A 57,671-nucleotide genomic window follows, 5' to 3' on the forward strand; every position below is an offset into this window, starting at 1 on the left:
CGGCCCCCCCCAGCTCACCCCGCGCCCCCCCCCCGGGGGGTCTACTCGGCGGCGCCCCCCCCCCCGGCCGCGGCGGGGGACCCGCGGGGGGGCGGGCCGGGGCGCCCCCCCCGGGGGGGCGGGCGGGGGGGGGGGACGGCCGCCCCTCCGCTGTTCGCCCTGGGAAATGCGCAGTGCGCCGCCGGCACGCCCCGTGGAAGGATGGGCCAAACGTCACGAAACCGAGGAGTTGACCGGGTGCCTGGCACGAACCTGACCCGTGAAGAGGCGGAAGCGCGGGCGGCGCTGCTGACCGTGGACGCGTACGAGGTCGAACTCGACCTCTCCGGTGCGCAGGAGGGCGGCACCTACCGGTCCGTCACCACCGTCCGCTTCGATTCCGCCGAGGCCGGTGCCTCGACCTTCATCGACCTCGTCGCGCCCGCCGTCCACGAGGTCGTCCTGAACGGCCACGCGCTGGACGTCGCCGCCGTCTTCCGTGACTCGCGGATCACGCTGAAGCATCTCGCGGGCGGCCGCAACGAGCTGAAGGTCGTCGCCGACTGCGCGTACACCAACACCGGTGAGGGTCTGCACCGCTTCGTCGACCCGGTCGACGACCAGGCCTATCTGTACACGCAGTTCGAGGTCCCGGACGCGCGCCGGGTCTTCGCCTCGTTCGAGCAGCCCGACCTGAAGGCGACCTTCCAGTTCACCGTGAAGGCGCCGAGCGGGTGGAAGGTCATCTCCAACTCGCCCACGCCGGAGACGCCGAAGGACGACGTCTGGGTGTTCGAGCCGACGCCCCGCATCTCCACGTACATCACCGCGCTGATCGTCGGCCCGTACCACTCGGTGCACTCGACGTACGAGAAGGACGGGCAGACGGTCCCGCTGGGCATCTACTGCCGTCCGTCGCTCGCCGAGTTCCTCGACGCGGACCACATCTTCGACGTCACGCGGCAGGGCTTCGGCTGGTTCCAGGAGAAGTTCGCGTACGACTACCCGTTCGCGAAGTACGACCAGCTCTTCGTGCCGGAGTTCAACGCGGGCGCGATGGAGAACGCGGGCGCGGTCACCATTCGCGACCAGTACGTCTTCCGCTCGAAGGTGACGGACGCGGCGTACGAGCGGCGCGCCGAGACCATCCTCCACGAGCTCGCGCACATGTGGTTCGGCGACCTCGTCACGATGGAGTGGTGGAACGACCTGTGGCTGAACGAGTCGTTCGCCACCTACACCTCCGTCGCCTGCCAGGCCTCGGTGGCGGGCACCCGCTGGCCGAACGCCTGGACGACCTTCGCGAACGCGGAGAAGACCTGGGCCTACCGCCAGGACCAGCTGCCGTCGACGCACCCGATCATGGCCGAGATCAACGACCTGGAGGACGTGCTCGTCAACTTCGACGGGATCACGTACGCCAAGGGCGCGTCGGTGCTCAAGCAGCTCGTCGCCTACGTCGGCCAGGACGAGTTCTTCAAGGGCGTGCAGGCCTACTTCCAGGCGCACGCCTTCGGCAACACGCGCCTCTCCGACCTGCTCGGCGCCCTTGAGGAGACCTCCGGGCGCGACCTCAAAACCTGGTCGAAGGCATGGCTGGAGACGGCCGGCATCAACATCCTCCGGCCGGAGATCGAGACCGACGAGAACGGTTCCATCACCTCCTTCGCCGTCCGGCAGGAGGCGCCCGCGCTGCCCACCGGAGCCAAGGGCGAGGCCGTCCTGCGCCCGCACCGGATCGCGATCGGCTTCTACGAGCTGAACGAGACCGGCAAGCTGGTCCGCACCGAGCGTCTCGAACTCGACATCGAGGCCGCCGGTCTGACCGCCGTACCGCAGCTCGCGGGCAAGACCCGCCCGGCGGTCGTCCTCCTCAACGACGACGACCTGTCGTACGCCAAGGTCCGCCTCGACGACGTGTCCCTGCGGAACGTCACCGCGCACCTCGGCGACTTCGCCGAGTCGCTGCCGCGCGCCCTGTGCTGGGCCTCGGCCTGGGACATGACCCGCGACGGTGAGCTGGCCACCCGCGACTACCTGGAGCTGGTGCTCTCCGGTATCGCGAAGGAGTCCGACATCGGCGTGGTCCAGTCGCTCCAGGGCCAGGTCAAGGCCGCCCTCGACCTGTACGCGGCGCCGGAGTGGCGGGAGGCCGGGCTGACCCGCTGGACCGAGGCGACGCTCGCGCACCTCCAGGCGGCCGAGCCGGGCAGCGACCACCAGCTGGCGTGGGCGCGTGCCTTCGCCGCGACCGCCCGCACGCCGCAGCAGCTCGACCTGCTCGCCGCGCTCCTCGAGGGCCGCGAGTCGGTCGAGGGCCTGGCCGTCGACACCGAGCTGCGCTGGGCGTTCGTCCAGCGGCTCGCGGCGACCGGTGTCTACGACGAGACGGAGATCGCCGGCGAGCTGGAGCGCGACCGCACCGCGGCGGGCGAGCGGCACGCGGCGACGGCGCGCGCGGCCCGTCCGACCGAGGCCGCGAAGGCCGAGGCCTGGGCCTCGGTCGTCGAGGACGACAAGCTGGCGAACGCCGTGCAGGAGGCCGTCATCGGCGGCTTCGTCCAGTCCGACCAGCGTGAGCTGCTCGCCCCGTACACGGCGAAGTACTTCGCGTCGATCAAGGGCGTCTCCGAGACCCGCAGCCACGAGATGATCCAGCAGATCGTGGTCGGCCTCTACCCGACGCTCCAGGTCTCGCAGGAGACGCTCGACGCGACGGACGGGTGGATCGCCGAGCACGACCCGGCCCCGGCGCTGCGGCGTCTGGTGACGGAGTGCCGCGCGGGTGTCGAGCGCGCGCTCCGGGCGCGGGCTGCGGACGCGGCCGCGGCGGTCTGACACCGCTGATCCGGTGCGGAGAAGGGGCGCCCTCCCCCGGGGGGCGCCCCTTCTCACGTGTGGTGTCCGCCCGGCGGGCGGGCGTCGGCGCGCTGCCGCTGCCGCCGGGCGGAGGTCCTGGGGTATCAGCCGCCGAGGGCCGCGAACCGGGCGCGCAGGTCGGCCGCGCCCTGCTCCGTGAGGGTGCCGTGCAGCCGCATCCGGGCGACGCCGCCGTCGGGGAAGGCGTCGAGGCGGACGTGGGTGACGACGGCCCGGGCGGGCAGCTTGAAGCGGTGGAGGGTGTCGGGCTGGAGCCTGGTCCGGGGGATGATCTCGAACCACTCGCCCGACTCGCCGTTGCGGCCCTGGAGGGCGATCCAGCCGGCCGAGTTGCCCTTGAGGTAGGCGGTGTCGATCTCGACGGCGCGGACGGCGCCCTGCGCGGCGAGCCGGAAGCGCACCCAGTCGTTGGTGCCGCGGACCCGGCGGCGGCGGTTCTCCCAGCCGTCGTCCATCTTGCGGGAGGTGCCGGGCAGGATGATCTGGGTGGGCGAGGAGTAGAACCTGTCCGAGGCGTCCTCGTACGAACCGCCGTTGAGTACGGAGATCAGGTCGAGGGTGCCGAGCAGCTCCAGCCACTCGGGGTCGGGCACCACCTCGCCGTGGACGCGGAGGCGGGCGATGCCGCCGTCGGGGTGCTGGCAGAGCCGGAGGTGGGTGAAGCGGCGCTCGGCGCCGATCGTGAAGCCGTTGGCGGCGTGGCCGCGGACGGGGGTCGGCGGGACGAGCTCCTCCCACTTCGCTTCGAGCAGCTCCTCGGGGCTGGGCGAGCCCTCCACGGAGGTGGCCTGGATGCTGACGCGCTGCGGGTAGTTGCCCCGGAAATGGGCGGTGTCGACGACGATCCCCCGGATGACACCGGGGGCGCCGAGCCGGACGATCGCCCAGTCGTGGTCCTCGGGGGCGGGGAAGACGTTCGCGGCGTCGGCGCCACGGCGGCGGCGGGTCTCCCAGCCGTCCATGATCTTGCCCTTGTGTCCGAAGTGCTCGGGGTCGAAGACGGCCCGCTCGCGGACGAGGAGGTTCTCCCGCTCGGCGAAGAACTCGTCGTTGGCGGCGACGACTCCTGCGCCCAGGCGGCGGTCGGCGAGGTCGACGAGCTCGGTGAAGGGGAAGTCACCGGTGCGGTAGTCGGCGTACGGGTCGCCGCCGGAGTAGGGGGCGGCGTCGTTGGCGTGCGGGTCGGTGTTCCCGTCGTTCGCGTCGTTCGTGTCGAAGCTGCTCATGGCTCGACTCTCCCGTGCGCCCGCCCCCGCGGTCCATCGAATGTTTTCGACGGATATGTTCAGTTCTGCTGAACGGTCTCGCGGGCGGTGGCCGCCTGTCGGAGCGCGGCGAGGACCCGGGCCACCGCCGGACCCTCCTCCGCGCCGCGCCGTACCGCCGCGACGACGTGCCGGCGCGGCTGGTCGGCGGAGAGGACGCGCATGACGACGCCGGTGCCGCCCCGGCGTTCCGCCGAGGCCATCCGGGGCACCAGGGCGATGCCCATCCCGGCCTCGACCATGGCGAGGATCGCGGTCCAGCCGGAAGCGCTGTGGGCCTGCTCGGGCACGAAACCGGCCGCCTCGCAGGCGGCGGTGGTGATCTCGGACCAGGGCCCCGACCCCCCGAAGATCCACGGCTCGGCCGCCAGGTCAGCGAGCCGCAGGCCGGGGGCGTCGGCGCACGGGTGTCCGGCGGGCAGGGCGACGTCGAGCGGATCGGCGAGCAGCGGCACCCGGCTGAACTTGGGGTCGCGCACCGAGGGCGCGTGGGCGGCGAGGGAGAGCGCCAGGTCGACCTCGCCGGCCGAGAGCAGCTCGTACGCCTCCGCCGCCTCGGCCTCCCGGACGCGGACGTCGAGCCCGGGGTGCGCGGTCCGCAACTGCCGTACGGCGGGCACGACGAGTGCGGGCACGGACGTCGAGAAGGCCGCCACCCGCACCTGTCCTGCCTCGCCGCGCAGATAGCCGACGAGCTCGGCGTCGGCACGCTCCAGCTGCGCGAAGACCACCTCCGCGTGCCGCAGCACCAGATGGGCGGCGTCGGTGAGCCGGACCCGGCGGCCCTGGGCCTCGAGGAGCCGTACGCCGAGCTGCCTGGCGAGGTTGGTGAGCTGCTGCGACACGGCCGAGGGGGTCATGAGCAGGGCCTCGGCGGTGGCGGTGACGGTGCCGCGGTCGCGGAGGGTGCGGAGGATCTGGAGCTTCTTGATGTCCCACTCGGTCATGGGGCGCAACCTATCCGGCCTTCCGGACGCCGGTGGCGGAGGCAAGGGCCACTCCGCCGAGGATGAGCGCCATGCACGCGCCCCCGAGCAGGCCGAGCCGTTCGCCGAGCATCGCGTACGACAGGAGGGCGACGCAGACGGGCTGGAGGTAGTAGACGACGCCCGCGCGGGCCGCGCCGATGAGGGCGATGGCCTTGTTCCAGGCGAAGAAGGCGACGGCGGAGGAGAAGACGCCGACGTAGAGGAGGGGGCCCACGGAGGCGGCACCGACGGTGAACCCGCCCTGGACGGCGAGGGACACGGCGTACGCGGGGGCGAGCATCAGGGCGCCGAGCAGGAAGGTGGTGAAGAGGAAGGCGAGTCCGTCGATCTCGGCGGGCTTGCGCTTGAGCAGGGCGCTGTACGAGGCGAAGGAGAGGGCCGCGGCGAACATCCACAGGTCGCCGGTGGTGAACTCCACGACGAGCGAGCCCTTTCCGACGAGCAGGAGCACGCCGAGGGCGGCGGTCAGCATCCCGAGGACGCGCCGGGCACCGAGGCGTTCACCGCCGAGCCGGGCGTAGACCGTCATGATCACCGGGGAGGCGGCCATGATCATGCCCATGTTGGAGGCGGAGGTGGTCAGTCCGGCCTGGTGCACGAGGGTGTTGTAGAGGGCGACGCCGAAGAGCGAGGCGAGGGCGACGAAGCCGAGGTGACGGCGGATCGTCCGCCATTGACGCAGGAAGGGCCGGGCGGCGAACGGCGCGACGGCGATCAGCGCGATGATCCAGCGCCAGAAGACGGCCTGGACGGGCGGGACGGTGTCGGCCATGTCGCGGGTGGCGACGAAGCTGCCGGACCAGACGACGGTGGCGAGCAGGGCGAGGAGCACGCCGAGGCCGGCGCCCCGTGCGAGCTTCCTCGCGGGCGCCGGCCTCTCGGTGGCGGTGGTGACGGTGGTGTCGGTTCCAGTGGTGACGATGGTGTCGGTGGCGGCGGTCGGATGACGGGCGGTGATCAGGCTCATGCCGCCTACCGTCGCACCGCCGAACTCTCCAGGTCCATCGAAACTTCCTGACCACTTCCTTCAGCAGAACTGAACGTTTCGGCCTGGGGAGCGGCCTCCTTCGGGGTACGCGGCCCCAGCTGCCCCACCAGGGTGGCGCCGAAGGCGATGACCATGCCGAGCAGCTGCACCGGGCCGAGCGCCTGGCCGAGCGCCGCCCAGCCGATGATCGCGGCGGTGATCGGCGAGAGCGGGCCGAGGAGGGTGGCCGAGGAGGCGCTGAGCCGCTCGATGCCGCGGAACCAGAGGAAGTACGAGATCGCGGTGTTGCCGAAGGCGAGGTAGGCGTAGCCGGCCAGGTGGGTGCCGGTCAGGGCGGGCGGGGCGCCCTCGATCAGGAAGGCGACGGGCAGGATGACCAGGCCGCCCGCGGTGAGCTGCCAGCCGGTGAGCGCGAGGGCTCCGACACCCTCGGGGCGCCCCCAGCGCTTGGTGAAGACGACTCCCGCCGACATGGAGAGGGCGGAGAGCAGTCCCGCGATCACTCCGACGAGGTCGAGCGCGGCCCCGGCCTTGAGGACCACGAGACTGACGCCGAAGGCGGCGGCGACGGCGGTGAGCAGGGACTTCACGGTGGGCTTGTCGCCCAGGAAGAGGGCGGCGAGGCCGACGACGAAGAGCGGGCCGACGGAGCCGACGACGGCGGCGACACCGCCGGGGAGCCGGTAGGCGGCGAGGAAGAGCAGCGGGAAGAAGGCGCCGATGTTGAGCGCGCCGAGGACGGCCAACTTCCACCACCAGGCGCCCTGGGGGAGCTTGCGGGTGAGTGCGAGGAGCAGGAGTCCGGCGGGCAGGGCGCGCATGAGGCCGGTGAAGAGCGGCCGGTCGGGCGGCAGGAACTCCGTGGTGACGAAGTAGGTGGAGCCCCAGGAGATCGGGGCGAGGGCGGTGAGCGCGACGACGGCTGCCTTGCGGGACATGACAGGTTCCCCCCTTGCGTGAAGTGCCGGTGCGGAGCCGGACTGGCTTGGCGGTAATTAACTTATCACTAAGCTACTTACTTGCAAGTGGCTTAGTTGCCATCGAGGAGGAAAGAGGGGAACACTGAGGCCATGAAGACGCAGACCCCCGGACACGACGCCGTCGACGCCATCACCGACCAGTGGGCGGCCGTCCGCCCGGACCTGGACACCGTCCCCATGGCGGTCTTCGGGCGCATCTACCGGCTCGCCAACGCCATGCGCGGCAAGGTGGACAAGGCGTACGCGCCCTACGGCATGGCGCTCGGGGAGTTCGACGTGCTCGCGACACTGCGCAGGTCCGGAGCGCCGTACACGCTCTCACCGCGCGAATTGACCGCCACGCTGATGATCACCACCGGCGGGATGACCGGCCGGCTGGACAAGCTGGAGAAGGCCGGGCTGCTCACCCGCAGCCCCGACCCGAACGACCGGCGCGGCCTGCGGGTCACCCTCAGCGAGCGCGGCAGGGAACTGGTGGACCAGGCCGTCGGGGCCGGTCTCGCGGAGCAGCGGGCCGCCCTCGAGGCCGCGCTCACCGAGGAGGAGGCGGACCAGCTGGCCGGGCTGCTGCGCAAGCTCCTCGCGACCACCGCGTAGAGGGTGTGGACGCACGCGAGGGCGCCGCGCGGTACGTCGTACCGTGCGGCGCCCTCGGCGAAGAAGGAGGAGGCGGTCAGGCCTTCTTGGACTTGTCGAGCACCATCACCAGACCGGCGATGACCAGGAACAGCACCAGCGGTGCGGCCACGAACAGGCCGAGGGTCTCGACGACCTCCAGCTTGGGGGCCGGGTCGTCGCCGTCGTCGCGGGTGAGCGCGAGCGCGGGGGACGACATGAGCAGCATCATCAGCGTCGTACCGGCCGCGAGCGAGCCGGCGCGCAGAGCGTTCTTCTTGTCCACGGTGCAAACGTAGCGAACACCTAAACGGGCCGCGCGCCCGGGGGTGCCGTACGGGGGCCTCAGGCCCCCGTCCCCCCGTCCGGGGCCGCCGTACGGGCATGCAGTTCGCGCAGCAGCGCGTGCGCCCGGGGCGAGGCGGCCAGCTGCTCCAGGGTGAGCGGCTGCCCGTCCGGGCCCGCGAGCGGCAGCCGCCAGTTGGGGTACTGGTCCCAGGTGCCCGGCAGGTTCTGCGGTCTGCGGTCCCCCACCGCGTCCGGCAGCCAGACCCCCACCATGCGGGCCGGGGTGCCGAGCAGGAACCGGTGGACGGCCCTGATCTCGGCCTCCTCGTCGCCCGGACCCTCGGGAAGCAGCCCGAGCCGCTGGAACAGGCCCAGCCACTCGGCGGTCTCCACCGCGTCCCCCGCCCGCTCGCGCTCCAGATCGCCGGAGAGCAGCCCGAGGCGGTGCCGCAGCGTGACGTGGTCCCCGGAGAGCCTGGCGGCCGTCGGCGGCAGGTCGTGGGTGGTGGCCGTGGCCACGCACTCGGCGCGCCACCCGTCCCGCGGCAGCGGACGCCCCGTACCCGCCCAGTCCCGCTCGAACCAGAGCACGGAGGTGCCGAACACCCCGCGCCCGGCCAGCTCCTCCCGTACGCCGGGCTCGACCGTGCCGAGGTCCTCGCCGATCACCAGAGCCCCCGCGCGATGGGCTTCGAGGACGAGGACCGCGAGCATCGCCTCGGCGTCGTACCGGACGTACGTGCCCTCGGTGGGCTCGCGGCCCTCGGGGACCCACCAGAGCCGGAACAGGCCCATCACATGGTCGATGCGCAGCGCGCCCGCGTGGCGCAGGAGTTCCTGGAGGAGCCCCCGGTACGGCGCGTACCCCGCGGCGGCGAGGGCGTCGGGGCGCCAGGGGGGCAGGCCCCAGTCCTGGCCCCGGGAGTTGAAGGCGTCGGGCGGCGCGCCGACCGACATGCCGGCGGCGAAGGCCTCCTGCTGGGCCCAGGCGTCCGAGCCCTCCGGGTGGACGCCGACCGCCAGGTCGTGGACGATCCCGACCTCCATCCCGGCCTCGCGGGCGGCCGCGGCGGCGTCGGCCAGCTGCCGGTCCGTCAGCCAGGCGAGCCGGCAGTGGAAGTCGACCCGGGCGGCCAGGGCGGGGTCGTCGCACACGGCGGTCTCGGCCGCGCGCGGATCGCGCAGCTCCTCGGGCCAGTCGCGCCAGTGGTGGCCGTGCCGCTCGGCGAGGGCCTGGTAGGTGGCGTGGCCCTCCAGGGCGCGGCCACGGGCGGCGAGGAAGGCGTGGAAGTCGGCGCGCCGCCCCGGACCCAGCTCCACGCTCTCGACGACGATCTCGAGGGCGCGGCGCTTGACGTCCCAGACCGCGTCCCTGTCGATCACCGCGCCCTTGCCGAGGACCCGCTCGCGCAGTTCGGCGGCCTCGGCGAGGATCCGGTCGAGCTCCTCGCGGCGCTCGGGGCCGATCAGGGCGTACTCGGGGATCGCCTCGATCCGCAGATGGACGGGGTCCGGGAAGCGGCGCGAGGAGGGGCGGTACGGGGACGGGTCGCTGGGAGCTCCGGGCACGCCCGCGTGGAGCGGGTTGACCTGGACGAAACCGGCGCCGTGCGTGCGGCCCGCCCAGGTGGCGAGTTCCCGCAGGTCGCCGAGGTCGCCCATGCCCCAGGAGCGCTGGGAGAGCAGCGAGTAGAGCTGGACAAGGAGGCCGTACGAGCGCCGCCCGGGGCCGGGCACGCGCGCGGGGCTCACGATCAGGGTGCTGGTGGCCGTGCGCCCGTCGGGGGCCTCGGCCTCCACGGTATGAACGCCGAGGGGCAGCCGCTCCCAGTCCGGGCCGGTGACGACGGCACCGTCCTCGGTGGTGACCCGGAGCCGGGTGCCGGGCGGCAGGCCCGCGGGTGGGCGGGCCGGCTCCTCGCCCCGCCGCCGGACGAGTGTCGGGGGCAACAGGCGCTCCCGGTCGGCCCGTTCCGCCGCGCCGAGGGCGGCCGCGACCGCTTCGGGGGTGCCCGCGTCGACGCCGAGGGCGCCGAGGACGGCCACCACGGTCGCCTCCGGCACGGGCACGGTGACACCTTCGGAGGGGCTGTAGGCGGTGGCGACGCCGTGACGGGCGGCGAGACGGGCCAGGGTCACTTCACACTCCGGGGGACTCCGTGCCGCCCGCGCTGCCGGGGGCGGTGGGTTCGCTGGTGAGGGGGGCCGCCTCGGTCAGGGGCGGTTCGCTGGTGAGGGGAGCGGCGTCGGGGAGCGGCGGTTCGCTGGTCAGCGGTTCGCCGGAGCGGGCCGGCTGCTCCGGCATCCGTATCCGTCCGAGGTGGCGGGCGGTCGTGGTCACGGGGGTCTCCCGGGTTTCGTCTCGACTGGTGGGACCAGGGGTAGCGACTGAGCCCTACCCACCGCACCACGTTTTACCGGCGGAAAGTGGCGGAGTGACGTCACCTCGCCGACGGCTCGCCGGGCAAAGGCGACACATCGGCCACGCGCATTGACACCTCAGTGCGACGGGTGGTGGGCTCGTGACCCACTCGTGACCCACCGGCGGAGCGGCCGGCCCTGCCGAAGGGAGACCCCGTGCACCTCGGGCGCAGGAAGCGCACCGCGACGGCCGTGGCCGCCGCCGTCATCGGCGGCCTCCTCGGCGGCGTGGTGCCGGGTTCGGCCCTCGCGGCCCCGACGGCGGCTCGCCTTCCCGCGCTGCCCCTCGCTCCGACGGCGCCGCCCCCGCCCGTGACCGCACCGGCCGCACCGGCCGCCTCGCCCTCCGCTCCCGCCGCCCCCGGAAGCCCGCTTCCCGCCGTCTGGCCCCGGCCGCAGTCCCTGGCCGCCGCCGGGCCCTCCGTACGCCTCGGGGACGAGGTGACGCTGGTCGCGGACGAGGACGCCGACCCGTACGCCCTGGCCGCCCTCCGTGAGCTGCTGCGGACCGCCGGGGTACGGACCGTCCACACCGGGCTCCCGGGCCGCGGGCCCGTCGTCCGCGCCTCGGGCCCCTCGGGCGAGGCCGCAGGGGAGGCGCTGACCGCCCAGGGCGTGGCCGACCGTCTCGATCTGCCGCGCGGCGGCTACCGGCTCGCCACGGGCCGCTTCCAGGAGCGCGACACGGTCGCCCTGGACGGAGTGGGCGAGGACGGCCTGTTCCACGCCGTGCAGACGCTGCGTCAGCTCGTCGGAGGCGACGGACGGATCCCCGGCGTCGTCGTGCGCGACTGGCCCGGCACGGCCGAACGCGGCATCACCGAGGGCTTCTACGGCCGCCCCTGGACCGCCGAACAGCGGCTCGCCCAGATCGACTTCCTCGGCAGGACCAAGCAGAACCGCTATCTGTACGCGCCCGGCGACGACCCGTACCGCGGGGCGCAGTGGCGAGAGCCCTACCCGGCCGCGCGGCAGGCCGAGTTCCGCGCGCTCGCCGAGCGGGCCCGCGCCCGCCATGTGACCCTTGGCTGGGCCGTCGCGCCCGCCCAGTCCATGTGCCTGTCCTCGGCCGGTGACATGGCGGCGCTCACCGGGAAGATCGACGCGATGTGGGCGCTGGGGGTGCGTGCCTTCCAGCTCCAGTTCCAGGACGCCTCGTACGACGAGTGGCACTGCGACCGGGACGCCGAGGCCTTCGGGCGCGGCCCCGAGTCCGCGGCCGCCGCCCACGCGCGCGTGGCGAACGCGCTCGCCCGTCACCTCGCCGCGCGGCACCCGGACGCCGAGCCGCTGACGGTGATGCCGACGGAGTACTACCAGGACGGCGCGACCGCGTACCGCACGAAGCTGGCCGAGACGCTCGACGCGGACGTGCGGGTGGCGTGGACCGGGGTCGGCGTGGTGCCGCGCACGATCACCGGCGGCGAACTGGCCGGGGCGCGCGGCGCCCTGCGCCACCCGCTCGTCACGATGGACAACTACCCGGTCAACGACTACGCGCAGGACCGGCTGTTCCTCGGTCCCGCCACGGGCCGGGAGCCGGGCGTGGCGGCCGGCTCCGCCGCTTTCCTCGCCCACGCCATGGAGCAGCCCGCGGCCTCCCGCGTCCCGCTCTTCACCACCGCCGACTACGCCTGGAACCCGCGCGGCTACCGGCCCCAGGAGTCCTGGCGGGCGGCCGTCGACGACCTGGCGGGACCGGATCCCGCCGCCCGCGAGGCGCTGCGCGCGCTCGCCGGGAACGGCGCCTCCTCGGTCCTCGACCCGGCGGGCGAGTCGGCCTATCTGAAGCCGCTCCTCGCGGCCTTCTGGGCCTCCCTCACGAGCGGCGGCGGTGCGGGCCGTGAGAAGGCGGCGCGTGAGCTGCGGGCCGCGTTCACCGTGATGCGCGAGGCCCCCGAGCGGCTCGCGGGCACCGCGGGCGGCACCCTCGACGACGAGACCGGCCCCTGGCTCGAACAGCTCTCCCGGTACGGGGAGGCGGGCGAGACGGCCGTCGGCATGCTGCTCGCCCAGGCAGCCGGTGACGGCGCGGCCGCCTGGAAGGCGCAGCTGCGTCTCGAAGCGCTGCGCGAGGAGCTGAAGGCGAGCCCGGTGACGGTCGGCGCGGGGGTGCTCGACCCGTTCCTCACGCGCGCGGTGGACCGGGCGGCGGCCTGGACGGGCGCCGACCGGCCCCCGGCGGCCCCCGTCGACCGCGCCACCGGCTCGTACACCGTGCGGCTCGACCGGGCGCGGCCGCTGGAAACCCTGACGGTGATGACCGAGCCGGGGAACGGCGAAGGCGGCGACGCGCGCGTGGAGGCGTACGTCCCGGGCGAGGGGTGGCGGTCGCTCGGCCCGCTGTCGGCGTCCGGGTGGACGCAGGCCGCGCTCAAGGGGCTGCGTGCCGAGGCGCTGCGGGTGGTGTGGAGCGAGGAGGGACCGGCCCCCGAGGTGCGGTCTCTGGTGCCGTGGTTCGCGGACGGTCCGCGGGCGGGGCTCGACCTGGCCCGTACGGAGACGGACGCGGAGATCGGCGGCCCGGCCCAGCGGGTGGACGTGGAGCTGTCGGGCCGGCGCGCGGGGGAGGTGCGCGGGCCGGTGACGGCGAGGGCCCCGAAGGGGATCACGGTCCGGCTGCCGGAGCAGGCGGTGGTGGAGCGCGGAGCGCGGACGACCGTCCCCCTGGAGGTGTCGGTGGCGGCGGACGCTCCCGCGGGCGCGTACCGGGTGCCGGTGTCCTTCGCGGGCGAGGAGCGGGTCCTGACGGTGCGGGCCTTCCCGCGGACGGCGGGCCCCGATCTGGCGCGGACGGCGACGGCCTCGTCCTCGGGCGACGAGACGGCGGACTTCCCCGCGGCCTCTGCGGTGGACGGCGATCCGGCGACCCGCTGGTCGTCCCCGGCGGAGGACGGTGCCTGGTGGCAGATGGAGCTGTCCGAGCCGGCCCGGATAGGGCAGGTGGTGCTGCACTGGCAGGACGCCTACGCCTCCCGCTACCGGGTCCAGGTGTCGGCCGACGGGCGCGTCTGGCGGACGGCGGCGACGGTCGCGCACGGAAAGGGCGGCCGGGAGTCGGTCCGGATGGACGCGGCCGGCACGCGCTTCCTGCGCGTGCAGGGCGAGTCGCGGGCGACTCCGTACGGCTACTCGCTCTGGTCGGTGGAGTCGTACGCGGTGGCCCCGCAGGACACACCGGAGAAGCCGGGGACGCGGGACGGAGACACGCCCGGCACGCCGGAGAAGCCGGGGACACCGACGGAGGACACGCCCGGGACGCCGACCGGGGACACGCCTCAGGAGCCGGGGACACCGGCCGGGAGCACGCCGGAGGAGCAGCCCACCCCCTGACGGTGCGCCGCTCCCGGTCCCGCGTACGCCGGATGCCGCCCGCGGCGGCGCCCCCTCGTACGCGAAAGGCCCGGCTCAACCCGTCGTCAGCGCCCTCACGGGGGCGTCGGCGACGGAGTCGATCCGGGCCATCACGTCCTCTGCGCCGTACGGCTCGAGGTACGGCAGCCAGCGGGGGTCCCGGTGTCCGGTCCCGATGATCCGCCAGGCCAGGCCGGTCGGCGGGGCCGGTTGGTGGCGCAGCCGCCAGCCGATCTCGCGCAGGTGCCGGTCGGCCTTGACGTGGTTGCAGCGGCGGCAGGCCGCCACCACGTTCTCCCAGGCGTGCGTGCCCCCGCGGCTGCGGGGGACGACGTGGTCGACGCTGGTCGCGACGGCCCCGCAGTACATGCAGCGCCCGCCGTCGCGGGCGAAGAGCGCCCTGCGGGTCAAGGGAACGGGCCCCCGGTAGGGGACCCGCACGAAGCGCTTCAGTCGCACCACGCTGGGCGCGGGCAGGACTTGGGTCTCGCTGTGCAGGAAGGCGCCGGATTCCTCGAGGCAGAGAGCCTTGTTCTCCAGGACGAGGACGAGTGCGCGGCGGAGCGGTACGACGCCTAGCGGCTCGTACGACGCGTTGAGGACCAGGACATGCGGCACGGATGCCTCCTATGACGCCGGCGGCGCGTGGCTCGCGCCGGGACGAACTGCTCTCAGTTTCCCCTCATGCCTGGTCGGAACGCCACCACGTTCGGGAATCGGGGTGACGGGCCCGGCGTGTTCTCGACCACATCGGCATGTCTGTTCTCTTTCTGCCCTGGTGAGGTCGGTCTCTCCCTCGAACAGGACTACGGGACCATGCCCGGCACCCCGTTACTGTGGATGGCCTGCGTACGCGATGCCTGGAGGTCTTCCGTGTCCTGGTTTGCCCTGGCGGCTGCCACAGAGCCCGAACCCCTTCCGGTGACCCTGGACGAGGCGGCCGAGAAGGCGACGAACGCGGCGAGCTGGGTGGAGGAGAACTGGTCCACCTGGCTGAACACGGGCTTGCGCATCCTGCTGATCCTGGTCGTCGCGCTGCTGCTCCGAATGGCCGTCCGCCGTGCCCTGACGAAGCTGATCGAGCGGATGAACCGTTCGGCACAGGCGGTGGAGGGGACGGCCCTGGGCGGTCTCCTCGTCAACACCGAGCGGCGCCGGCAGCGCTCCGAGGCGATCGGCTCGGTGCTGCGTTCGGTGGCGTCGTTCCTGATCCTGGGAACGGCGGGACTGATGATCCTGGGCGCGTTCAAGATCGATCTCGCGCCGCTGCTCGCCTCGGCCGGTGTGGCCGGTGTGGCGATCGGCTTCGGTGCCCGGAACCTCGTGACGGACTTCCTTTCGGGCGTCTTCATGATCCTTGAGGACCAGTACGGCGTCGGTGACTCGGTCGACGCGGGCGTGGCCTCCGGCGAGGTCGTCGAGGTGGGCCTGCGGGTGACCAAGCTGCGCGGGGTGGACGGCGAGATCTGGTACGTGCGGAACGGCGAGATCAAGCGGATAGGGAACCTCAGCCAGGGCTGGGCGACGGCGGGTGTCGACGTGACGGTCCGGCCGACGGAGGACCTGGACCAGGTGCGGTCCGTGATCACCGGGGCGGCGGAGGCCATGGCGAAGGAGGAGCCGTGGAACGAGCGCCTCTGGGGTCCGGTGGAGGTGCTCGGTCTGAGCGAGGTGCTCCTGGACTCGATGACGGTCCGGGTCTCCGCGAAGACCATGCCGGGCAAGGCGCTGGGTGTGGAGCGCGAGCTGCGCTGGCGCATCAAAAAGGGCCTGGACGAGGCGGGCATCCGCATCGTGGGCGGCCTCGCGGCGCAGGCCGAGGAGTCGGCCACCGATCCGACCGCGGGCATGGCGGCCCCTTCGGCGTTCGCCTCCGCGACCTCGCCTCAGTCGGCGGCGGCGACCCCGCTGCCGAGGTCCGACCTCTCCAAGTAGCGCGGAACGCACGGCCCCGGCGCCCCCGCAGGTAACGCTTCGGTTGCCTTCGGGGGCGTCCTGCGTTCCCGGGTATTGACGGCTCCGTGACGGCCGCCTTATTTTCCTCCCATCGAATAGGAAACTTTCCTAACAGTGCAGTGGGAGAACGGGCCGGCCGCGAGGCAGCAGAATGGCCCGAGCAGAGCGGAAGGGCAGGTGCGACCCATGGCCGGTACGACCCCGGGAACCCCCGGTACACCGCGCGTGCTGCGCGCCATGAACGACCGGGCCGCCCTGGACCTGCTCCTGGAGCACGGGCCGCTCTCCCGCACCCGGATCGGCAAGCTCACCGGCCTGTCCAAGCCGACCGCCTCCCAGCTGCTCGCCCGCCTCGAAGCGGCGGGTCTCGTCGTCGCCACCGGCACCACCGAAGGCCGGCCGGGACCCAACGCCCAGCTCTACGCGGTCAACGCGCGGGCCGCGTACGCCGCCGGGCTCGACGTCAACCAGTACCGCATCCACGCCGCCGTCGCCGACGTCACGGGCGGGATCGTCGGCGAGTACGAGCTCCGCACCCCCGGCCGCGGGGCCTCCGGCGTCGTCCGCCAGGTCACCGACGCCCTCGACGGGGCCGTCAAGGCGGCCGGCATCACCCGCGAGGACGTCCGGCGCCTGGTCATCGGCACCCCCGGCGCCTTCGACCCGGCCACCGGGCGCCTGCGGTACGCCTCCCATCTGCCCGGCTGGCACTCCCCCACGCTCCTGGAGGAGCTGGCCGCCGCCCTGCCCATGCCGTTCGAGTACGAGAACGACGTCAACCTGGTCGCCGTCGCCGAGCAGCGGGTCGGCGCCGCCCGCGGCCACGCGGACTTCGTGCTCCTGTGGAACGAGGCGGGCATGGGCGCCGCTCTCGTCCTCGGCGGCCGGCTGCACCGCGGCTTCACCGGCGGCGCCGGCGAGGTCGGCTTCCTGCCCGTCCCCGGCACCCCGCTCGTACGGCAGGTCACCAAGGCCAACTCCGGCGGCTTCCAGGAACTCGCGGGCGTCCAGTCCGTGCCCCGGATCGCCCGCGCCGCCGGGATCGAGACCCCCGAGCAGCCGTACGTCCCCGTCGCGTCCCGGCTGCTCGCCCACGCCGCCGAGGCGCACGGCGAGGACCCCCGGTACGCGGAACTGCTCGACCGGTACGCCGAGCGCCTCGCCATCGGGCTCTCCTCGATCGTCGCCGTCCTCGACCCCGAACTGATCGTGCTGTCGGGAGACGCCCTCGTCTCCGGCGGCGAACCCCTGCGCGCGCGCGTGCAGTCCGAACTCGCCGACCTCGCCGCCTCCCGGCCCCGGCTCGTCCTCGCCGCCGTCCCCGTGCGGCCCGTCCTGCGCGGCGCCCTCGAAAGCGCCCTCGCCACCACGCGCGACGAGGTCTTCGACACCTCACGCTGACCCCGACCGATTCCCGCCCCATCACCCCCGCCACAGGGAGACACCGTCATGCCCGTACGTCCGCGCAGAGCCGCCGCCGCGCTCGCCACCACCGCCTCGATCGCCCTCTTCGCCTCCGCCTGTACGGGCTCCGCGAACAACGCGGCGTCCGACGACGCCAAGGCCGAGACCACCATCACCTTCTGGCACGGCTGGGTGGCGCCCGCCGAGGTCAAGGCCATCACGGACAACGTCGCCCGCTTCGAGAAGGCCCACCCGAACATCAAGGTGAAGGTCGTCGGCAACATCAACGACGACAAGCTGGGCCAGGCGCTGCGCGCGGGCGGATCGAACGGTCCGGACGTCGTCTCCTCCTTCACGACGGCCAACGTCGGCAAGTTCTGCGCCTCGGGCGCCCTCGCGGACCTGAAGCCCTTCATCGAGAAGGACAAGCTGGACCTCGACAAGACCTTCCCGAAGGTCCTCCAGGAGTACACCCAGTTCGAGGGCAGGCGCTGCGCGCTGCCGCTGCTCTCCGACGCGTACGGGCTCTACTACAACAAGGACGCGTTCGAGAAGGCCGGCATCAAGGAGGCCCCGAAGACCTGGTCCGAGTTCACCGAGGTCGCCAAGAAGCTCACGAAGCCCAAGGGCGACTCGTACGAGCAGCTCGGCTTCATGCCGAACTACCTCGGCTACGAGACCGTCGTCTCCCACTACATGTCCCAGTGGGACCACAGGTACTTCGACGAGAACGGCAGGTCGAACGTCGCCAAGGACCCGGCGTTCGCCGAGATGATGACGTACCAGAAGTCCCTGGTGGACGCCCTGGGCGGCTTCAGGAAGCTCGACACGTACCGCACCACCTTCGGTGACGAGTGGGGCGCCAAGCACCCCTTCCACACCGGCCAGGTCGCCATGCAGCTGGACGGCGAGTGGCGGCTGAACTTCCTCAAGGACGCCAAGCCCGGCTTCGAGGTCGGCGTCGCGCCGCTGCCGGTCGCCGACGACGAGGTCGCCGAGTACGGCAAGGGCTACCTCTCCGGCACGATCATGGGCATCGCCCCGCAGAGCAAGAAGCAGAACGCGGCCTGGGAACTGGTCAAGTACATGACCACGGACACCGAGGCCGTGGTGAGCTTCGCCAACGACATCGGCAACGTCCCCTCCACCCTGGAGGCGCTGAAGTCGCCGGACCTGAAGTTCGACGAGCGCTTCAAGGTCTTCCTGGACATCGCCCAGCACCCCGCCTCCACCACTTCGGACGGCGCGGTCAACGGCTCCGCCTATCAGGACACCCTCCAGAAGTTCGCCCAGAAGTACGAGAAGGGCGAGGTCGCCGACCTGAAGAAGGGCCTCGCGGAGACCGCGGCACAGATCGACCGCGACATCGCCGCGGCGAAGTGACGACCGGAACCCACCCATGAGCACGGACACCCTGCCCGCGAAGGAGGCGGCCGCCCCGGCCGCCCCCTCCGCCGGGGGACGGAACACGCTGCGGTCGAAGGGCCGCCGCGACGCGCTCCGCACCCTGGCCTTCATGTCGCCCTGGCTGATCGGATTCGGCGTCTTCTTCGCCTATCCGCTGATCTCCACCCTGTACTTCTCGTTCATGCGGTACGACGGCCTCAACCCGCCGACCTGGCGGGGCACGGACAACTGGTCGTATGTCTTCAGCGATTTCCCGCAGTTCTGGCCGGCCCTGCAGAACACCCTCTGGCTCTGTGTCGTCATGGTCAGCTGCCGGGTCGTCTTCGGCCTCGGCATCGGCATGCTCATCACCAAGATCAAGACGGGTACGGGAGTCTTCCGCACCCTCTTCTACCTGCCGTACCTGGCGCCGCCGGTGGCTGCCACGCTCGCCTTCGTCTTCCTGCTCAACCCCGGCACCGGGCCAGTCAACTCGCTCCTGGAGGCGGTCGGCATCCCCGCCCCCTCCTGGTTCAACGACGCGGACTGGGCCAAGCCGGCCCTGACCGTCCTCGCCGTGTGGGGCGTCGGTGACCTCATGGTCATCTTCATGGCCGCGCTCCTCGACGTACCGAAGGAGCAGTACGAGGCCGCCGAGCTGGACGGCGCGTCCGCGTGGCAGCGGTTCCGCTACGTGACCCTGCCGAACATCTCTCCGATCGTGCTCTTCGCGGTCGTCACCGGGATCATCGGCGCGATGCAGTACTACACGCAGCCGATCGTGGCCTCCAAGGTCGCGTCGGGCGTGCTGGGCGGCTCCGGCGTCACCTTCGTCCCCGGCCATCCGGACGACTCCACGCTCACCCTGCCGCAGCTCGTCTACAGCCTCGGCTTCAGCCAGTTCAACTACGGCGCGGCCTGTGTGGTCGCGCTGGTGCTCTTCGCCTTCTCCATGGCCTTCACCGCGCTCCTGATGCGCCGGCGCGGCGGCCTGATCGGCTCGGGTGACTGAACCATGACGACCGCAACCCTGCCCGACCGTCCCGCGACGGAGAGCGCCGCCGAGAGGACCGCCCGCCGCAAGGCGCTCCTGCACTGGATCGCCGTGCACTCGCTCGGCATCGCCGCGGCCCTGTTCTTCGTCCTCCCGTTCGTCTTCGTCCTCCTCACCTCCCTGATGAGCGACGACCAGGCGCTCACCCGCGACCTGACACCGAACTCCTGGCACTGGGACAACTACGTCCGCGTCTTCGAGACGGAGGGCTTCCTCTCCTGGTGGCGGAACTCGCTGCTCTACGCGGGGCTCGGCACCGTCCTCGTCGTGGTGTCCTCGATACCCGTGGCGTACGCGCTCGCCAAGTTCCGCTTCCGCGGCCGGCATCTGTCGCTGCTGCTCGTCATCTCGATGATGATGCTGCCGCCGCAGGTCGTCATCATCCCGATGTACCTGTTCTGGGCCAAGCAGATGGACCTCTCCGGCACGCTGTGGCCGCTGATCATCCCGATGGCCTTCGGTGACGCCTTCGCCGTGTTCCTGCTGCGCCAGTTCCTGCTGACCATCCCGAACGAGTACATCGAGGCCGCGCGGATCGACGGCTGCGGCGAGTTCCGCACCCTGATCCGGATCGTTCTCCCGATGGCGAAGCCCGGCATCGCCGCCGTGGCCCTGTTCCAGTTCTTCTACTGCTGGAACGACTACTTCGGGCCGCAGATCTACGCCTCGGAGAACCCGGGCGCCTGGACGCTCAGTTACGGCCTGGAGTCCTTCAAGGGCGCGCACCACACCGACTGGAATCTGACCATGGCCGCGACCGTCCTGGTCATGGCCCCTGTGATCCTCGTCTTCTTCTTCGCCCAGAAGGCGTTCGTCGAGGGAGTCACACTGACCGGAGTGAAGGGCTGACTCAACCATGAAGCTCACTGTCGTGGGGGGCGGTTCCACCTACACCCCCGAACTGATCGACGGATTCGCGCGCCTGCGCGACACGCTGCCCATCACCGAACTCGTCCTCGTCGACCCGGCCGCCGAGCGGCTCGAACTCGTCGGCGGACTCGCCCGGCGGATCTTCGCCAGGCAGGACCACGGGGGGAAGATCGTCACCACCACCGACCTCGACGCCGGGGTCGAGGGTGCCGACGCCGTCCTGCTCCAGCTGCGGGTCGGCGGACAGGCCGCACGTCAGCAGGACGAGACCTGGCCGCTGGAGTGCGGCTGCATCGGCCAGGAGACCACCGGCGCCGGCGGTCTCGCCAAGGCGCTGCGCACGGTCCCGGTGGTCCTGGACATCGCCGAGCGGGTCCGGCGCACCAACCCCGACGCCTGGATCATCGACTTCACCAACCCCGTCGGCATCGTCACGCGCGCGTTGCTCCAGGCCGGGCACAAGGCCGTCGGCCTCTGCAACGTGGCCATCGGCTTCCAGCGGAAGTTCGCGGGGCTCCTCGGTGTGGCCCCGTCCGACGTCCACCTCGACCACGTCGGACTGAACCACCTGACCTGGGAGCGTGCCGTACGGATCGGGGGCCCCGAGGGCGAGAACGTGCTGCCCCGGCTGCTCGCCGAGCACGGCGACGCCGTCGCCGACGACCTCCGTCTGCCGCGCTCGGTCCTGGACCGGCTCGGCGTCGTCCCCTCGTACTACCTGCGGTACTTCTACGCGCACGACGAGGTGGTGCGGGAGCTCGGCAGCAAGCCCTCGCGGGCCGCCGAGGTCGCCGCGATGGAGAAGGAGCTCCTGGAGATGTACGGGGACCCGGCGCTCGACGAGAAGCCGGCCCTGCTCGCCAGGCGCGGCGGCGCCTTCTACTCGGAGGCGGCCGTCGACCTCGCCGCCTCCCTGCTCGGCGGCGGGGGTTCGCCGTACCAGGTGGTGAACACGTACAACAACGGCACGCTGCCGTTCCTGCCGGACGACGCCGTGATCGAGACACAGGCCGCGGTCGGTGCCCACGGCGCCACCCCACTGCCGGTCGCACCGGTGGACCCGCTGTACGCCGGGCTGATCGCGAACGTCACGGCCTACGAGGACCTGGCCCTGGAGGCGGCGCTGCGCGGTGGCCGGGACGCCGGGCGGGAGGGTGGGAGAAACGCAGTGTTCAAGGCGCTGCTCGCGCACCCGCTGGTGGGGCAGTACGCGTACGCCGACGGGCTCACCGACCGGCTGATCGCGCACAACAGGGAGCACCTCGCGTGGGCCTGACCGGAATCGTCCTCGCCGTCGACGCCGGCAACAGCAAGACCGACGTCGCGGTCCTCGGCGCGGACGGCACCGTCCTCGGCGCGGCCCGCGGCGGCGGGTTCCAGCCGCCTCTGGTGGGGGTGCCGGCCGCGGTCGACGGGCTCGCGGAGATCGTCGGCCGGGCGTGCGCGGAGGCGGGCGTCCCCGCCGGGTTCGCCCATGTCTCGGCCTGTCTCGCCAACGCCGACCTGCCCTCCGAGGAGACCGCGCTCCAGGCCGAACTCCTCGGCAGGGACTGGAGCCGTTCGGTACGGGTCCACAACGACACCTTCGCGATCCTGCGCGCCGGACTCGACGAGCCGCGCGGCGTGGCGGTGGTCTGCGGGGCCGGGATCAACTGCGTCGGGATGACCCCGGACGGACGGACCGCGCGCTTCCCGGCGATCGGGAAGATCTCCGGGGACTGGGGCGGCGGCAGCGGCATGGCCGAGGAGGCGCTCTGGTTCGCGGCGCGCGCCGAGGACGGGCGCGGTGATCCGACGGAGCTCGCGCGGGCGCTGCCGGAGCACTTCGGACTGGAGACGATGTACGCGCTGATCGAGGCGCTGCATCTGGGGCTTCTGCCCTTCGAGCGGCGGCACGAGCTGACGCCGGTGCTGTTCCGGGTGAGCGCGGCGGGTGACCCGGTCGCCCTGTCGCTCGTGCACCGGCTCGCCGAGGAGGTCGTCGCCCTCGCGGCGGTGGCACTCGGGCGGCTCGGTCTGCTCGACGAGGAGGCTCCGGTGATGCTGGGCGGCAGCGTGCTCGCGGCGCGGCACCCGCAGCTGGAGGAGCGGATCCGCGAGCTCCTCGCCGAGCGGGCGCCGAAGGCCGTCGTCGGCTTCGTGACGGCGCCGCCGGTGCTCGGGGCGGGGCTGCTCGCCCTGGACGAGGTGGCGGCGGGGCCTGAGGCGGCGGCCAGGCTGCGGGAGCACTACGGGGCCTGACGGCGGACGGGCCGCGGGGCGTCTCTCCTTCTCGGAGGGACGCCCCGCGGTCATGTTCACCTGTTCGAGCGATGCCCCTCGCGGAACCGATCTCCGCCCGGCGACGTATTCACAGTGAGGGGGTTTCGTCCGCGGATGTGCCGGAGGCATACGGCACGACAAGAACAAGATCGAGTCAATACCGGTGTGCGGACGGCCCCCTGCGGCCATACTGCTGGCCGGGTGGTCGTCCACCGGACCGGTGACCACCGGAGCACCGGCCGGACGGGCCGACGTCAGCGACCGAGGGGGAGGTCAAGTGACACACCCGCCGAACGCGCCCGCCGCCTCGGCGGCGGGGAGCACGGCGCCCGCGCCCGCACGCCCGGCCGGCGTGCCCGCGCAGCCGTCGCCCGCGCCCGGCGCCGCCCCGCCCGCGGGACGCGGTGCCCTGGCCGTGGGCCGGGAGCGGCTGCGGGTCGCCACGACGACGGAGCCGGGACGGCTCCAGATCCTCGGGGCCGTCCTCGCGCTGCTCGTCGTCGTGTTCGGGGCCGTCACCGCCCTCCAGGTCGACGACCGGGCCACCTCCGCCGACGACGTCGTCAGCCGCAGCCAGCCGCTGTCCGCCGACGCCGCCGCGATCTACCGCTCCCTCGCCGACGCCGACACCACCGCCGCCAGCGGCTTCCTCGCGGGCACCCTGGAGCCGGCGGATTCACGCGCGCGGTACGACCGGGACATCGCCACCGCCGCCCGGCTCCTCGTCAAGGCCGCCGCGAGCACCGGCGGTTCCAGCGAGTCTGCCCGCGAGATCGCCACCCTCAACCAGCAGCTCCCCCGCTACACGGGCCTGGTCGAGCGGGCACGGGCCGCCAACCGGCAGGGCCTTCCGCTGGGCGGCGCCTATCTGCGGTACGCCAGCCAGCAGATGAGCAGCACCCTGCTGCCCGCCGCCGAGCGGCTGTACGCGGCGGAGACCGAACGGCTCCAGGAGGACGACGAGTCGGCCCGCACCTGGCCGCGCCTCTCCCTCGGCCTCGGCCTGCTCACCCTGGCCGTCCTCGTCTGGGCCCAGCGCCGCAACTACGCGAGGACGAACCGGGTCTTCAACCACGGGCTGCTCGCCGCCACCGCCGCCACGGTGACCGTCGTGCTGTGGCTCCTCGCCGCGCACACGGTCGCGCGCGGCGGGCTCGACAGCGCCCGGACGCACGGGCAGGAGTCCCTCCAGGTGCTCAACACGGCCCGGATCAGCTCGCTCACGGCCCGCGCCAACGAGAACCTGACCCTGGTCGCGCGGGGCGCCGTCCTCACCGAGGACGGCAAGAACGACAAGTACGAGGCCGAGTACACGGCGAGCATGGAGACTCTGACGGCCGCGCTCGCCACGGCACGCGAGCGGGCCGACGACGACGCGGGCCGGGCCCCGGTCGACGAGGCCGCCTCCCGCACCGGCGAGTGGCAGAAGCGCCACAAGGACGCCCGCGCGAAGGACGAGGCCGGTGACTTCGACGGCGCGCTGGGCCTGATCGTCGGCTCGAAGGAGTCGGACCGGTCCACGGGACAGTCCTTCGACCAGGTCGACGCGGCCCTGGAGCGGGCCCTCGCCCACGAGCAGACCGAGTTCACCCGCTCCGCCGGCGGCGCGAGGGACGCGCTGACGGCGCTGCCCCTCGGTGCGGCGGCCCTCGGGATCCTGGGCGCGGCGGGCGCCGTGCTCGGCATCAACCGCAGACTGTCGGAGTACCGGTGAGAGGGGGCGGGATGCCGAACGGCACGTACCCGCGGGTGCGGCGGACGGCGCAGCGCTTCCGGGGCTGGGGCGGGGTCGCCGCCATGGCCGTGGCCTGCGGGCTCACCGCCTCGCTCACCCTGCTTCCGCTGGCCCACGACGGCGGCGACGCGGCGGCCGTGGCCGGCGCGGGCGCGCCCGGAGCCGGCGTGGGCACCGCGGTCCAGGTCACGGCGGACACCTGCGAGAACCCGGAGGCGTCCCTGCGGCCCTCACCGGCGGACGGTCCGTCGATCCGGGCCGTCAAGGACCGCGGGAAGCTCGTCGTCGGCGTCGACCAGTCCAGCTACCGCTGGGGCTACCGGAACCCGGAGAAGGGCACCCTGGAGGGCTTCGACATCGATCTGGCCCGTGCCATCGCGCGGGACATCCTGGGCGACGAGAACGCGGTCATCTTCCGGGCGATCCCGACGAACCAGCGGATCGCCGCCCTCGACAGCGGCAAGGTCGACCTGGTCGTGCGCACGATGACGATCAACTGCAAGCGGATCCAGCAGGTCGCCTTCTCCACCGCCTACTTCCAGGCCGGGCAGCAGGTCCTCGCGCCCAAGCGCGCCGAGGACATCACCGGCTACGACTCCTCGCTGCGCGGCAAGCGGATCTGCACCGCCGAGGGCTCCACGGCCTACGAGGCCCTGGAGGAGAACTCCTTCGGCGCGCTCTTCAAGGACGAGGGCGACGGCACGAAGGACGACAAGGACCTGCTGACCGTGCCCAACCAGCTGGACTGTCTGGCCCGGCTCCAGCTGGGCGAGGTCGACGCCGTCGTCACCGACAACGCCCTCGCGGCCGGCCAGGCCGCCCAGGACCCGGCGGTCGAGCTGAAGGGCCGGCCGTTCACCACGGAGTTCTACGGGGTGGCCGCCAAGCTCGGCAACGACGACCTGATCCGCCGGGTCAACCAGGTCCTGGTGACGTACCGGCAGGGCCCCTGGCAGCGGGCGTACAAGGACTGGCTGGAGAAGGACCTGCCCGGAATATCGGGCCCGCCCGCTCCCCTGTACAAGTAGCCCCGTCCGAACGACAGCCCTGTACGCGGAGAGGAAGAGGTGACCGATGGGCGTCACGGGACCCCCTGGGCCGGTGATGGACCGGGACGAGGTGGACCGTGCGCTGGGACGGCTCGGCGCCGAGCACAAGGCGATCGAGGACTCGCTCCTCGCGCTCCAGGACCACGCGGGCCGCAGACTGCTCGAAGGAGCCGAGCTGACCGGCACGACCCGGGACCGCTGGGCGGCGACCGAGCGGACCATCACCCTGCTCTGGACCTGCTTCGACGTCTACACCGGCGCCCTGCGGGAGGCCCGCGAGCTGCGCGCCCGGCGCCGCTGGCCCGGCCGTGAGGAGCTCGTGGAGCTGACCGACCGGCTGCGCGGCGAGAGCGTGCACGTCGCGGGCGGGGCGGGTGAACGGGGGCTGCTCTCCGAGCGGTTCACCCTGGAGGGCCTCGTCCGGCGGATGAACGAGCTGTACGCGTCCTCGCTCGACGTGGTGGTGACGGCCGACGCGGTCTGGTCGGCGCTGCCCGCCCGGATAGACCTGCTCGCCGCCGAGCTGCGCCGTACGCGCTCGCTCGCCCACTCCGTCGGCGTACGTCCGGGCGAGCACCCGGCCGGGGACGAGCTGGAGGCGATCACCGCCGAGCTGACCCTGCTGCGCTCCCAGGTGGTGACCGATCCGCTGGCGTTCTGGCGTCCCGCGCCCGGCAGTTCGGCGCCCGGCGGGGGCCGTCCCGACACCGGGCGGTACGACAGGGCGGCCCTGGCCCTCGAGGACGTCCGGCGGGAGATCGAGGCGGTGCTCGCGGTCCGGCAGGACTCCGAGGACCGGCTCCTCCGGCTGCGGGACGTACTCTCCCGGGCGGACCGTACGCTCGCCGAGGCACGGGCCGCGCGCGGCGAGGTCCTGGCGAAGATCGCCGCCTCCGAGGTGCCGGCCGTCAGCGGTCCGCCGATCGCGCTCCAGGAGCGGCTCGCCGCCGCCGCCGAGTACCGCAGGCACGCCCGGTGGCACCGGCTCTCCCCGCTCCTGGAGTCCCTGGAGCGGGAGGCCGAGGACGAACTGCTGCGGGCGCGGGAGTCGCTGACGGCGGTCACGGCGCCGCTCGCGGTGCGGGCGGAGCTGCGCGGCCGGCTCGACGCGTACAAGGCGAAGGTGGCGCGCCTCGGCGCGGCGGAGGACCCGCTGCTCGTGGAGCGGTACGACGCGGCCCGCAGGATGCTGTGGAGCGCGCCCTGCGACCTGCGGGTGGCGGAACAGGCCGTGCTGCGCTACCAGCAGGCGGCGGCGGACGTACTGTCCGGCCCGAGAGACGCGGGAGGACGAGAGTGGTGAGCGGGGAGACGGGCGTGGGGAGCTGTCAGCGTCCTTCGTGCGAGGGTTCGTACGAGGACATGGGAGGCGGTGAGCTGTACTGCGACACCTGCGGGCTCGCCCCGGTGGTGGCGCCCGGCGGCCTCATCGGCTCGACGCCGACGGGGGTGGCCGTCGCCGGCCGGGGCACCGGTACGGGTATGGGCGCGGGTGTCGGGGGAGCGGACTCCGGCTCCTCGCGGAGCAGTTCGCGGGCGTCCTCACGGGCCTCGTCGCGCTCGTCCCGCTCGTCGACGTCTCGCCGTTCGGTCTCGGGGCGGCTCTCGCGCTCGCTCTCCGGGGCCTCCACGTCCCGCTCGGTGTCGGTGCGCAGCTCGGGCACCTCGACCGGCCAGTCCGCCAGGAACCGGCTGGGCGCGGGTCTGGTGACGATCCCGGAGGTGCCGCGCCCGGACCCGCGGGGCGCGGTGATGGAGAACCCCGAGGTCCCCGAGCGGAAGCGATTCTGCTCCCGCTCCGACTGCGGGGCGCCGGTGGGCCGTTCGCGGGGTGACCGGCCGGGCCGTACGGAGGGCTTCTGCACCAAGTGCGGGCACCCGTACTCCTTCGTGCCGAAGCTGCGCGGCGGGGACATCGTCCACGGTCAGTACGAGGTCGCGGGCTGTCTCGCGCACGGCGGCCTCGGCTGGATCTACCTCGCCGTCGACCGGGCCGTCTCGGACCGGTGGGTCGTCCTCAAGGGCCTCCTCGACACCGGCGACCAGGACGCCATGGCCGCCGCGATCTCCGAGCGCCGCTTCCTCGCCGAGATCGAGCACTCCAACATCGTCCGCATCTACAACTTCGTCGAGCACCTCGACCAGCGCACCGGCTCCCTGGACGGCTACATCGTCATGGAGTACGTCGGCGGCAAGTCGCTCAAGGAGATCGCCAACGACCGGCGCACCCCCGACGGGCGGCGCGACCCGCTGCCGGTCGAGCAGGCCTGCGCGTACGGGATCGAGGCCCTGGAGGCCCTCGGGCACCTGCACAGCCGGAACCTGCTGTACTGCGACTTCAAGGTCGACAACGCCATCCAGTCCGAGGACCAGCTGAAGCTGATCGACATGGGCGCGGTCCGGCGGATGGACGACGACGAGTCCGCGATCTACGGCACGGTCGGCTACCAGGCGCCGGAGGTGGCCGAGGTCGGCCCCTCGGTGGCGAGCGACCTGTACACGGTGGCGCGCACGCTCGCCGTGATGACCTTCGACTTCCAGGGCTACACGAACGTCTTCGTGGACTCGCTGCCCGACCCGGACAACATCGCGGTCTTCCGGACGTACGAGTCGTTCTACCGGTTCCTGGTCCGCGCCACCGACCCCGACCCGGCGCGCCGGTTCGCCTCGGCGCAGGAGATGGCGGAGCAGCTGACGGGTGTGCTGCGGGAGGTGGTGGCGCTGCAGTCGGGGCGGCCCCGGCCGGCGCTCTCGACGCTGTTCGGCACGGAGGTCCGCGTCACGGACACCGCGCTCTTCGCCGAACTGGCGGAGGACGTGTCGCTGCTCGGAGCCCGCAGGAGCCGCAGGCGGCGGGCACTGCCGGGAGGCGCCCCCGGGGCCTCGGGGGCCGTGCCCTCCCCCGGGCCGACTCCCGGCGCCGTGCCCTCCCCCGGAGCTTCGGGCGCCGCGCCCTCCCCCGGGCCGGGGCTGCTCGGGGAGTCGCTCGCGCCGCTCGACACGCCCGCCACCGCGCTCGCGCTGCCCGTGCCGCGCGTCGACCCGGGCGACCCCAACGCCGGTTTCCTCGCCGGCCTCGCCGCCGCCGCTCCCGGCGAGCTGCTCGGCGCGCTCCGGGCCGCGCCCACGCCCTCCGCCGAGCTGTGGCTGCGCACGCTGCGGGCCCAGCTGCAACTGGGCGACCTGCCCGCCGCCGTACGGACCCTCGCCGGGATCGAGGAGCGGGAGGGGGACGACTGGCGGGTCGTCTGGTACCGGGGCGTCACCTCCCTGGTGACCGGTGACCACGAGCACGCGGCGCTCGCCTTCGACGCGGTCTACGACGCCTTCCCCGGGGAGCCGGCACCGAAGCTGGCCCTCGGGATCTGCGCCGAGGTGCTCGGCCAGCTGGACAACGCCGCCGAGTACTACCGTCTGGTGTGGGCCACCGACCCCGGCTTCGTCAGCGCGGCCTTCGGGCTCGCCCGGGTGCGGCTCGCGGCGGGTGACCGCACCGGGGCCGTCGAGGCCCTGGAATCCGTACCGGAGGCGTCGATCCACTACACGGCGGCCCGGGTCGCGGCCGTACGCGCGCGGCTGCGGCGGCGGCCCGCGCGGGACCCGCTGGGCGCCGATCTGACGGCGGCGGCGGCGCAGGTCTCCGCGCTCCAGGGCTTCGGTCTTGACGCGGTGCGCCGGGAGCAGTTGTCGACGGAGGTCCTCGGAGCGGCCCTCGACTGGGTACTCTCCGGAAGTCCCGGTGCGGAACCGGGCGGCGGCACGCTGCTGCTCGGGAGTGAACTGGACGAGCGTGGACTGCGCTTCGGCCTTGAGCGCTCGTACCGGGTACTGGCCCGGCTCGCCCAGCGCGGCGAGGAGAGGATCGAACTGGTGGAGCGGGCCAACCGCTTCCGCCCCCGGACGTGGGTGTGAGGATGTCCCAGAAGCCGAAGCCGTCGCACGGTCTCGCCGTCTGCCCGGAGTGCGCGGAGCCGCTGGAGTCGGGTGACCGGTTCTGCGGGGCGTGCGGTCACGACCTGACGGCCGTGCCGGCCGCCGGGGTGGAGCCGGATCGCCCGACCGTGGCCATCGGCACCCCCGTGGCCTGGCCGGACGCCCCGCCCCGGGAGCCCGGTTCGCTGTCGACCATGACCCAGCACCCGGGCGACCTCCCGGGCACCGACTCCGGCGGCCGTGACCTGCCCACGATGCCGGTCCGCACGGACGGCCCGGTGCCGCCCGGCGGGAACACGACGGCGGGCACCGGCGACTTCGAACTGGCCGCGCCGGATCCGCGGACGGCGGTACGGGCGGCCCCGGCCCCGGAGCCCGCCGCTCCCGCCCCGGCGGCTCCGCCGGCTCCCGTCACTGCCGTCGTGTGTGTGGCCTGCCGTGCCGGACGCGTCGACACCGACGGCTACTGCGAGAACTGCGGGCACGCGCAGCCCCGCGAGCGCGACCACATGGAGCGGGAGGTCACCGGTGTCGCCGCCGTCAGCGACCGCGGGCTTCGCCACCACCGCAACGAGGACGCGTTCGCCGTCTCCGCCACGACGCTCCCCGACGGCTCCCCCGCCACCGTCGCGATCGTCTGCGACGGCGTGTCCTCGGCGACCCGGCCCGACGAGGCCTCCGCGGCCGCCGCGGCGGCGGCCGGCGCCTCGCTGCTCGCGGCGCTGCCCCGGGGCACCCACCCCCAGCAGGCGATGCACGAGGCGATCGTGGCCGCGTCCGAGGCCGTCAACTCCCTCGCGGAGGAGCCGGGACAGGACGGGGCGGAGCACGACCCGCACCGCCACCGCAACGCCCCGGCCTGCACCATCGTGGGCTCCGTCGTCGCCGACGGCCTGCTCGTCGTGGGCTGGATCGGCGACAGCCGCGTCTACTGGGTGCCGGACGACCGCGCCACCCCGCCCGCCCGGCTCACCGAGGACGACTCCTGGGCCGCCCAGATGGTCGCGGCGGGCCTGATGAACGAGGCCGAGGCGTACGCGGACGAGCGCGCCCACGCGATCACCGGCTGGCTCGGCGCCGACGCGTACGAGCTGGAGCCGCACACGGCCGCGTTCAAGCCGGACCGGTCCGGTGTGGTGGTGGTCTGCACGGACGGCCTGTGGAACTACGCGGAGGGCGCGGACGACATGGCCCGGGTCGTCCCGGCCGACGCGGCGGACCGCCCCCTGCACAGCGCCCAGGTCCTCGTCGGCCACGCCCTGGACGGCGGAGGCCACGACAACATCACGGTCGCCGTCGTGCCGTTCACCGTCTCTCACCAAGGGGCAGGATCCGCCTGAGCGGTCGCCGATCCCCTGTCCCTTCAGCGTTGTTGTCCGAGGAGCCGTAACAGATGGCGAACTTCTCCAAGTCGACCGTGCCCCAGTTCTCGGTGGACGTCTACCAGAACGAGTTCCTGCCCGAGGGCGGCCGTGACGTCAGCGCGATCGTGACGGTCACGTCGACCGGGGGCGGCACGAGCGGACAGCGGCTGTCCGGCCCGGCGGGCGGCGCGGCCGGGGTCGTCATCATGGTCGACTGCTCGGGGTCGATGGACTATCCCCCGGCCAAGATGCGCGGCGCCCGGGAGGCGACCGCCGCCGCTGTCGACACCCTGCGCGACGGCACGTCCTTCGCCGTCGTCGCCGGGACGCACGTGGCCAAGGAGGTCTACCCGGGGAACGGCGGCCTCGCCGTCGCCGACGCCAGGACCCGTGCCGAGGCCAAGGAGTCGCTGCGCCGGCTCGGCGCGGGCGGCGGCACGGCCATCGGCACCTGGCTGCGGCTCGCCGACCGGCTGCTCTCCTCCGCCGCCGGCCTCACCATCCGGCACGGCATCCTGCTCACCGACGGCCGCAACGAGCACGAGTCGCCGGAGGAGCTGCGGGCCGCGCTCGACGCCTGCGCGGGCCGCTTCACCTGCGACGCGCGCGGGGTGGGCACCGACTGGGAGGTCAAGGAGGTCACCGGGATCGCCTCGGCGCTCCTCGGCTCCGCCGACATCGTCGCCGATCCGTCCGCCCTCGCCGACGACTTCACGACGATGATGGAGCAGGCGATGGGCAAGGGCGTGGCGGACGTCGCGCTGCGCCTGTGGACGCCGGTCGGGGTGGAGATCGCCTTCGTGAAGCAGGTGGCGCCGACGGTCGAGGACCTGACCGGGCGGCGTACCGAGGCGGGGCCGCGCGCCGGGGACTACCCGACGGGCTCCTGGGGCGACGAGTCCCGCGACTACCACGTGAGCGTGCGGGTCCCGCGGGCCGCGGTCGGGCAGGAGATGCTCGCCGCCCGGGTCTCCCTGATCGCCCCGGACCCGGCGGGCGGCGATCCGCGCCCGCTGTCTCAAGGACTGGTACGGGCGGTGTGGACGGACGACCTGGCGATGTCGACGTCGATCAACCCGCAGGTCGCGCACTACACGGGCCAGGCCGAGCTGGCGGACGTCATCCAGCAGGGGCTCGATGCCCGCAAATCGGGTGATCAGGACGGCGCGACGGCGAAACTGGGCCGTGCGGTGCAGCTCGCGGCGGCCTCCGGCAACGCGGATACGGCGAAACTGCTTTCGAAGGTGGTCGACGTCGTCGACGCGGCGACCGGTACTGTGCGTTTGAAGGCGAAGGTCGCGGAAGCGGACGAGATGACACTCGAGACCCGCTCCACCAAGACCGTTCGCGTCAAGAGGTAGCCCGGCCAGCGGGCCGGACGACGAGAGGGGGAAGCACCGACATGCCGACCTGCCCGAACGGACACCAGTCGGTCTCCGACGACTGGTGCGAGGTCTGCGGCCATCGCATGGCCGGGGCGGGTGCGCCGACGGGTGCCGTACCGCCGCCTCCCCCGCCGCCGCCCCCCGCGTACGGATACCCCGGCCCCGACGGCCCCGGCCGGCCTCCGACGGGTCCGCCGCCCGGCGGGCCCGGTCCCGGCGCTCATGGTGCTCCGGCCGCTCCCGGCGGCTTCGGTCCCGGTGGCGACCCGAACGCGACGGCCCAGGCGGAGCTGTGCCCGCAGTGCCGTACGCCGCGGGAGTACATGGCGCCGTTCTGTGAGGAGTGCCGCTGGAACTTCCTCACGAACACGGCGACCTCCTACACGCCGCTGGCCCCGCAGAACGCCCCGGCCCCGCCGCAGCAGCCCGGGCCGCCGCCCGGCCTGAACCTGCCGCCGGGTTTCCAGTCCCCGCCGCCCGCGCCGCCGCAGCAGCAGCCGCAGGACCCCTTCGGCTACCAGGGTTCCCGGCCCTCGCAGGTGAACCGCCCGGCCGAGCCGCTGGGCGGCGACCCCACGCACCACCAGGCCCCGCCGCAGCGCCCGCCGTCGCAGCAGCCGCCGGCCCAGCCGGCGTACCTCCAGGCCCCGGCCCAGGCTCCGGCCCCTCCGGCGCCGCCGCAGCCGCGCGCGGACGACGACTGGGTCCTGTCCCCGCCGTCGCAGCACCAGGCCCCGCCGGCCCCGCAGCACCAGGCACCTCAGGGACCGCCGCAGCACCAGGCACCTCAGGGCCCTCCGCAGCACCAGGGACCGCCGCAGCACCAGGCGCCTCAGGGACCGCCGCAGCACCAGGGACCTCCCCAGCACCAGGCACCTCAGGGCCCTCCGCAGCACCAGGGACAGCAGCCCCCGCAGCAGTTCCAGCCGCCGCGGCAGCCCCTGTCCTGGACCGCGGTCATCGGCCCGGACCGCGACTACTTCATGGCGATGATGCAGCGCAGCGGTCCGGAGGCCACGGGCCTGAACCTGCCCGCGTACTCGCCCGCCAAGCACCTGCCGCTCCAGGGCAACCAGATCTCCATCGGCCGCCGCCGGCACTCCACGGGCGAGTCCCCGGACATCGACCTGTCGGTGCCGCCGGAGGACCCGGGCGTCTCGCACCAGCACGCCGTGCTCGTGCAGCAGCCGGACGGCTCGTGGGCGGTGGTGGACCAGAACTCCACCAACGGCACCACGGTCAACGGCGGCGAGGAGCCGATCCAGCCCTATGTCCCGGTCCAGCTCCAGGACGGCGACCGGGTGCACGTCGGCGCCTGGACGACGATCACGATCCGGCTGGGCTGACGGCGCCCGTCAGCGGCCGCCGGGCAGGGGCCAGGCGTACGGCCCTCCGGGGTCGTCGAGCCAGGCCCACTGCCGGTCGCCGCTGACCGTCACCCCGAAGCGCTCCCGCTCCGGCCGCCCCTCGCGCAGCCAGAGCGAGAGCGCTTCGCGCCTGTCGAGGGTCCCGCCGACGAGACCCCGCAGGAAGCGGAAGCGCTCGTCGCCGGCCGGGTCGTACCGGGTCGCGCGCCCCGCGCCGCCCCGGAGCGCCACGAAGTACGCGGAGGTCTCGAGGAACCGTCCCTCCGCGTGCGTCCCGTCACGCACCCGCATCAGGAGCAGCCCCGTGGAGACCGGGGCGAGGACGAGGCCGCCCGGCCTGCACTGGGCGAGCCAGGGGTACGGGACCGAGGGCACCTCACAGGTCGCGACGATCCGGTCGTAGGGAGCGCGCTCGGGGCAGCCCCGGGCGCCGTCGGCGGCGACGACCGCGGGGCGGTACCCGGCGGCGGCCAGATGGGTCCTGGCGGACTCGGCGATCTCCTCGTCCAGGTCGACGGTGGTGACGTGCTCCTCGCCGAGGCGGTGGCAGAGCAGCGCCGCGTGGTAGCCGGTCCCGGCACCGATCTCCAGGACGTCGTCCCCGTCGCGTACGTCGAGGGCCTGGAGCATCAGCGCCATCAGGGAGGGCTGGCTGGCGGACGAGAGCAGCTCGCCGTCCCGCACGCGGGTGGCGATCGCCGTGTCCTCGTACGCCCCGAGCAGCCAGCGTTCCCGCCGCTCCGGCTCGGGGTCGCCGGACCAGAGCCGCTCATAGCCGCCGGCCCCGGGGACGTAGTAGTACGGGACGAAGAGATGGCGCGGGACCTCGGAGAAGGCGGCACACCAGGCGGGGTCGGTCAGGGCGCCCTCCGCCTCGATCTCCCGCACGAGGGCCCGGCGCGCCCGCGCGCCGGCCCCGGCGAACTCGTCCCGCCGCTCCTCCATGCCTCCACTCTCCCGCCGCCGGGGGCCCCCGGCGAGCGGTCCTGGACCTCCAGACCTAGGGCCGGGCATCTGAGACGATGGAACGGTGAACGAGATTCCCGGGGAAACAGTGCAGGAGCAGACCTTCTACGAGCTGGTCGGCGGCGAGGAGACGTTCCGCCGTCTGGTCCGCCGCTTCTACGAGGGTGTCGCGGAGGACCCGCTGCTGCGCCCGATGTACCCCGAGGAGGACCTCGGCCCGGCGGAGGAGCGCCTCGCGCTCTTCCTGATGCAGTACTGGGGCGGTCCCCGCACCTACAGCGACCACCGCGGCCACCCCCGTCTCCGTATGCGCCACGCCCCGTTCACCGTGGACCAGGCGGCCCACGACGCCTGGCTCCGCCATATGCGCACGGCCGTGGACGAGCTGTCGCTCGCCCCGGAGCACGAGCGGGAGCTCTGGCGCTATCTGACCTACGCGGCGGCCTCGATGGTGAACACGGCCGGCTGACGCCCTCATCTCCCCTTCACCCCCGCCGACCTTGGACGGACACATTCCGGACTCGGAACGCCGGATAACGGTCACGATCGCATCAAGGTGCGCCCGTAAGCGGTTTCCAGCGGCACATGCGCTCTGAAAGCATCCGAAGGAAGTCTCGGGAGCGTTCGGAGCGTCTTCGACGTGCGCACCGTGACCAGGGTGGCCAGGGGGATGGGTGACGGGGTTCGTATTTCTGCGTGTCAGGGCACACCGGCTGCTGCTCTCCGCGGCGCTGCTCGCGGTGCTCCTGACCACCTCGGTGCTCGCCACCCTCGCCGCGTTCTCCGGGGCCATCGGGGACGCGGCGCTCCAGGCCGGCCTTCGGGGCAGGTCCGCGGCCGCCGCCTCGCTGCACGTCAGCGGACAGGTGCCCGCCGCCCGGCGCGCCGGTGCCGACGAGGCCGTCCAGGAGGGGGCCCGGAAGACCTTCGACGGGCTGCCGGTGACCGTACGGCGGCTCGAACACTCCGGGCCGTACGCGCTGCCCCGGAGTCTTCAGGCGTCCGCCGCCCGCAAGGGCGATCCCGACCTCACCCACTTCGCCGCCCTGGACCGCTCGAAGCTCACCCTCGTCCGGGGCGCCTGGCCCTCGGTCGCCAGGACGGCCGGCGTGGTCGAGACGGCGCTGCCCGAGGAGGCGGCACGGCGGCTGCGGGTCGGCCCCGGGACCGTGCTCGACCTGAGCGACCGGCTCGACGACCGGCGGGTGAAGGCCCGGATCACTGGCGTCTACCGGCCCACCGACACCGGTGACCTGTACTGGCAGCTGGACCCCGCCGGCGGCCGGGGGGTGCGGACGGTCGCCTTCACGACGTACGGCCCGCTCCTCGTCGACCCGGCGGTCGCCGCCTCCGGGGCGCTGAGCTCCGGCGACACGTCCTGGCTCGGCGTCGCCGACTTCACCGGCCTCACCACCGACCGCATCGACGCCCTGCGGGCCACCGCGACCGAGGGCCCGAAGGCGCTCGCCGACGCCTCCGACCGGTTCGGTACGACGATCTCCGCGTCCACCGCGCTCCCGACCGTCCTCGAGCAGACCCAGCGGTCGCTGCTCGTCTCCCGTTCCACCCTGCTGATCGTCGCCGTCCAGCTGGTGCTCCTCGCCGCGTACGCGCTGCTGCTCGTCGCCCGGCTGCTCAGCACCGAGCGCTCCGGCGAGACGGCGCTGCTGCGGGCCCGCGGCGGTTCGCGGCGCCGGATCGCCGGCCTCGCCGCCGTCGAGGCGCTGCTGCTCGCCCTGCCCGCGGCGATCGCCGCCCCGCTCCTCTCGGGACCGCTGACCCGGCTCTTCGCCGAGCGGTCCGCACTCTCCTCGCTCGGCGTCCGGCTCGACACGACGCCCTCGCTCCCGGTGTGGCTGGTCGCCGCCGCCGTCGCCCTGTGCTGCGCGGCGGCCGTCGTCGCGCCCGCGCTCGCCACGGGTGACGGCTCCGTCGTCTCGCTGCGCAAGGCCCGTTCGGCTTCACTGCCAGGTCCCGTACGGGCCGGGGCCGACGTCGCCCTGCTGGCCGTCGCCGCCGTCGCGTACTGGCAGTTGCAGCGCCCGTCGGCGGCGGGCGGCACCCTCGGCTCCGGGGAGTCCGGCGGAGGCTCCGTGGACCCGGTGCTCATCGCCGCGCCCGCCCTCGCCCTGCTCGCGGGCACCGTCCTGACCCTGCGTCTGCTGCCGCCCGCCGCCCGGCTCGCCGAGCGGCGCGCGGCGGGCGGCCGCGGTCTCTCCGCCGCCCTGGCCGGCTGGCAGTTCAGCCGCCGGCCGCTGCGCGGCGCGGGCCCCGTCCTCCTCCTCGTCCTCGCCGTGGCGATGGGCATGCTCGCCATCGGGCAGAGCGGGTCGTGGGAGCGTTCGCAGCGCGACCAGGCCGACTTCCGCACCGGCGCGGCCGTCCGTGTCCTCGGCGCGGGCCCCGGCGAGCCCACCCGGACCGAGCAGCTGGGCGCCGTACCGGGCGTCCGCGCGGTGGCCCCGGTGCACCGCACCACCATGGACGTGGCCGGGAAGAACGCGACCGTCCTCGCCGTCGACACCCGCAACGCCGCCGGCGGCCTGCTGCTCCGGCCCGACCTGGCCGACGCCCCCGTCCGCTCCCTCCTCGCCCCGCTCGCTCCCCGGGCCACCACCCGCCCCGGGCTCGCGCTGCCCGTCGGCACCCGGGTGTTCACCGCCGACCTGCGGATCGCCGGGCCGACCGGCGACGCCCGGGTGACGGCCGTCCTCGAGGACCCGAACGGCGTCCCGTACCGGCAGACCATGGGACCGGCGCCCGCCGACGGACGGACCCACCGGCTGGCCCTGGACCTCGGCAGCCTGACCGCCGTACCGGGCACCGACGCGGGCCGCGGCTCCGGCGGCCTGCTCACCCTCACCGGCCTGGAGTTCACCGGCCTGGTCGACGACGGCGCGAAGGGCACGCAGACCGTGCGCGTCGAGCGGTTCGGCGTCGTCGGCGCCGACGGCGGCGAGCGCGTCCACTCCCCCGGCCAGGTCCTCACCGCCTGGGCGCACCTCTACGAGCAGACCGGGGAGGACGCGCCGAGGGGCGGTCCCACATCCGGCGTCCCCGGCGCCTCCGGCCCCGGGGGCGGGCCCGCCCCGTACTCCCTCTCCTTCGAGGTCGCCGGCACACGCCCCGGGGAGTACCGGGGGCCCGAGGAGTACTTCCTGCGGATGACCGCCCCCGGGCCCAAGGCGCCCGAACGGCTGTCCGCCGTGGCCACCGGCGCCTTCATGGCGGCGACCGGAGCCGGGCCCGGCGAACCGATCGAGGTCTCCATCGGCGGCCGGAACGTCGACGTCACCGTCGACCACGTCGTCGAGGAACTGCCCACCACCGGTCCGGGCGCCCGGGCGCCCTCCGCGACCGCTCCCCTCGCGACGCCCGACGACGGCGGGGCGATCCTCCTCGATCTGGCCTCGGTCAACCAGTACCTGTCGACCGGCGTGGCCTCGACCGTGCCGGCCACCGAGTGGTGGCTGACCGTCTCCCCCGGCCGGGCGGACGAGGTCGCCACGGCCCTGCGCGCCCGGCCCGACGCGGACCCCGCGCAGGTCCTCGTACGCGACGAGGTCGCCGCCGAACTGCTCGGCGACCCGCTCGGCGCGGGCCCCAACGCCGCCCTGATGGCGGTCGCCGCGGCCGCGGCCGCGCTCGCCGCCGTCGGCTTCGCGGTCGGCTCGGCCGGCGCGATGCGGGAACGTTCCGCCGAGTTCGGGGTGCTGCGGGCGCTCGGCGCGCCGCGCCGCCGCCTCGCCCGGCTGATCGCCGCCGAGCAGGGGCTGCTCATCGGCATCGGCCTGCTCGTCGGCATCGGACTCGGCACCGTCCTGGCCCGGGCCGTCGTCCCGCTCGTCGTCCTCACCGGCCAGGCCGCCCGTCCCGTGCCCCCGGTCCTGGTCGAACTTCCCCTCGGCCAGGTGGCGCTGCTGCTCGCCGGCGTCGCGGCGCTGCCGCTCGCCATGGTCGCCGCGATCGCCCTGCGCCCGACCGACCCGGTCGTGACCCTGCGCCACCAGGGGGAGAACTGATGGCGCCGAGCAGGCCGTACGAGGACGGCCGCGGCGACGACGACGCCGACGGCCGCGCCGACAGCAACGGCGACCGCGCCGAGCGCCGGCCCGCCCGCGACCGTGACAGCGACCGCGCCGAGCGCCAGCCCGCCCGCGACCGTGACAGCGACCGCGCCGAGCGCCAGCCCGCCCGCGACCGTGGCGGCGACCGCGACCGCGACCGCGACCGCGACCTCGGCCTCGGCCGCACCGACACGCCCGCCGTACGCAGGAAGGCTCCCGACATGCCCCGGTCCCGGTCCGACAAGCCCGCCCGCGCCGTGGCGCCCTGGGTGCGGACCCGGCTGCGGACCGCGCCGTGGGCCGCCGCCTCCCTCGCCCTCCTCGTCTTGGCCACCGCCTACCTCGCGGCCGCGCTGCCGCGCGCGGTCGACGTGTACGAGACCGAGGGGCTGCGGCATGACATCCGGACCGCCGCGCCCCGCAACTCCGTCCTCGAACTCACCGTCCCGCTCCCCGTGGCCCCGCCCGAGTCGAGCCTGGCCCCCGGCGTCCTCCAGGAGCAGCGCGACGCGGTGCGCGGCCTGTTCCCGGAGCCGATCCGGACCGATCCGCGGCAGAGCGTCCACGGCGTCCGTACGGTCAAGCGCGTCGAGGGGCTCGACGCCTGGCTGCCCCGGCCCGACGGCATGCGCCCCGAGTTCGTGCTCTCCTCCCCGTCCGCCCTCACCGCACACGCGACGCTGCGGAAGGGCCGGCTCGCCGCGGGCACGGCCCGCGCGCCGGAAGCGGTGGTGACCGCGAAGACCGCGGCGTCCCTGCGGCTGAAGCCCGGCTCCGTGGTGCACGTGCCGAGCAAGATCAGCGCGGAGCCGATCGCCGTCACGGTCACCGGAATCATCGAGCCGCGCGGGCCCGAGGCGGCGTACTGGGCGGTGGAGCCGCTGCTCCGCACCCCCGCGCTCGCCGCACTGGTCGAGAACGGAGAGGTGAAGCACTACTGGCAGGGCGCGCTGCTCCTCTCCCCCACGTCCGCGCCCGTCATGCCCTCCACCCTGGGCGACCCGGAGGTCTTCTTCCGGTTCATGCCGACGCCCGGCCATCTCACCGGCCGGGACACCGACCGGCTCGCCGCCGCGCTCGACTCGGCGGCCGGCGGCCCCGACCTGCTCAGGATGCGGAAGGTCGTCGGCTCCACCGGAGGGCTCACCACCGAACTCGACGCGATCGTGGACTCGTACCGTTCGATGCGGGAGGCGATCGGCCCGGTCGTCGCCGTCGCCGTCTTCGGCATCGGCGCGGTCGCCGCGGTCGTCCTCGCCATGACCGGCGGCCTCTTCGTCGCCCGCCGGGACGGCGAACTGGCCCTGCTCCGCTCCCGTGGCGCCTCGCTCACCGGCATCGGTCTGCGGCTGCTCGGCGAGACCTCGGCGGTCGCCGTACCGGCCGCGGCGCTCGCCCTGGCCCTCGCGGTGGTGACGGTACGGGCCCCCGACGGCGGGTCCGGCGGCATCCCCCTCGGCCCCTCGCTCCTCGCCACCTCGGTGGTCGCTCTGCTCGCGATGCTCGTCCTGCCGGTACGCGCGGTCGTCCTGCACCGGCGGCCGCGCCTGCACGGCGGCCGCGACGACCTGCTCACGGCGCGCCCCTCCCGGCGCCGTACGGTCGCCGAACTCACCGTGCTCGTCCTCGCCGCGGGCGCGGTCGCCTCCCTCCGACTGCGCGGAACCAGCGACTCCGGTGACCATCTGGTGAGCGCCGCCCCGGTGCTCGTCGGCCTGATCGCCGCCGCGCTCCTCGTACGGATCTATCCGCTGCCGCTGCGGTGGCTCGGCCGGCCCGCCCGCCGGCTGCGCGGGGCGGTCGGACCGCTGGCCCTGGCCCGCGCGGGACGCTCCTCCTCCGCGGGCACGCTCCCCCTGCTCGCGCTCGTCCTGGCACTGACCACGGCGGCGTTCGGCGGCTCGGTCCTCGCCGGGGTCGCCGACGCCCGCGACCGGGCCGCCCTCAGGGCGACCGGCGCGGACGCCCGGATCGACGGCTCCGTGGAGTGGACCCCGCTGCCCGCCGGTCTCACCGAGTCGGTGCGCGGGACGGCGGGGGTACGGGACGTAGCGCCGGTGCAGATCGAGTACGGCGTGGCGCTGCCGTCCTTCCAGGGGACCTCTGCCCCGCCGATGAGCGGCACGCTCGTGGGCGTCGAACCGGGCTCGTACACCCGGCACGCGGAACGCACCGGCTTCGGCCCGTTCCCGGCGGGGCTGCTCACGTCGACGGGCAAGGGCGGCAAGGAGGCCGCGGCCGACACCGAACGGGTGCTGCCCGCGGTCGCCTCACCGGCGGTCGCCGAACGGCTCGGCGGCGCGCCGCAGGAGATCGTGTCGGCGGCCGGCGTGTTCCGCGTGAAGGTGGTCGCCGTCCGGCCGGCCACCCCCGCCCTGCCCGGCGACGACTTCCTCCTCGTCAACGCCGCCGACCTCACCCACCGGACCCCCACGACACTGCTCGTCACGGGCCCAGAGGACGGTGCCGCGCTGCGGACCGCCGTGAAGGCGAAGTCCGGGGCCCTCCTCGTGTCGATGCGCAGCGAGGAGCGGGCCGGCTATGTGGACTCGCCGCTCCAGTCGGGCGCCGAGCGGATGTACCTGGGCGCGATCGGCGTGGGCGCCGGTTTCGCCGTGGTGGCCGTGCTGCTCTCCCTCATGCAGAACGCGCCGGAGCGGACGACGCTCCTCGCCCGGCTGCGGACGATGGGACTGACCCGGAGGCAGGGTAGGCGGCTGCTCGGACTCGAAGCGGTACCGCAGGCGGTCCTCGCCGCGCTCGGCGGGACGCTCGTCGGCTGGGCGACGGTGCCGCTGCTCGCCCCCGGCATCGACCTGTTCCGGCTCGCGCTCGCGACGACACCGGGGTACGCGCCGCTGGACAGCGCGCCGCTGCGGGCGGACCCGTGGTCGCTGCTGGTGCCGGCGCTCGCGGTCGTCCTCCTGACGGCGACGGCGGCGGCCGGCCAGGCCTGGTGGACGGGGCGCAAGAGCTCGATCAAGGAACTCAGGGCAGGAGACGCACGATGACGAAGACCGGGACGACCCTCAGCACCGCTTCGGACACCACCCTGGAGGAGCTGGAGCGGCGGGCGACCGCACACCGCGACCGGCCCTCGTACGGTCATGACGCGCTCATCGCCTGCGACCGGTTGGTCCGGATCTTCACCACCGACGGCGTGGAGGTGCAGGCCCTCCAGGGGCTCGACCTCCTCGTCAAGGAGGGCGAGTTGATGGCCCTGGTCGGCGCCTCGGGCTCCGGCAAGTCGACGCTCATGAACATCCTCGCGGGACTTGACGTGCCGACCGCGGGCGCGGCCCGGGTCGCCGGGTGCGATCTGCTCGCCATGGACGGCAAGGAGCGGCTGCGCTACCGCCGCGAGGTCGTCGGCTTCGTCTGGCAGCAGACCGCCCGCAACCTCCTGCCGTACCTGACGGCCGCCCAGAACGTGGCCCTTCCGATGCAGTTGCGGGGCCGGGCCCGGCAGAAGACGCAGCGGGCCGAGGAGCTCCTCGCGATGCTGGGCATCGCGGAGGTCAGGGACCGGCGCCCGCACCAGCTGTCCGGCGGTCAGCAGCAGCGGGTGGCCATCGCGGTCGCCCTCGCCAACAACCCGTCCGTGCTCCTGGCCGACGAGCCGACGGGCGAGCTGGACTCGGCCACCGGCGAGCAGGTCTTCGCGGCCTTCCGCCGCGCGAACGACGAACTGGGCACGACGATCGTGATCGTCACCCACGACCAGGCCGTCGCCTCCGAGGTGCGCAGGACGGTCGCCATCCGCGACGGCCGCACCTCATCGGAGGTGCTGCGGCGCACGGAGGTCGACGAGCAGGGTCAGGAGTCGCTGGTGGCACGGGAGTACGCGATGCTCGACCGCGCGGGCCGGCTCCAGCTCCCGGCGGAGTACACGCAGGCCCTCGGCATGGAGCACCGGGTGGCGCTGGAGCTCGAACAGGACCACATCGGGGTGTGGCCGGACGACGTGGAGCAGTGAGAGGAGGGGCGGGCGGAGGCGCGGGTTTACGCGTACGGGTGCGGGCGCGGGTGCGGGTGCGGGCGCGGGCGCGGGTGCGGGTGCGGGTGCGGGTGCGGGTGAAACCGGCGAGCGGCGGCGGACGTCACACTCTCGGGGTGATGTCCATGTCATCGACGGAGTCGTCGGGAAACATTCGGGCCTGGGGGATCGTGGCCCTGCCCGCGGCCTGCGCGGCCGCGCTCTACGCCTGGTCGGCCTGGTGCTTCGGGAGCGAGAGCGCGCCGTCCACCACGGTCGCGGTATCGGTCGGCGGGGCGGCGATTCTCGCGGCGGCCGTCGCGTACTTCCTGCTCGTCGACGGAGCCATGGGCCTCTTCGGCGCGCTCGCGCTGGTCGGCGGGCTGCTGCTGACCGTGGCCACCGCGGACCAGGCGGCCTCGCGGGGCGCGGTCGCCGAGTGTGTCGTGGTGAAGGTCCGCGCGGAGGAGCGGACCTCGGTCGGCGAGGGCGGTGCCACCACGGTCGTGTACCACCACACGCTGCGCTGCCCGGGCGGCTACCCGTCGACCGTCACGGAGGACCACCGGGCCGCCGAGGACGGCGGGGAGGTACGGGTGGCCTACGACCCGCGACGACGGGTGGCCCCGGCTCTCGAGGGTTCCACCTCGCCGCTGCGGCAGGCGGTCCTCGCCGTGCTCCTGCTGGCCGCGGCCACCGCGGGGGCGAGGCGGTTCAGCCGACAGGGCCGTCCGGAGGCATGAGAGTACGGCTTCACCGGCCTCACGCCCGTCGTTCATCGGGTCTCAGGCCCGGCGTCTACCGGGGAGCGACTGTCAGGGACATCGGTGCGGTACGGAGGGCGATCGAACCGTACGGGGTACGCAGCCGCAGCCACGGCCCGGAGGCGAACAGCGCGACGGCGGCGTCCGGGTCCGCCGACGGCAGGAAGCCCAGCGACTGGGCGGCGTGAACGGCCCTCAGGGGCAGACCGGTGGGCCCGAGGGTCCGGGACCAGATCTCGCGGCCGATACGGTCGCGCTCCGACCTGGTCCGCCGCTCCTCGGTCAACTCCTCGTCGCGTGCCCGGAATTCGGCGACGGCGGCGGCGACGGCGCCCCGCATCTCCGCGGCACCCGGCAGGCCGGCGACCGGCGTCCAGCCGCTGCGGGGCGGGAGCACGCCCGCCCAGGCCGGTCCGGTCACGGACTGCGGGACGACCGCCTTGCCGGCCGACTCCTCGATGCCTTCGAGGAGTTCGCCGGCGGAGACGGTGACGTCGAGTTCCACGGCGTCGACAAGCCGGGCCGTACGGATCGCGAGCACCTCGAAGGAGGCGGGCCGGCCGAAGACCGCCAGCGCTCCGCCGCCCGCCTGGAGGCGGACGACGGCGGCCCGGTCGTAGTGGACCAGGCGGGTCAGGAAGGCGGCGAGAGCCGCCGCCTCCCTGGCGTCGTCGAAGTGCAGCGGAGCGAACACGGTCATGCGGCGGACTTCGCCCCTCCGGAGGTCATCCCGTCGTCGACGTACTCCTGGAGGAACTCGCGCTCCTCGGCGGAGATCCGGCGCGGTCGCTGCGCCTCCAGGTCGAAGGGCACGACGACCGTGGACGCCCGTACGTACGTGACGTCGGGGTCCTTGATCTCGTACGCGATCGTCAGCGACGCCGCGCCTATCTTCGTGACCCAGGACTCGATGGTCACCGGCTCGTGCCGGTGGACCAGCGGCCGCACGTAGTCGATCTCGTGCCGGGCCACGACGGACCCGCCGGAGAACGAGGGGGAACCGTCCCCCGGCGCCAGCCGGAACATGAAGTCGATCCGCGCCTCTTCCAGGTACCGCAGGAAGACGACGTTGTTGACGTGCCCGAAGGCGTCCATGTCCGACCAGCGCAGGGGACAGCTGTAGATGTGGCGCACGCTCAGCCTCGGGTCAGCTTCTTGTACGTGGCGCGGTGCGGACGGGCCGCGTCCGGGCCGAGGCGCTCGATCTTGTTCTTCTCGTACGACTCGAAGTTGCCCTCGAACCAGTACCACTTCGACTCGCCCTCGTACGCGAGGATGTGCGTCGCCACCCGGTCCAGGAACCAACGGTCGTGGGAGATGACCACGGCCGCACCGGGGAACTCGAGCAGCGCGTTCTCCAGCGAGGAGAGGGTCTCGACGTCGAGGTCGTTGGTGGGCTCGTCGAGGAGCAGCAGGTTGCCGCCCTCCTTGAGCGTGAGCGCCAGGTTCAGGCGGTTGCGCTCACCACCGGAGAGGACACCGGCGGGCTTCTGCTGGTCCGGCCCCTTGAAGCCGAAGGCGCTGACGTACGCGCGCGACGGCATCTCGACCTGGCCGACGTTGATGTAGTCCAGCTCGTCCGACACGACGGCCCAGAGGGTCTTCTTGGGGTCGATGTTGGCGCGGGTCTGGTCGACGTAGCTGATCTTGACGGTCTCGCCGATCTTGACCGAGCCCGAGTCCGGGGCCTCGATGCCCTGGATCATCTTGAACAGCGTGGTCTTGCCGGCGCCGTTCGGGCCGATGATGCCGACGATGCCGTTGCGGGGCAGGGAGAAGGACAGGTCGTCGACGAGGACCTTGTCACCGAACGCCTTGGAGAGGTTCTCGACCTCGACGACGATGGAGCCCAGACGCGGGCCCGGCGGGATCTGGATCTCCTCGAAGTCCAGCTTCCGCATCTTGTCGGCCTCGGCCGCCATCTCCTCGTAGCGAGCGAGACGGGCCTTGGACTTGGTCTGCCGGCCCTTGGCGTTGGAGCGGACCCACTCCAGCTCTTCCTTGAGGCGCTTGGCGCGCTTCTCGTCCTTGCGGCCCTCGACCTTGAGGCGGGCGGCCTTCTTGTCCAGGTACGTGGAGTAGTTGCCCTCGTAGGGGATCGCGCGGCCGCGGTCGAGCTCCAGGATCCACTCGGCGACGTTGTTCAGGAAGTACCGGTCGTGTGTGACGGCGACGACGGCGCCCGCGTACTTCGAGAGGTGCTGCTCCAGCCAGTTCACCGACTCGGCGTCCAGGTGGTTGGTGGGCTCGTCGAGGAGGAGCAGGTCCGGGGCCTCGATCAGCAGCTTGCAGAGCGCGACACGGCGCTTCTCGCCACCGGAGAGGTTGGTGACCGGCCAGTCGCCGGGCGGGCAGCCCAGGGCGTCCATGGCCTGCTCCAGCTGCGCGTCGAGGTCCCAGGCGTTGGCGTGGTCCAGGTCCTCCTGGAGCTTGCCCATCTCGTCCATCAGCGCGTCCGAGTAGTCGGTCGCCATGAGCTCGGCGACCTCGTTGAAGCGCTTGAGCTTGCCCATGGTCTCGGCGGCGCCGTCCTGGACGTTCTCCAGAACCGTCTTGGCCTCGTCGAGCTTCGGCTCCTGCATGAGGATGCCGACGCTGTAGCCGGGCGACAGGAAGGCGTCACCGTTGGACGGCTGCTCAAGGCCCGCCATGATCTTCAGAACGGTGGACTTACCGGCACCGTTCGGGCCGACCACACCGATCTTCGCACCGGGCAGGAAGCTCAGCGTCACGTCATCGAGGATGACCTTGTCGCCGTGCGCCTTGCGCGTCTTGCGCATCGTGTAGATGTACTCAGCCAAGAGAAACCGTCCGGCAAAGAGTGAGTGGGCAGATACACCCCATCTTGCCTGACCGCCACCCCCGGGGGCGAACTCGTTGGCGGGAGAAGGGCGCGACCGGGCGTTCTCGGGCCACCCCGTAGCGGTCCGGTCACTGTCGGGAGCCGGTGTGGGGCGGGGGCTCGGGCGATGAGGGGCTCGGGGCCGGACCCTCTCGGACCGGGGGTCTCCTCGCGGGCCTCCGCGGGCCGGGGGTCTCCTCGCGGGCCTCCGCGGGTCTCGGACGTGCGACGACCCCGGCCGCTGGTGCGGTCCGGGGTCGGGCGGGGGTCACGGGGCGGGTCCGGGGTGAGCCGGGCCGTTCCGTGGGGTCAGGCGCCGCCCGGTGCCGGCGGGGCCGGCACCGGGGGCGTGGGCTCAGTGGCCGGCGGTCTTCTTCTTGCGGAGGAAGAACACCGCGCCGCCGCCGATCACGACGAGCGCGGCGGCGATGCCCGCGATCATCGGGGTGGCGTTGGAGCTGCCGGTCTCGGCGAGGTCGCCGCCACCGGTCGTGGTGGTGCCGGTCGTGCCGGTGGAGCCGCCCGTGGTGTCACCGGTGGTGCCGGTGGACGTCGACGGAGAGGTCGACGGGGTGGGCTCGGCCGAGGGCTCCGTGGTGGGGGTCTCGGACGGCTTCGGGCCGGGGGTGGCCGTCTTGCAGTCCAGGACGCCCTCGAAGGTCTCCTCGAAGCCGTTCGGGCCGGTGATGGTGAACTTGTACGCCTCGTCCTCGGCGAGCGGGACCGGGATGGTCTTGCTCTCACCCGGGGCGACCGTGTGCGAGGTGCCCTTCAGGTCGAAGGTCCAGGCCTCGTCACCCTCGTTGGAGGCGATGACCTCCAGGCCGCCCTTGGCGCAGTCCTTCGCGACCGTGACGGCCGGGACGGCACCCGTCTTCGCCCAGGTCGCGGAAGCCTTGCCGGTGACCGTGGACTCGCTGGAGCCGGCCAGGATCAGGGTCTGCGAGGGGCCGTCGATGGAGACGAAGGCGCGACCGAGCGAGACCTTGGTGGTGGCCTCGGCGGTCAGCTCGGCGGAACCGTCGGCGGTGCCGGCGGGAACGTCGAAGAAGAGCTCGGTCTTGCCCTTCAGGACCTCGGTGACGGGCTTGCCGTCCTTGCCGACGACCGTGACGCCCGTGGGGGCGCCCGGCACGACCGAGATCTTGGCGGACTCGGCGTTGGTGTCGACGGTGATCGGGCCGAGCTTCTCGCCGGCCTTGCCCGCGACGGAGGACGGCGAGACGCTCAGGGAGGCGGTCGGCTCGTCGAGCTGGACGGCCTTCTCGAGCAGGTACGCCTTCAGCTTCTCGGCGTCCTCGTCCTTCGGCGTCGCCGTGACGTCGTCGGAGAGGGTCCAGATCGCGGCCTGCGTGCCGGCCGCGGCTTCCTTCTTGGAGAGGTCGACGCCCAGCTTGGCGCCGAGGGCCTCGGCGGAGAACTTCGGGTAGGCGTTCTCCAGGATCCAGAGGATCTTGCCCGCGTTCGCGTTGTTGTGCAGGGAGGACTCCTCCCAGCCGACTTCCTTGTAGTCGAAGTCGTGCTTCGCCTCGGTACGGAGGTCGATGCAGTAGGTGAAGAGAGTGCCCCCGCCCTCGACCTCCATCTTGAACAGACCACCGTCGACCGGCCACTTGGAGCCGTTCTTCTCGGTGATCTCGACAGCGCCGGCGTCGTCGGTCATACCGCCGAGCTTCGCCGTGACGCCACCGGTACCCGGCGCGCCGTCATCGGCGAGCGCCGGACCGGCGGCCGCCATGGTGCCGACCGCGACAAGGCCCGAGACCAGGGTCGCAGCGGCAAGGCGGGCAGCGCCGCGCCCACGAACTGAAAACATTGCATTCCCCTCCGGGCGAGCCGCTCCGCGAACATGGTCGATTCGCGTGGGGGGAGCGCACGCCAGCAGATTCACAGACCCGATGGGCTCATGTGCCACATGAGTACCCGGGAATCCTAGGGATGCGGAACCCCCCGGTGCCCTGCCATACGTTCAGATAACCATTCCGACTCGGAATCGTTATCAGCAGCGCGAGTTGGTCGACAAATCCCCACAACGCAAGGTCAGGGGACGGTCACCAGCCGCGTTGTCACCTTTGCTGCCTCGTCCGTCACCGCCCCTGCCCACGGGTCGCGTTCGGGCTCCGGAACGACTGATTCCGCCAGTTCGGGGGGCAGTACGGATTCCCCGCGCGGCGGGTGCTCCGCGTGCGTCGAACGCTCCGCGCGGGGCGAGGGCTCCGCGCGGGGCGCCGGCTCCGTCCGTACCGCGCGCCGGAAGGCTGCCGTACCCCGCGTCAGATCGTGCCCCACGGCCAGCGCGGCCACATCCACGAACGTCTTCCGCTGGCCGTCGCGCTCCTCTTCACGGACCCTCAGCCGCCCGTGCACCACCAGGGGTTCACCGACGGAGACCGAGGCCGCGAGATTGGCCCCGAGCGACCGCCAGGCCGACACCGTGTAGAAGCTGGTGTGCCCGTCCGTCCAGAGGCTCCGCTCCCGGTCCCAGCGGCGCGCGGTCACCGCGAAGCGGAACCTGGCCACCCCGCCCGTCACCGTGTCCCGGTACTCCACCGCCGTCGCCACATTGCCGACCAGCGTCACGGTCGTGTCGTTCATGGTCCCGCCCCCAACCTCTGCGTTTCTCTCGGTCACCACCATGCTGGGGCGATCCGGGAGATCCCGCCCGCGCCTGTGGACAACCGGACGGACGGGGACGACGTCCTCACCCGGGAGGGTGAACGGAGGCCCGGGACAGCACGGACGCCGTCACCTTCCCCGTACCCCCGCACGCGTCGCGCCCAGCCGGGTCGCGCCGGAGCGGATCCCCCCGACGATCCGCGCGGAGGACCGTGTCCCCACGACCGTCGCGTACTGCTCGCGCACCTCCCGGTAGCGCATCAGCTCCGCCGCCACCGGGTCGAGCACCCGAGCCCGGCCGCAGGCCGCCGCCGCCTCCCGCAGGCGCCGTTCGGCCTCCTGCCCGTACCGCCGCGCCGGGCCCTTCACCGCGCCCTCGCAGGCCCATTCGACGAGCGGTCCGCCGATGATGCCGCCGAGCATCACGAGGACCGGCGGGAGCAGGCCCGGTTCCGCGACGCCGACGATCTGGCCCACCAGCCACAGCGCGCCGAAGACCTGCAGGAGCGTCATCACGACCTGGGCGAGGACGGCGGCCGGCCACCAGGCGGGCCGTGGTGGGCGGGCCGCCGGGTCTCCGATGGTGGCCGTCAGCTCGTCCAGTGCCTCAGGGAGCCCGTCCGCCCCGCGGGCCGCCGCCTCGCGCACCGCCTGCGCCCACGGCGTCGGGAGCCCGCGCGAGGCCTCCGCGGCGAGCATCCGCACCGCCTGCTCCACGCGCTGGCGTGCCGTCAGCTCGTCCTCCACGGGCGAGGACAGGCGCGGATCGGTGGAACCGTGGGCCCGGATCCGCTCGTACCAGCGGTAGAGCCGCAGCCAGGGCGTGCCGCAGGCGCGGATGGCGCCCCTGCGCCAGACCCGTTCGGCGGCCTCGCCCGCGGCCTGGGCGCCGACGGCGACCGCGAGCCGGTCCGTGAAGGCCTCCCTGGCCCGCTCGTCGAGGCCGGGCCGTCCGTCGGCGAGGTAGGACGGGCGCAGCCGGGCCGCGGCGGCGTCGACGTCGGCGGCGAGCCGGCGTTCGGGAGCGGTGCGTTCCTGGACGAACCGGGCAACCATCTCCCGCAGTTCGGGCACACCGTCGCCGGTCAGCGCGGAGACGGCGAGGACGGTGGCGCCGGGTTCGCCGTGCTCGCCGAGCGCCACGCCGTCCTCGTCGAGGAGGCGGCGCAGGTCGTCGAGGACGAGGTCGGCGGCCTCCGTACCGAGCCGGTCGATCTGGTTGAGGACGACGAAGGTGACCTCGGCGTGCCCGGCGAGCGGCCGGAGGTAGCGCTCGTGGAGAGCGGCGTCGGCGTACTTCTCGGGGTCGACGACCCAGATCACCGCGTCGACGAGGGCGAGGACCCGGTCGACCTGGTCCCGGTGGGCGGTGACGGCCGAGTCGTGGTCGGGCAGGTCGATGAGGACGAGCCCCTGGAGTTCGGTGTCGGCCGCGCCGCCCGCGAGGGGTCTGCGCCGCAGCCGGCCGGGGACGGCGAGCCGGTCGAGCAGTCCGGCGGAGCCCTCGGACCAGCTGAGGGCGATGGGCGCCGAGGTGGTGGGGCGGCGCAGTCCGGTCTCGGAGACGGGGACGCCGGCGAGGGCGTTGAAGAGCGTGGACTTGCCGCTTCCGGTGGCGCCGGCGATGGCGATCACGGTGTGCCGGGAGGAGAGCCGCTGCCGGGCGGCGGCCTCGTCGAGCACGCGCCCTGCCTCGGCGAGGGCCTCGCTCTCGACCCGCGTACGGGAGAGCCCGACGAGCTCGTGGAGGGCGTCGAGGCGGGCGCGGAGGGGCCCGCCGTAGTTCCCGCCGAGGGGTGGGAACGTGTCCTCCTCCTGCTGTACCGCTCCCCGACCGTCCTCTTCCCCTGGAGGCAGGTCGGCCGCGGCGGCCCGCTCGGCGGCGCGGCGGGCGATCAGCCCGTCGTCCCAGCGGCGGCGGCCGGAGTCGGCCGCGGACCCGGGAGGGGACGCGGAGACGAGCACGGACGCGGACACGGCTCCGGACACGGAGCCGGGCTTCCGATCGTGGTCACGGGCACGGTCATCGTCGTGGTCGTGGTTCCGGGGGTCCTGGTTCCGGTCGCGGTCGTCCGCCACGTCACTTCTCCTTCTGCAGTACGGAGAGCGCGGCGATCAGCTCCGCCTGCGGCTCAGGGGTCACGTCGAGCGCTTCGAGGGGCGCGAGGCGCCGGTCGCGCTCGGCGCGCAGCACACGGTCGACGTACGAGAGGACGAGCTCGCCGCCCTTGTCGCGCAGGCGCAGGGCGGCCTGGGCGCCGAGGAGTTCGGCGAGGCGTTCACCGGCGGGCCGGGTGCGGCGGCCGCCGAGGAGGGAGGCGGCGAGGAGGGCGGCGACGGTCTCGGCCTCGGCGGCGGCCGTACGGGAGGTGGAGGGGCGCTCCACGCTCCGTACCTCCTCCTCGGCCAGTTCCTCGAGCACACGGCGCCAGCGCCGCACCTCGACACCGATCCGCTCCCCCGTTTCGCGGTCGCCGCCCGCCCGGAGGGGCCCCAGGGCGCCGGAGGCGGGCTCGCGGCGCCAGGCGTCGCAGACGCGCTCCTCGGCTGCGGAGACGGCGCAGTGGAGGAGGGCCGCGAGGGACTCGGCGAGGGCGTCGAGGAGCTCGTCGGCGGTGCTGTCGCGGGGGTAGGCGCGCCAGCGGGTGCGGGCGTCCCCGGCGAGGACGGCGCCACGGCCCAGCTCCTTGCGCACCCGCTTGCCCTGCTCCCCGTACGCGGCTTCGACGGCGCCGCCGAGGCGGACGGCGGCGGCGTACTGCGCGGCGACGGCGCCGGCCAGCTCGGGGAGCCGGGCGTCGAGGGAGTCGATGACACCGGAGGCGGTCCGGTCGGCGGCCTGCTGCCGGGCGGCCGGGTCCTCGGCACGGTGGGCGAGCCAGCCCCGCAGGGCGGCGACGGCGCTGTCGGGCAGGAGTCCGCTGCCTCCGTCGGCGGACTCGGGCAGTTCGGGGATGGTGAAGCGGGGTACGTCGCCGAGGCCGGCCTTGTCGAGCAGGGCTTCGTACTGCCGGGAGACCTCGCCGATGACCTGGTGGGGGACGCGGTCGAGGACGGTGACGAGGGTGGCGTCGTACTCCTTGGCGGTACGGAGCAGATGCCAGGGCACGGCGTCGGCGTACCGGGAGGCGGTGGTGACCATCACCCAGATGTCCGCGGCGCAGATCAACTCGGCGGCGAGGAGCCGGTTCTCGACGACGAGGGAGTCGATGTCGGGCGCGTCGAGGAGGGCGAGGCCCCGGGGCACGGAGGAGGCCGTCTCGACGCGGAGGGCATTCTCCTCGGGGACGGCCTCGTCGGCGGGGTGGTCCTCGTCGGCCTGGGGCAGCCAGACGCGGGTGAGCTGGGGCAGGACCCGCATCCCGGCGAACCAGTGGTGGTCCTCGGGGTGGCAGACGAGCACGGGGGTCCGGGTGGTGGGTCTGAGCACGCCGGACTCGCTGACGCGCCGTCCGACAAGGGAGTTGACGAGCGTGGACTTGCCGGCCCCGGTGGAGCCGCCGACGACGGCGAGGAGCGGGGCGTCGGGGTCTTTCAGCCGGGGCACCAGGTAGTCGTCGAGCTGGGCGAGCAGCTCGGCCCGGTTCTGCCGGGCGCGTGGCGTGTCGGGGAGGGGCAGGGGGAGACGCACGGCGGCGACACGGTCGCGCAGGGCGGAAAGTGCGTCGATCAGCTGAGGCCGTTCGTCCAAGGTCACCACATGCGAAGAATGCCCAATTTATGAGTGTTTTTGAAGCCTATTGCGGCCCTGCGCGCCGAAGAGAGAGCCGGTGACCGGAACCACGGGCATAACGAGTGCACAACACCCGCCCGGAGCGATGCAAAAAGCGCTGCGCAAATCGCACCTGCCTGCGATTATCGTTCCGCTTCACCGAACCTCCACATCGTGCCACGCAGGTGAAGCAACCGGGCCAAGGCGATCGGAGCCCTATCCTTGTCCCGGCAGGCCACACCCCACCCACAAGGGGCTCCTGGCCACACGGCCACCACCCGGCCCCCGTAGCTCAGTGGATAGAGCAGGTGCCTTCTAAGCACTTGGCCGCAGGTTCGAGTCCTGCCGGGGGCGCAACACAGTCTGACCTGCGGAAACGCGGGTCAGACACCCTAGTCGTAGCGCTGCGACTCACCCGTCCGGCAGTTGGACCAAGGTAAGTCGCCGACTCACCCTTGCCCAGCTCTCATGAGAGAGCCCACAAGCATGACGCCGAGCCCGCTGCGCACGCAGCAGAGCACGAGCAAGAGCGCCGTCGTCTGACGTCCGTATCGACTGCACGCGCACGTCAGGATGCCGCAGACACGCGCGCTCACAAGGTGAGCGACTACGCGACGCACCTTCGAGCCGGCAGCAACAAGCGGGGGCGGCCCTACGCCGAGGTGGAACCACTGCCCGCGGGACCTGACAGCAGGACAGCTCGCCACGGATCGCCGCTCAGCCGCGCGTGCACGCGTCCCGCCAGCGCCCGGCGGTCCTCGGCGGCAGCCGGCAGCGGGGTTTCCGCGCGTCCGCCGCACCAGAGCGCCGACAGAGTCGGGTTCTTCCCGGCCTCTCGGCTACTCCGCCCCACCCCCAGCAGGAAGGCGGTCAGCGCGCTGAGCGCCACGACCTCCAACACGCCGGCCCTCCCCCTGGTTGCTACCCCAGCTCCTGCCGGGCCGTATCGCCGCGCCGCCAGATCATGGAAACGTCCGCACCCCAGTAACTCCCTCGCCTGAAGGGATACATGTGGAGCCGAGATCCATGCGATTCGGAACGACAAGCGGACCGCCATCGAGTGAGCCGACTCTGTCGCCTCGCCGCACCACTGAGGCGCCGCGTAGCGGGCAAGCGAGAATCAACGATCCCTCCCCTGAGCGACGGCATGCCGGAACCAGCCTGCGGCGCTTGAGCGACGCCCTGTACAAGTGCCATGGCGCCCCTCTGGATAGTACGAGCTCACCTGGTCCGATCATCGCTGGCCGAGGGACCTGGAAGACTTGGTGCGGCAGACACGCAGTGAGACCGGTAAACGCCCGGCCGAGGCGGCCGATGGCCCCGAGCGGGCAGCCCTCCACAGGCAAGACGTCACCGAGGTGTGCGCGTACTTCGAGTCGGTCGAGACGCCACCGGACCCGCTCATGCGTTGGCGCGTGCGTCTCCATTGTGGGCATACCGCCGCGATCACGACACGGCATGCCGAGAGCGACGACGCGACCTGCACGGCGCCTGCGAGAGAGAGTGCACCGACTGCAGGAAGAGCTTCTCAGCGATCGTCGCCTTCTAGCCCGTCGGCCTCATCGACACCCTTTCACCGCTTCAGACAGAAACGCTGCCGGAACGGCGGGAATGTTCACGTCGACGGCCTGTCGAGCAGGGCGAGCTACGCACAGAGTCCGCGCCCGCGGAGTACCGAGAGGGTCCCTGTCGCACAGCTCGGGGCAGGCCTGTGCCAGACGCACCCTGCGAGATACCCTGTCTATATGACCGAAATGCCCAATGAAGTCCATCTTGCGCTCACTGGTCGCATTACATTCGAGCAGGACATCAATGTGACCCAGGGCGCACAGGTGATCGCCATCGTTCAGGCCCCCACGGGTCTGACCCGTGCCACTCCCGGCCCCGAACCGCCCGGTTCGCCCCCCGAACTCGCCCTGACGACAGAAGAGGGCGTTCAGGAGTTTCCTACCCGCGCCCAGCCGCCACGGCAGTCGCTACCGGAAAGCCCCCGCCATGCGCTCGGCGCCTCCGGCGCCAAGACCGCACCGGAGAAGATCACCGCTTTCGCCGCCTATCTGACACTGGTGGAAGGCCGGGAGACATTCAGCCACAAAGATCTACGAAGACTCTTTGAGCGGGCGCGCGAACGCATCCCCACCCACTTCTCGCGGGACTTCGACAAGGCCGTGCGGGCTGGCTGGATCCACGAGGGAACGGAGAGAGGCTCGTACTACCTCTCGGACTCCCTGCTGAACCTTCTCGAAGACGGCTACGCGAGCCACCGGATCAAGCGCACCGGCAGAACAGCGACATCAGCAGCCACCGGCCACGCGAACTCACGGCGGAAGCCACGCACGCTCACCGTGCCCGATGACTTCTCCGAGATCGACCACATCCCGACGTCCCTCGACGGAGTGCCGCCCTACCAGCAGATCAAGCTCAAGCGCGACCGGCTCCTCTGGGCCATCAAACTGGCGAAGGAACTGGGCGTACCCGCACTCAAGAGCACCGACGTCACCTGGCTGACCGACAAACTGGGCGACGCCATCCTCACCCGCGACATCACAGCGACGTTCAAAGGGCTGCATCGGGACGGCCTCGCGAACCGGTCAGTGATCGACAACGCTATGCGGATCACGGAGAAGGGCGACGAGTACCTCGCCGCCCTCTGAGCCGCGTAGGTCGTAGGCACCGCTGCGTACGCCATCAGCCAGACCGGCGGCCGAACCCTCTCCATCGTGGTGGGGGTACCTTGCCGCTCCCGTCATGCCGGCCCCGGCGCCCTGGCAGGCAGTCCTGGACCGCAGGATCTCCGTCGGGGGCCTCTTCGGCGGCGGACTGCGCAGCACCACCCCGGACGGTTGGACGGTGGATGTCGTCAGCCCGGACCGGCCCCGCCGCCATGTCTTCCTCTCCACCGACGGAGGGGCCGTCGGCCTGCTCGGATGAAGCCGGTCATCGGCCCTCCTCACGCGCATCCGCCCCAGGGACAGCCCGAAGGTTCGGACCGGATGCCCTGGCCGTGTCACGACTCCCGCCGGGCATCCACCGCCCATCAGCGCCGCGCTGGGAAACGACGCGGGACCGACCGGCATCGCGCACCTCGCTCACGACCTGCGGCATCCACCCTGCGGATAGGCACGCCCCCCACCGACACTCCGGGAAGGACGGCGTTCCGCGGTCCCTCGGCCGGCCCAGGGATGTCAGCCCTGGCGATTAGCATCCGTGCCATGCGCAAGTACTTCACGGTCGAAGATCGGAAGCTGTCCTATCTGGACTTCGGCGGTCCGGGTGCTCCGGTGCTGGCCCTGCACGGGCACTACAACGAGGCGTCGGCGTTCGCGCCGCTGGCCGAGGCGTTGGCGCCGCGGTGGCGGGTGATCGCGCTCGATCAGCGCGGTCACGGTGAGTCCGACCGCGCCCCGAGCTATGAGCGCGGTGACTACGTCGCCGACGTCGCCGCCTTTCACCGGCACCTGGACCTCGGCCGCGTGCCCGTGCTGGGCCACTCCCTGGGCGGGGTCAACGCCTATCAGTTCGCGGCCCGGTACCCGGGCCGGGTGTCCGCGCTCGTCGTGGAGGACATCGGCGCGGTCGTGGACAGCGACTGGCGCTTCACCCTGGGGCTGCCGTGCGGGGCGCCTTCGCGCGCGGGGCTTGTGGCCGCCCTCGGGCCCCTGGCCGAGTATCTGGAATGTTCCTTCCGCAGGTCCGGCGACGGTTGGGCGTACTCCTTCGACATCGGCGACACGATCGCGTCCCAGAAAGCCCTCAACGGCGACCACTGGAAGGAGTGGGCGTCGGTGGCCTGTCCCACGCTTCTGATACGCGGGACGCGGAGCGACGAACTGGCGGCCGACCATGCTCGCGAGATGATCGCCCGGCATGCCGGAGACGCCCGTCTGACGGAGATCGCCGCCGGACACGTCGTCCACCATGACGCACCGGAGCGGTTCGCGGCCGCCGTCGCCGACTTCCTGACGTCCGGTCCCGTCCGCTCGGATCAGCGAGTCGCACGCCACCACTGACTTCGCTGCCGGAGCGCTCGCGCATCGTGCCCCGCCGAGGACGAGGACCCCATGGGCGAGGAAGGGACGCATCCGTGGCCTCCCTTCGGGTAGTCGCCCAGGAAAGGAGGAAGGGCCGGGAGGAGGGAGCGCTCCGTGGACACCGCCGAGACGATCGACCAGCTGCTCCGGGAGCACGGGCGGACCTACGCCGACGAGGCCGGAATCACCCTGAAGGACACGCCCTCACCGCTCTACCAGCTGCTGGTTCTCACCGTCCTCTGTTCCATCCGCATCAAGGCGGACATCGCCACCGCCGCCGCCCGCGAGCTCTCCGCCGCCGGGCTGCGCACGCCCCGGGCCATGGTCGACTCCTCCTGGCAGGAGCGCGTCGACGCCCTCGGGCGGGCCCACTACGTGCGGTACGACGAGAGCACCGCGACCGCGCTGGGCGAGGGCGCGGCGCTGGTCCTCGACCGGTACCACGGTGATCTGCGCCGACTCCGCGAGCAGGCCGACGGCTCCGGGGAGAAGCTGCGGCAGCTGTTGCGGGAGGTGCCCCGGATCGGGCCGGTGGGCGCCGGCATCTTCTGCCGGGAGGTACAGGCCGTCTGGCCGGAACTGCGGCCGTTCTTCGACGAGCGCGCGCTCGCGACCGCCGGCGCCCTGGGCCTCCCCCACACCGCGGCCGGGCTGGCCCGGCACGTGTCGGACGAGGACACGGCCCGTCTGGCCGCCGCCCTCGTGCGCGTCAGCCTCTCGAAGGACGCGGAGCGGGAGCTTCGGACCGCCGCTTGAGGGGCCCGAGAGCGGAGGCTCCGGGCCGGATGAGAGGGCACAGGGCCGGTGCCGTGCCCTCCCGCGGCCGGAGGTGTCCCATGAGGATGAACGCACAGTCGTGACCGCAGGGTCGTGACCGCATGACTCCCCTCCCCCTCCAGGAGGAGAATCGCACCATGGTGATCACCGCGCGCGCCCTCAACCGTTCCACTCTCGCCCGGCAGTTGCTCCTCGACCGCGCCCCCATCGGTGTCGAGGACGCCGTCCGGCGGGTGGTGGCGCTCCAGGCGCAGCAACCGGGGTCGCCCTACGTCGCGTTGTGGAACCGGGTCGCGGACTTCGACCCCGTGCGGCTCGACGGGGCCGTGGCCGGCTTCGAGGTGGTCAGGTCGACCCTGATGCGGCTCACGCTGCACCTGGTGCACGCCGGGGACT

Annotated in this window: 43 protein-coding genes and 1 tRNA gene (1 of these 44 cut by a window edge); 28 read left to right on the plus strand and 16 right to left on the minus strand. The window is 73.1% G+C overall.

The features are described from left to right. The first annotated feature begins 237 nt into the window (after positions 1-237). A complete protein-coding gene (gene pepN / locus ACFVYX_RS01395) occupies positions 238-2,817 on the plus strand; it encodes an aminopeptidase N (RefSeq protein WP_389679217.1) in 2,580 nt (859 codons plus the stop codon). 125 nt (positions 2,818-2,942) lie between these two features. Here the strand turns inward: pepN and alc are convergent, their stop codons facing one another. From alc to ACFVYX_RS01415, 4 genes are read right to left on the minus strand one after another with little or no spacing between them, the layout of a single operon-like run. Then, on the minus strand, positions 2,943-4,085 hold the full coding sequence (gene alc / locus ACFVYX_RS01400; protein ID WP_389679218.1) for an allantoicase: 1,143 nt from the start codon (positions 4,083-4,085) through the stop codon (positions 2,943-2,945). Positions 4,086-4,144: 59 nt separating this feature from the next. Beyond that, positions 4,145-5,071 carry a LysR family transcriptional regulator gene (locus ACFVYX_RS01405; RefSeq protein WP_389679219.1) on the minus strand — a complete coding sequence of 309 codons (927 nt, stop codon included), beginning with the start codon at positions 5,069-5,071 and terminating at the stop codon, positions 4,145-4,147. A 10-nt stretch (positions 5,072-5,081) separates the two neighbouring features. After that, complete coding sequence (locus ACFVYX_RS01410; RefSeq protein ID WP_389679220.1) at positions 5,082-6,080, minus strand: DMT family transporter; 999 nt, start codon at positions 6,078-6,080, stop codon at positions 5,082-5,084. Positions 6,081-6,085: 5 nt separating this feature from the next. After that, positions 6,086-7,039, minus strand: a complete 954-nt coding sequence (locus ACFVYX_RS01415; RefSeq protein ID WP_389679221.1) for an EamA family transporter — start codon at positions 7,037-7,039, stop codon at positions 6,086-6,088. A gap of 132 nt (positions 7,040-7,171) precedes the next feature. Between ACFVYX_RS01415 and ACFVYX_RS01420 the strand changes: the two genes are divergently transcribed. Then, positions 7,172-7,678: a MarR family winged helix-turn-helix transcriptional regulator gene (locus ACFVYX_RS01420; RefSeq protein ID WP_389679222.1), complete on the plus strand. Its 507-nt coding sequence runs from the start codon at positions 7,172-7,174 to the stop codon at positions 7,676-7,678. A 76-nt stretch (positions 7,679-7,754) separates the two neighbouring features. On the opposite strand, the gene ACFVYX_RS01425 is transcribed toward ACFVYX_RS01420, so the two are convergent. Genes ACFVYX_RS01425 through ACFVYX_RS01435 form a run of 3 tightly spaced genes read right to left on the minus strand, consistent with a single transcriptional unit; the run spans position 7,755 to position 10,325 of the window. Next, complete coding sequence (locus ACFVYX_RS01425; RefSeq protein WP_384100669.1) at positions 7,755-7,982, minus strand: hypothetical protein; 228 nt, start codon at positions 7,980-7,982, stop codon at positions 7,755-7,757. Positions 7,983-8,041: 59 nt separating this feature from the next. Further along, positions 8,042-10,123: a 4-alpha-glucanotransferase gene (gene malQ / locus ACFVYX_RS01430; RefSeq protein ID WP_389679223.1), complete on the minus strand. Its 2,082-nt coding sequence runs from the start codon at positions 10,121-10,123 to the stop codon at positions 8,042-8,044. Between the two features lies 1 nt (position 10,124). Then, positions 10,125-10,325: a hypothetical protein gene (locus ACFVYX_RS01435; RefSeq protein WP_389679224.1), complete on the minus strand. Its 201-nt coding sequence runs from the start codon at positions 10,323-10,325 to the stop codon at positions 10,125-10,127. 236 nt (positions 10,326-10,561) lie between these two features. Here ACFVYX_RS01435 and ACFVYX_RS01440 point away from each other — a divergent pair, with 236 nt between their 5' ends. Beyond that, positions 10,562-13,738, plus strand: a complete 3,177-nt coding sequence (locus tag ACFVYX_RS01440) for a beta-N-acetylglucosaminidase domain-containing protein (RefSeq protein WP_389679225.1) — start codon at positions 10,562-10,564, stop codon at positions 13,736-13,738. A 75-nt stretch (positions 13,739-13,813) separates the two neighbouring features. Here the strand turns inward: ACFVYX_RS01440 and ACFVYX_RS01445 are convergent, their stop codons facing one another. Beyond that, positions 13,814-14,377 carry an HNH endonuclease gene (locus tag ACFVYX_RS01445; RefSeq protein ID WP_389679226.1) on the minus strand — a complete coding sequence of 188 codons (564 nt, stop codon included), beginning with the start codon at positions 14,375-14,377 and terminating at the stop codon, positions 13,814-13,816. A gap of 222 nt (positions 14,378-14,599) precedes the next feature. Here ACFVYX_RS01445 and ACFVYX_RS01450 point away from each other — a divergent pair, with 222 nt between their 5' ends. From ACFVYX_RS01450 to ACFVYX_RS01515, 14 genes are all read left to right on the plus strand, one after another. Next, on the plus strand, positions 14,600-15,694 hold the full coding sequence (locus ACFVYX_RS01450) for a mechanosensitive ion channel family protein (RefSeq protein WP_389679493.1): 1,095 nt from the start codon (positions 14,600-14,602) through the stop codon (positions 15,692-15,694). Positions 15,695-15,901: 207 nt separating this feature from the next. Next, positions 15,902-17,116 (plus strand): ROK family protein, encoded by a 1,215-nt coding sequence (locus ACFVYX_RS01455; protein WP_389679227.1) that lies wholly within the window; start codon positions 15,902-15,904, stop codon positions 17,114-17,116. 48 nt (positions 17,117-17,164) lie between these two features. Further along, the gene (locus ACFVYX_RS01460; protein WP_389679228.1) at positions 17,165-18,502 is read left to right on the plus strand and encodes an ABC transporter substrate-binding protein; all 1,338 of its coding nucleotides are present in this window, start codon (positions 17,165-17,167) and stop codon (positions 18,500-18,502) included. Between the two features lie 133 nt (positions 18,503-18,635). Next, positions 18,636-19,517, plus strand: a complete 882-nt coding sequence (locus ACFVYX_RS01465; RefSeq protein ID WP_389679495.1) for a carbohydrate ABC transporter permease — start codon at positions 18,636-18,638, stop codon at positions 19,515-19,517. Between the two features lie 3 nt (positions 19,518-19,520). Beyond that, positions 19,521-20,408 carry a carbohydrate ABC transporter permease gene (locus ACFVYX_RS01470; RefSeq protein ID WP_389679229.1) on the plus strand — a complete coding sequence of 296 codons (888 nt, stop codon included), beginning with the start codon at positions 19,521-19,523 and terminating at the stop codon, positions 20,406-20,408. A 7-nt stretch (positions 20,409-20,415) separates the two neighbouring features. Next, the gene (locus ACFVYX_RS01475) at positions 20,416-21,705 is read left to right on the plus strand and encodes a 6-phospho-beta-glucosidase (RefSeq protein ID WP_389679230.1); all 1,290 of its coding nucleotides are present in this window, start codon (positions 20,416-20,418) and stop codon (positions 21,703-21,705) included. Then, complete coding sequence (locus tag ACFVYX_RS01480; protein WP_389679231.1) at positions 21,696-22,670, plus strand: N-acetylglucosamine kinase; 975 nt, start codon at positions 21,696-21,698, stop codon at positions 22,668-22,670. Before ACFVYX_RS01475 ends, ACFVYX_RS01480 begins: the two co-directional genes overlap by 10 nt. 298 nt (positions 22,671-22,968) lie before the next feature. Further along, positions 22,969-24,405, plus strand: a complete 1,437-nt coding sequence (locus ACFVYX_RS01485; protein WP_389679232.1) for a hypothetical protein — start codon at positions 22,969-22,971, stop codon at positions 24,403-24,405. Positions 24,406-24,416: 11 nt separating this feature from the next. Continuing rightward, on the plus strand, positions 24,417-25,454 hold the full coding sequence (locus ACFVYX_RS01490; protein WP_389679233.1) for a glutamate ABC transporter substrate-binding protein: 1,038 nt from the start codon (positions 24,417-24,419) through the stop codon (positions 25,452-25,454). Between the two features lie 46 nt (positions 25,455-25,500). Then, entirely contained in the window at positions 25,501-26,778 is a 1,278-nt protein-coding gene (locus tag ACFVYX_RS01495) for a hypothetical protein (protein ID WP_389679234.1), read from the plus strand. Next, the gene (locus tag ACFVYX_RS01500) at positions 26,775-29,387 is read left to right on the plus strand and encodes a tetratricopeptide repeat protein (protein ID WP_389679235.1); all 2,613 of its coding nucleotides are present in this window, start codon (positions 26,775-26,777) and stop codon (positions 29,385-29,387) included. Before ACFVYX_RS01495 ends, ACFVYX_RS01500 begins: the two co-directional genes overlap by 4 nt. Positions 29,388-29,389: 2 nt before the next feature. Beyond that, a complete protein-coding gene (locus ACFVYX_RS01505; RefSeq protein ID WP_389679236.1) occupies positions 29,390-30,748 on the plus strand; it encodes a PP2C family serine/threonine-protein phosphatase in 1,359 nt (452 codons plus the stop codon). Between the two features lie 53 nt (positions 30,749-30,801). Then, entirely contained in the window at positions 30,802-32,133 is a 1,332-nt protein-coding gene (locus ACFVYX_RS01510) for a VWA domain-containing protein (RefSeq protein WP_389679237.1), read from the plus strand. 41 nt (positions 32,134-32,174) lie between these two features. Further along, on the plus strand, positions 32,175-33,503 hold the full coding sequence (locus ACFVYX_RS01515) for an FHA domain-containing protein (protein ID WP_389679238.1): 1,329 nt from the start codon (positions 32,175-32,177) through the stop codon (positions 33,501-33,503). Positions 33,504-33,512: 9 nt separating this feature from the next. On the opposite strand, the gene ACFVYX_RS01520 is transcribed toward ACFVYX_RS01515, so the two are convergent. Beyond that, the gene (locus tag ACFVYX_RS01520; protein ID WP_389679239.1) at positions 33,513-34,469 is read right to left on the minus strand and encodes a methyltransferase domain-containing protein; all 957 of its coding nucleotides are present in this window, start codon (positions 34,467-34,469) and stop codon (positions 33,513-33,515) included. Positions 34,470-34,554: 85 nt separating this feature from the next. Between ACFVYX_RS01520 and ACFVYX_RS01525 the strand changes: the two genes are divergently transcribed. The 5 genes from ACFVYX_RS01525 (at position 34,555) to ACFVYX_RS01545 (ending at position 43,276) form a co-directional block, all read left to right on the plus strand. Beyond that, positions 34,555-34,959 carry a globin gene (locus tag ACFVYX_RS01525; protein ID WP_389679240.1) on the plus strand — a complete coding sequence of 135 codons (405 nt, stop codon included), beginning with the start codon at positions 34,555-34,557 and terminating at the stop codon, positions 34,957-34,959. A gap of 205 nt (positions 34,960-35,164) precedes the next feature. Beyond that, positions 35,165-38,512: an FtsX-like permease family protein gene (locus ACFVYX_RS01530; protein WP_389679241.1), complete on the plus strand. Its 3,348-nt coding sequence runs from the start codon at positions 35,165-35,167 to the stop codon at positions 38,510-38,512. Between the two features lie 266 nt (positions 38,513-38,778). Beyond that, positions 38,779-41,568, plus strand: coding sequence for an FtsX-like permease family protein (locus ACFVYX_RS01535; protein ID WP_389679496.1), 2,790 nt, complete (start codon positions 38,779-38,781; stop codon positions 41,566-41,568). Then, a complete protein-coding gene (locus ACFVYX_RS01540; protein WP_389679242.1) occupies positions 41,565-42,533 on the plus strand; it encodes an ABC transporter ATP-binding protein in 969 nt (322 codons plus the stop codon). The genes ACFVYX_RS01535 and ACFVYX_RS01540 overlap by 4 nt, the downstream gene beginning before the upstream one ends. A gap of 140 nt (positions 42,534-42,673) precedes the next feature. After that, positions 42,674-43,276, plus strand: coding sequence for a hypothetical protein (locus tag ACFVYX_RS01545; protein WP_389679243.1), 603 nt, complete (start codon positions 42,674-42,676; stop codon positions 43,274-43,276). A 55-nt stretch (positions 43,277-43,331) separates the two neighbouring features. Here ACFVYX_RS01545 and ACFVYX_RS01550 read toward each other — a convergent pair whose 3' ends face one another. From ACFVYX_RS01550 to ACFVYX_RS01580, 7 genes are all read right to left on the minus strand, one after another. Next, the gene (locus ACFVYX_RS01550; protein ID WP_389679244.1) at positions 43,332-43,997 is read right to left on the minus strand and encodes a hypothetical protein; all 666 of its coding nucleotides are present in this window, start codon (positions 43,995-43,997) and stop codon (positions 43,332-43,334) included. Then, on the minus strand, positions 43,994-44,431 hold the full coding sequence (locus ACFVYX_RS01555; RefSeq protein ID WP_389679245.1) for an acyl-CoA thioesterase: 438 nt from the start codon (positions 44,429-44,431) through the stop codon (positions 43,994-43,996). The genes ACFVYX_RS01550 and ACFVYX_RS01555 overlap by 4 nt, the downstream gene beginning before the upstream one ends. A 2-nt stretch (positions 44,432-44,433) precedes the next feature. Further along, positions 44,434-46,098: an energy-dependent translational throttle protein EttA gene (gene ettA, locus ACFVYX_RS01560; RefSeq protein ID WP_389679246.1), complete on the minus strand. Its 1,665-nt coding sequence runs from the start codon at positions 46,096-46,098 to the stop codon at positions 44,434-44,436. Between the two features lie 396 nt (positions 46,099-46,494). After that, the gene (locus ACFVYX_RS01565) at positions 46,495-47,955 is read right to left on the minus strand and encodes an LAETG motif-containing sortase-dependent surface protein (RefSeq protein WP_389679247.1); all 1,461 of its coding nucleotides are present in this window, start codon (positions 47,953-47,955) and stop codon (positions 46,495-46,497) included. 224 nt (positions 47,956-48,179) lie between these two features. After that, a complete protein-coding gene (locus ACFVYX_RS01570; protein ID WP_389679248.1) occupies positions 48,180-48,734 on the minus strand; it encodes a single-stranded DNA-binding protein in 555 nt (184 codons plus the stop codon). Positions 48,735-48,884: 150 nt separating this feature from the next. Beyond that, the gene (locus tag ACFVYX_RS01575) at positions 48,885-50,720 is read right to left on the minus strand and encodes a GTP-binding protein (RefSeq protein WP_389679497.1); all 1,836 of its coding nucleotides are present in this window, start codon (positions 50,718-50,720) and stop codon (positions 48,885-48,887) included. Positions 50,721-50,835: 115 nt separating this feature from the next. Further along, entirely contained in the window at positions 50,836-52,446 is a 1,611-nt protein-coding gene (locus ACFVYX_RS01580) for a dynamin family protein (RefSeq protein ID WP_389679249.1), read from the minus strand. Positions 52,447-52,748: 302 nt separating this feature from the next. On the opposite strand from ACFVYX_RS01580, the gene ACFVYX_RS01585 reads away from it, so the two are divergent. The 6 genes from ACFVYX_RS01585 to ACFVYX_RS01610 all read left to right on the plus strand — a co-directional run. Further along, positions 52,749-52,821, plus strand: a tRNA-Arg gene (locus ACFVYX_RS01585). A 1,391-nt stretch (positions 52,822-54,212) separates the two neighbouring features. Then, on the plus strand, positions 54,213-55,121 hold the full coding sequence (locus ACFVYX_RS01590) for a hypothetical protein (protein ID WP_389679250.1): 909 nt from the start codon (positions 54,213-54,215) through the stop codon (positions 55,119-55,121). Positions 55,122-55,215: 94 nt separating this feature from the next. Continuing rightward, complete coding sequence (locus ACFVYX_RS01595) at positions 55,216-55,398, plus strand: hypothetical protein (RefSeq protein ID WP_389679251.1); 183 nt, start codon at positions 55,216-55,218, stop codon at positions 55,396-55,398. Between the two features lie 281 nt (positions 55,399-55,679). Beyond that, complete coding sequence (locus ACFVYX_RS01600) at positions 55,680-56,477, plus strand: alpha/beta fold hydrolase (protein ID WP_389679252.1); 798 nt, start codon at positions 55,680-55,682, stop codon at positions 56,475-56,477. 135 nt (positions 56,478-56,612) lie between these two features. Further along, on the plus strand, positions 56,613-57,254 hold the full coding sequence (locus tag ACFVYX_RS01605; RefSeq protein WP_389679253.1) for an endonuclease: 642 nt from the start codon (positions 56,613-56,615) through the stop codon (positions 57,252-57,254). Positions 57,255-57,412: 158 nt separating this feature from the next. Then, positions 57,413-57,671 carry the beginning of a winged helix DNA-binding domain-containing protein gene (locus ACFVYX_RS01610; protein WP_389679498.1) on the plus strand. The gene runs 890 nt beyond the window's last position, so the window shows 259 of its 1,149 coding nt (coding positions 1-259); it begins with the start codon at positions 57,413-57,415; its stop codon lies beyond the right edge, outside the window.

The organism is Streptomyces sp. NPDC058326 (assembly GCF_042879855.1).
Classification (GTDB): domain Bacteria; phylum Actinomycetota; class Actinomycetes; order Streptomycetales; family Streptomycetaceae; genus Streptomyces.

Excerpts from the sequence above, each read along its gene's own strand:
- alc (WP_389679218.1), bottom strand. The coding sequence starts at position 4,085 with ATGAGCAGCTTCGACACGAACGACGCGAACGACGGGAACACCGACCCG.
- ACFVYX_RS01405 (WP_389679219.1), bottom strand. The coding sequence starts at position 5,071 with ATGACCGAGTGGGACATCAAGAAGCTCCAGATCCTCCGCACCCTCCGC.
- ACFVYX_RS01410 (WP_389679220.1), bottom strand. The coding sequence starts at position 6,080 with ATGAGCCTGATCACCGCCCGTCATCCGACCGCCGCCACCGACACCATC.
- ACFVYX_RS01415 (WP_389679221.1), bottom strand. The coding sequence starts at position 7,039 with ATGTCCCGCAAGGCAGCCGTCGTCGCGCTCACCGCCCTCGCCCCGATC.
- ACFVYX_RS01420 (WP_389679222.1), top strand. The coding sequence starts at position 7,172 with ATGAAGACGCAGACCCCCGGACACGACGCCGTCGACGCCATCACCGAC.
- ACFVYX_RS01450 (WP_389679493.1), top strand. The coding sequence starts at position 14,600 with ATGGCCTGCGTACGCGATGCCTGGAGGTCTTCCGTGTCCTGGTTTGCC.
- ACFVYX_RS01455 (WP_389679227.1), top strand. The coding sequence starts at position 15,902 with ATGGCCGGTACGACCCCGGGAACCCCCGGTACACCGCGCGTGCTGCGC.
- ACFVYX_RS01460 (WP_389679228.1), top strand. The coding sequence starts at position 17,165 with ATGCCCGTACGTCCGCGCAGAGCCGCCGCCGCGCTCGCCACCACCGCC.
- ACFVYX_RS01465 (WP_389679495.1), top strand. The coding sequence starts at position 18,636 with ATGTCGCCCTGGCTGATCGGATTCGGCGTCTTCTTCGCCTATCCGCTG.
- ACFVYX_RS01470 (WP_389679229.1), top strand. The coding sequence starts at position 19,521 with ATGACGACCGCAACCCTGCCCGACCGTCCCGCGACGGAGAGCGCCGCC.
- ACFVYX_RS01475 (WP_389679230.1), top strand. The coding sequence starts at position 20,416 with ATGAAGCTCACTGTCGTGGGGGGCGGTTCCACCTACACCCCCGAACTG.
- ACFVYX_RS01490 (WP_389679233.1), top strand. The coding sequence starts at position 24,417 with ATGCCGAACGGCACGTACCCGCGGGTGCGGCGGACGGCGCAGCGCTTC.
- ACFVYX_RS01495 (WP_389679234.1), top strand. The coding sequence starts at position 25,501 with ATGGGCGTCACGGGACCCCCTGGGCCGGTGATGGACCGGGACGAGGTG.
- ACFVYX_RS01505 (WP_389679236.1), top strand. The coding sequence starts at position 29,390 with ATGTCCCAGAAGCCGAAGCCGTCGCACGGTCTCGCCGTCTGCCCGGAG.
- ACFVYX_RS01510 (WP_389679237.1), top strand. The coding sequence starts at position 30,802 with ATGGCGAACTTCTCCAAGTCGACCGTGCCCCAGTTCTCGGTGGACGTC.
- ACFVYX_RS01515 (WP_389679238.1), top strand. The coding sequence starts at position 32,175 with ATGCCGACCTGCCCGAACGGACACCAGTCGGTCTCCGACGACTGGTGC.
- ACFVYX_RS01520 (WP_389679239.1), bottom strand. The coding sequence starts at position 34,469 with ATGGAGGAGCGGCGGGACGAGTTCGCCGGGGCCGGCGCGCGGGCGCGC.
- ACFVYX_RS01535 (WP_389679496.1), top strand. The coding sequence starts at position 38,779 with ATGCCCCGGTCCCGGTCCGACAAGCCCGCCCGCGCCGTGGCGCCCTGG.
- ACFVYX_RS01540 (WP_389679242.1), top strand. The coding sequence starts at position 41,565 with ATGACGAAGACCGGGACGACCCTCAGCACCGCTTCGGACACCACCCTG.
- ACFVYX_RS01545 (WP_389679243.1), top strand. The coding sequence starts at position 42,674 with ATGTCCATGTCATCGACGGAGTCGTCGGGAAACATTCGGGCCTGGGGG.
- ACFVYX_RS01550 (WP_389679244.1), bottom strand. The coding sequence starts at position 43,997 with ATGACCGTGTTCGCTCCGCTGCACTTCGACGACGCCAGGGAGGCGGCG.
- ACFVYX_RS01565 (WP_389679247.1), bottom strand. The coding sequence starts at position 47,955 with ATGTTTTCAGTTCGTGGGCGCGGCGCTGCCCGCCTTGCCGCTGCGACC.
- ACFVYX_RS01570 (WP_389679248.1), bottom strand. The coding sequence starts at position 48,734 with ATGAACGACACGACCGTGACGCTGGTCGGCAATGTGGCGACGGCGGTG.
- ACFVYX_RS01590 (WP_389679250.1), top strand. The coding sequence starts at position 54,213 with ATGACCGAAATGCCCAATGAAGTCCATCTTGCGCTCACTGGTCGCATT.
- ACFVYX_RS01595 (WP_389679251.1), top strand. The coding sequence starts at position 55,216 with ATGCCGGCCCCGGCGCCCTGGCAGGCAGTCCTGGACCGCAGGATCTCC.
- ACFVYX_RS01600 (WP_389679252.1), top strand. The coding sequence starts at position 55,680 with ATGCGCAAGTACTTCACGGTCGAAGATCGGAAGCTGTCCTATCTGGAC.